Consider the following 50,517-nt stretch of genomic DNA (forward strand, 5'->3'; position numbering starts at 1 on the left):
AACGCCTAAACGAATTTCCCAAAGTGATGGATCAACTTCTACACTGGTACCTGACGGATTATGAAATTCCTCAAAGACATATTGTCCTTGGTCATTTATATCCGCGGTGACAGCACGTTGGAATGCACTACCACGTTTCAATACACCCCAGTCATCGTTTAGCATGTTGCCGATGTTTTTAACGATAAAGTAGGCTGAACCTGAGTGACCATCGTTAAACCCAGGAAATTGCTGCTCAACTTTGAAATCAATAGTTGTCCACCAATCACCATCGATTTCATTTCTATCTTGTATTTCGCCGCGTTTTAATCCTTCAGAGCTAACCCAAGCATTGAACGCTGCTAGGTCGAAGCCATCATCATAAACAACGTTTGCATCATTGCTTTGCGGCACATATAAAAGCTGACGGTCCTCGTCATTAAATCCTAAACCACCAGTATCATAAGAGAAAGTGTATGAATAAGGGTTAGTTTGGCTAACTTGCCCAAATAGGTTAAAGCGCGTTTCTAAGCCATCAATAAATTCATGTACATAACCTGCGGAAAAGGTGAAACGATGTGGCACCTCGTAATTGGATGTAGAAACACCTGGGTTTTCTGGATCACTCACGGCTATTCGATGATAGTTTGAAAACGCCACAGAGCTTGTCATTGGGTGCACTTCTTTCGCAATGGTATATGCATAAGAAGCTGCAATATCAAAGCCGTTATCAAACGATTTATTAAAAGCAAAAGAAAGTACATGGGAGTACCCGTCGCTGCCTTTGACATTGGTCAGTAACAGATCGGATTCACGAGGGTGGTTAACTCCTGAATACACCGGGCGTCCGTCCGGCGCAGTTCCCGTGATTTCATCAGCTAGGTTACGGACCACAGCGGAATCTTGTTTATCGGTATACAGATAGTCCAAGTTAAAGATGTAGTTTGACTCTGTGATATAGGTACCACCTAAGGCAAACTTCCATTCCGACGGAATTTCAAAGTTTGGATCGGTTACATTAGTGCTGTCATCGGCACCACCTTGCGAAACCGCGTCATAAAGTTCAACTGGAATATCGTAACCGGGGCGCCCTGAACCATTAAAGGCTATTGCATCAGGTCCCAAAATTTGAAGGTTTTTCTTATCGACTTGAATATTACGAATACCATCGTTTGAATAACTGTTTGAAATCCAAACATTCGGGTTACCGCCTGAATATAAACCAAAGCCACCACGTAGTTCTAATTGGTCGTTATAAATCCAGTTAAAACCAAAACGTGGTTGCAGTAAATCAACGCCATCTAAGTTTTGTTGATTTGAAAAACCATAGCGCTGTTCAAAATTCGCACTGTACTCTGGTACATCGTCACTGGTATACACGTCATAACGTAAGCCAAACGTCAGTGTTAAATCGTAATCAATTAAGTCGTAAGTGTCTTGCACATAAAATGTATTGAGCGCGTACTCAAATTCACCAGCAGCGTCTTTTGGGTTGTGACTTTGTGCGTTGCCGTAATATACGCGAGCAATACCGTTTTCAAAATCATCAATCGAACTAAAACGGTATTCGCCCTCATTGTGCTGGACAAACATGTTAAAAACATCGAGTGACTCGCGTTCATAACCAAACGATATTTCATGATTATCTAAAAAGTAAGTACCCGCCAGCTTTAGTGACAAGTTGTCGTATTTTAGTTTATTAGCTTGTCGCGAGTCATCAGGGCCAATGAAAACATCGGTGTCTGGTGTTGATATACGCATTTCACCAAAACCTGATGCCGTATCAATCGATATTTGACGATTATCTAACTTTGAATAGCCAATGCGTACTTCAGTTGAAAAGTCATCGGTCCAATCCGAATAAAGTGACGAAACGAAAGATTGTAATTTGGCCCCGCGTTCATAAAAGTGATTTGATAAAGATAGGGCACTTGAGCCCGAATCTGATTCGCTTAGCGTATAACCATCATTATAGTTATATACTAGGCTTGCACGGTGATCGTCGCTGATGTTCCAGTCTAATTTGACTAATAATTTTTCATCTTCAACCGGTAAACTTGGGATCATGCTACCAGGATCATAACCGTAATTCGTTTTAGCAATTTGCGTAATGCGGTCAATCGTAGCTTGGCTTACTTTTCCATTTGCAAAGGGCGTGTAATCAAAAATTTGTGCGCCATCGAGCTCTTCATAAGAGGTGAAGAAAAATAATTTATCTTTTATTAGTGGTAAACCAACATTAAAGCCATAACGTTTTTCGCTGTAGTCACCTGTGTCGACATGAGTTCCTTCAATTGAATCGCCTTTTAATGAATCACTGGTGTAATCAAAAAATACGCTGCCGCTAACTTCATTATTACCTGATTTTGTAACCGCATTGATGTTACATGACGTAAACCCGCCGTATTGCACATCAAACGGCGCGAGTTCAACTGCTACTTGGTCTATCGCATCAAAAGAAAAGGGCATGCGTTCAGTCGGATAACCGTTACTGTTCAAGCCAAAATTATCGTTCATACGCGCGCCATCAACAGTTAAACTGTTAAAACGAGGATTACCGCCAGCGCACTGAATCGCATCGCTTGCCGCTTCGTTTATATAGATCCTCGGATCGGTTCGAATAATGTCTTTAATATCGCGATTAATTGCAGGCTTACTTTGTAAATCATTTAAGGTGAAGTTACTTGCAGGCCCTGTACCGCCCGATTGCATGGAAAGAGGGCGACCAGTAACAAGTATTTGCTCCATTGCTGATGCTGATTGAAGCTGCACACTTAATGGGTATTCTTTACCTAATGTAAGATAAATATTTTCTACCATAGTGTCTTCAAACTCGTTGGAATCAACGATTACTTGATATGGGCCACCAACACGAAGGCCTTTTGCGCTAAATAAGCCTGCGTCGTTAACAGTTGCAGTTTTTACTGAACCAGAAGGTAAGTGGATAATCGTTATTTGTGTGCCAGTGGCAGGGTTACCGTAAGGCCCTACAATGTTACCTTTTAACGATGATGACGTATCATTTGCATACACCAATGTTGAACATAGACAGCTTGCGACTGCAAGTGGCAGTAGTTTTTTGTTGAAGAGCGTGTTCATAGATCTTTCCCTTGATAGTAGTTTTAGTAAGCCTAAAACAGCATCATTAAGCTTTTATTAAAATTATTACTTTTTAGTTACACTGCAATAGTTTAGCCTAATTTATTTCAGTGTAAAAAAAAGCCCAGCAATTGCTGGGCTTTTATTTTCAAGGGGTTTTTAGTTTAGAACTTGTAGCTTACACCAATCTTAGCTTGCCACGCTGACGAGCCCAGATCGATTGTGCTGTAGTTTAATGTGCTTGCGCCATCGTAACGCTTTTCAAGGATGTAACGGCCTTGGTCGTCTAAGCCGCCAAAGTCATAAAGCGTTTGGTTAGGGTATGATAGACGTTTTTCAACACCCCAGTCGCTGTTAAGCAAGTTAGCGAAGTTATCTACCATTAGGTAAACTTGCGCTTTGTGACCTTTCGCAAAACCAGGGATCTCTTGCTTAATGCTAATATCCATCTTAGTTACCCAAGGCTGGTTATCAGAGTTGCGGTCCATAATTGAACCTGAAGCACTTAAACCGGCTTTATTCATAAGTGCACTTAGCTCTTCCCAAGTAATGCCTGACTCTGCCCAGTTTACGTTTGGATCATCAGCACCTGTTGGAATGTAAGCAAGGTATGCACTGTTTGAGTAAAAGTCGCGTGTATCACCAAGATCTTCATCTTGATACATGCCCATTACCCAGCTAAATGGACGACCTGAACGACGTTCGAAGAACATATCGAAACGTGTTTCGTAACCGTCAAAGAACTCACGCTTGTAGTTTAGGTTTAACTTAAAGCTGTGTTCAATTTCGTAGTGGCCGCGCGCAGCCATATCCATGTTACGGCTTTTAACAATGTTATGCTTGTAGTTACTTTGTGCACGAGATGAAGAACCTACGTGGTTTTCTTCGATATCTTGGTGCGTGTAACTCATGGTCATGCTTACGCCGTTATCCCAGTTTTTCGCAAGTGACGTAACAAAGATAATTGAACGACCATCGTCATCAGCATTGGTCATCATGATGTCGAAGTTGTCAGCTTTGTCACCTTCGTAACGGCTTTCGTAAATTACACGTTCGCCATCAGCTGCTAAACCCACTTCTTTAAGTGCTGTGTTTTTCCAAACAGCTTCGTTTTGTTTCTTCTCATAAGCAAGTTCTGCTGACCAGATGTAGTCATCACCAAGGCCTTCAATTGAGAAGTTGTAATCAAAGCCTAACTGTGCACGCCAGCTTGACGGCAACTCAAAGTTAGGATCCGTGTAGTTAGTGCTACCCGCACCTGGCACTAGTGAATCTTGGATGGCCTGAGGTACTTCTGTAATATCAGCTGGGTTTTGTGAGTAGTAGTCAGCAATTGCACTGCTTGGTGCTGCTACATAAGTAATACCATCGTTTTGGAATGGGTTGTTGTACCAAACGTTAGGAATACCACCTTGGAAACGGCCTACACCACCTTTAACGGTTAAGTCGTCGCTCGCAAACCATTGGAAACCAATACGTGGAAGAATGATGTCTAAGCCATCAAGGTTTTCTTGGTTGCTGAAACCATAAGTCTCTAAAAACGCTTCGTTAAGGCGTGGTTTATCATCAGATGATAAACGCTCATAACGAACACCTGCGGTTAACTCAACGTCATCGTGAGGGTAGAAAGTGTCTTCGATGTAAAGAGCAATTTGGCTACGTGTTGCGTCATAGGCCGTGTCTTTTGAATCGTTTGTGTAGGCATTTGCGTAATCAAAATCGTAGTTACCACGGAAGTTGCCAACTTCACGGTTTGCAAAGCCGTCAAAGCTATCAAATTCCCATGAACCTAATGAGTTTGCAGCAAATAGGTTGTATAAACGTAAGCGCTCGTACTTAGCACCAAATTTAATTTCATGATCGCCAAGTAGGTAAGTACCGTCAAATGCAAGTGCAGTATTTTGGTTTTCTGCGTAGTTTGCATGACGGAATTGATCCATACCAAACTGGTAAGCAGGGCCACGGAACTTTTCTTCAACTAGCACGCTACCGATGTTTGAGTTAGTGTTGCTCTCAGTTGTTACATCTTTGTGGCTAATGCTGATTTCTGATGAAAAATCATCATTCCAATCTGAATAAATCTTAGTCGCGAAGTTATTGAATGTATTAACATAAGTGTAGCGGTTTGATGCTAACATCACAGTGTCACCACCATTACCGAAATTACGCTCATCTTGGTCGTCTTGCCACTGGTAAGTAAAGTCTAGACGGTGCGCGTCGTTAATATTCCAAGTAATTTTACTGATTAATGTATCATTGGTATCTTCAGGGTCGCCACCTAAAGAATCCGTCATACCGTACTCTGTTTCTAAGATAGATAAGAAACGGTTGAAGTTTTCCTCAGTTGTGTTGTAAAGGTGAGTTGCACCCGAACCTTCGAAACCATAATCCATCTCTAATTCACTACGCCATGATGTGTAGTTTGCGAAGAAGAATAGTTTGTCTTTGATAATTGGACCACCAACACTGAAACCGTAACGTGCTTCAGTTTGAATTGGGTCTACTTTTTCGGTTTCGTACGTACGCTCGTCTTGACCTTTAATTTCAACTAGACGATCTACGTCACCAGCCATATCAGGTGTTGATGTTTCGTAATAGCCAGAGAACTTAAACTCGTTTGTACCTGACTTAGTTACCGCGTTGATTGTACCGCCACCAAAGTTACCTTTAGATGCTGAGAAAGGTGCAAAGTCTACAGTAACTTGCTCGATAGCATCAAGTGATACTGGCGGCTGTTGTGATGGGTAACCACTGAAATTTAGGCCGAAATCATCATTTTGTGAGATGCCATCAACGGTTAACGCGTTAGTACGTGGATTGTTACCAGCAATTGTTAATTCACCAGAACCAGTTACTGTCGCAAGTGGGTTAATACGCGCAATATCTTTAATATCACGGTTGAAGCTTGGCGCATTTTCGATGATTTCTGCACCGAATGCACTGTTTGCTCCGCCAGCTTGTTGTGTATAGCTAACACCGGTTACTTGAATTGTTTCCATTGTTAATGGTTCAAGTTGCTCGCTAATACGGCTTGTTTGACCAAGGCTTAAGTAAATACGATCTTTAGTGATATCTTTATACTTATCTGAATCGATGATTACAGTGTAAGGACCACCAACACGAAGACCTTTAGCAAGGAATGCACCTGCGTCGTTCGTAGTATATTCAGTAACCGTACCCGATGGCTCGTGAATTAATTTAATTTTAACGTTAGCAGCAGCTTCTCCTGCAGGCGTAGTAATTTTACCGCGCACTGCTGATGAGGTTTCTGTCGCATAAACTGCACCAGATGCACCCAAACAAGCAGCAACAGCAAGTGTTAAAGCGCTTTTACGTAGTTGCGTTTTCATTAGTAGTTTCCCGTGTAACTAAATTTGAAAGTTAGTTTTAAAAATTTTATTGCTTTTGTTCATGCGTTAGCAGATTACTTAGTAACTGCTTTCGCGTGTGCCGATTCGTCAAAAATGTGGTTTAACAAACCAGCTAATCTAATTCCGCCTTGTAGTAAACGCTGTTTAATTACAGGCATTTGCTCGTAAACGTAATGGTATTTAAATTCACCGTTACCGATATCATACAAACCTTGTGCTAAATGAAATGATTCAAGCACCCAATCTTTGGGCTCTGAGGCTAGGTAAGTAGAAATGAGCTTTGCGTCGTTTGTATCAATAAACTCGGCAAATTCACTGTAAGAAAGGTTTTCGCTTTCAACTAAATCTTTATCCCACAATGAGTGTAAATTGGTTTCTTTACCGAAAAATTTCACTTTTATTTTATTTCCACCCCAGTCTTCACTGCGACCAGCGTGCATTGGTTGATGAATATCGCCAACTAAATGAGTGAGGAAACGAAAATAAAACTGCTTGTCTTTTAATGAGGTGTTCGCGCTTTTAAGCACCGCGGTGGCTTTCAAAATACCAGCGTAAATATCAGTAACTTCGCCGTCGGTGGCTGAAAGATGGTAATGATGAGGTTTAAATTCGTCTGCCGAAGCGATATTAATATAGTGCCACTTACCTGACTCTTTTTGCCAGAAGGGTTCTGGGTTAGAGCGCATTTCATCAGCCCAAGTGGTTACTTCAGCCAGTTTATCGCCTTGTAATAATGGGGCAATAGCATTACGAGTGTCAGCAGTTAAATGATTGTCGGCAATCTTGCCGATTATACGATGCCCATTTTGACTCCATGCAGCCGCTTGAAAGTGCGTTAGCGTAAGAGCAATTAATATCAAAGAACGTAAGCTCATAATCATCTTTTTAATTGTATGTAGTTGTTATCAACAAGGCTAATTGTCCTTAGTTTTACAAAAATAGAAAGGACTCATTAGGATTCATAATTACTTGTTAACAAAATAATAAAATCAATGGCTTATGTTTTTTAAATAAATTTACCTATTGCAATAAGTAAATATACGTGATGAAATTGAGGCTTGAATTGAGCATAGATAATAACAATTAAAATGAAATATAACTTTTTGTTTTCAAAAGCGGTAATAACAGCTGTTTTTTGTATATTAATTGTTCTTTTTGGTTTTCTAGGGAGCTCTCAATACCCAACCAAATTAAAGGCAATTGATACTTTTATGTCTGTCAAGCAACAATGTGATAAAGCGTTGTCAGAAAATGAAAATACGTTCAATATTTATGTACCAACAGAGCAGTTAGCAAAGCAGCTTATACCGTATTTTTGTAATAACCCGATTGTTGCAAAGCAGTTTGGCCAAGTGCAGTTAAACTGGGGCCATAATATGAGTGATGCATTAGATTTTATCGGGCGAGGTAACGCTGATTTAATCATGACTAAAGAGAATTTAATGGTTGCCTTTAAAAGTGAATACACTTTTAACTATAAAACCTTGCTTGCCTATCCTGATTACACTGCATTTTTTATATCGTTAAATGAAAAACCAAAGCTTGAAAAAGAGTATTTTATTGATAAACGTATTGGCTTGTTGGATTACCCAAGTAGCCGTTCTGGTTACATTTTACCGAGAACGCTGTTTAAACGTTTAAATATTAATGTTGATAGTTTGGACATTGTGCAGGCTAACTCACATTCTGCGCTGAGAGATCTGCTAGCTGAAGGAAAAGTCGATGTGATTGCGTCTTATTGGAAGCAAGACGATATGGACCGTTTTTTAGAAAATTACATTACACCGATCAGCAGTAAAGTGAGTGGAAGTCGTTGGTATTTTAAAATGGAGACCGAAAACACAGAGCTTGTATGTGCAATTAATCAAATTATTCACCGCCATGCAAATGCCCAAACCTCTCCTTATTTTAAAGATGTAGAAAGTTATGTTGAATGTTAAAAAAAATAAGCAAATTTTGCTGTGCATATTAGTCTTTTTGGTATTTCAGTTGGTCTATGGTGTAGCTAAACGCATAAATCTTGTTAATGCTGAGTACCAGTTAACACAACATATTGAAAATAGAATCGCAAAAGACTTAAATCGCTTACCTTTACCTGATCCAAATAAAAGTAGTGCTGGCAATGATCTGGCTGTGGCAAATTACATTACGGCATTAAATGAAAAATTAATGCACCATCCACTATTACCGAAGGTATTGGCTATTCAGTCAAATAACTACGATGTTGGCTCAAATCGTAAAGTTGTAACCCATCAATTTAGTACGCCTACACAAGTAGTGCGATTTGCTTTCTCGCTAAAAAAATTAGGCTTGTTTGATTATTTTTCGTGGTTGGCACTCATCGCAAGTATCGGATTTTATTTTTTAGTTAACTACCGTTATGGCTTAAAGTTAACAAAAAACAATTTGGTAGTAGAGAGTATTGACGAAGAGCGAGCGAGACTGGTTATCGATCTTGAACAGAAATTGCTGATTAACAGTCGTACTCACACAAGCGTACCACTTGCTAACAAGCCATTATGTTTTTATACAGCATTGATAGAATATTGCATGGCACAACCAGATGTTTTACTCAACCAAAATAAAGAGCTGCCAGATGAACTTGTTAGCCTTGCAAACAAGTATTTTTATCGTTTAACGGAATTAGGACACACTATTCGTAAAAGGCCGAACTTTTCAAATAGTTTAGAGAAAACGCTAAGTGAAATTCGCGCTGCGCTAGATGAAATTCTATTGGATGATATTGAACTAAAAGACATGCTCTATCCACCAAAAGCCCATGGAGAAGGGTCACGTTCAAAGCTTCATCATTATGGATTACGTAATGTTGATACTGACCAAATTGAAATAATCGGTAAATAATCGTAAGAACTTTGTCGATGATACGTATTATGCTTTTAAGTTTCTAAAGCATACGCGTTTATCAACCTCTAATTTGATAAATTTTTGAGTTATTCAAAATTTGGTAACGCGTTGAATCTTTATTGTCCCAATTCAGCAAAACCGAGTAGACGTGGTGCAATAATACGGGCTCTATCATTTTAACGATTGTTATTTAGGTTTTTTCGCTGTTAGCAACTTCAATTTCTACTCCGTCAAACCTGCTAAAATTCATTTGAGGATCATTCGAAGTTAGATCCGGTAGCTAAAATATCTAATTTGGTTTTTATGTTTCTAATTAACTGAAAGACTCAAACCAATTAAAAAACTTATTTTTGTAGTAGGGGCTAAGCTTGGGAAGACACGCTTTATACTATGAAAGGTAAAAGACGTAAGTGTTAGCTTACGTCTTTTAGCAGGGAGGGTTTAAATCTTAGTTGCATCAACCGGAGAGTTTTGTAAAAAGTAATTTTTCAATACTTCAGCGTCAATTGTGTCGGTTGCAACAAAATGTGGGTGTTTTGTCATATTCGGGTAGCCATCACCGCCTGCTGCATTATAGCTATTGAGTGTAAAACGATAGCGTTTATTGGCATCAAAAGGTTTGTTACCAATACTAGTGATAGTTAACTCATCATTTTCTTTTTTAAATTCGATGCCATAAAACTGGCAGTAGGCGCCTGAATCCGGTGGAAAACTGGCAGCTAAACTGATGTAATCAACCAGTTCTTGGCCTTTTAGTTCAAGATAGGTAATGCGGTTTTTAAATGGGTGAACCTGCAAAATATCTTTGTAGCTAACATCGCCAGCTTTAATTGAATCGCGAATACCACCGCCGCTAATAATACCGAAATCTGCACCAACACTTTCACTTTGTGCTTTTGCAATCAAACGGCCTAGATTGGTTTGCATAAAGCGAACTTTATTACGCGAACCTTCTAAATCACCAATTAATTCACCGATCGGCTGTGAAATTTTTGCTGAACCTTTCTCTTGGTAAGGTGTTAAAAAGGCGAGCATTTTAGGATCTTCCGGGATCCTTTCTGATGCAAGCTTTTTGACGGTTTGACCATCTTGCTTTGTTTCACGCAGCATATTAACCGGAATAAGCTCATAGTTTAGTAGTGTAAGCGCGTTGTTTTTCAACGAAAACTCGGCTTTACCAACATACTTACCCCATTCATGCGCTTGCATAATCCATGTGCCATTTTGACGATCAGGACGGCATTCATCGCCTGGTAAAAAGTCGCTATCAGCAGTATTGTCACCTTCCATACAAACAGGTTCTTGTGAATGTCCACCAATAATAAGATCCAACGCACCTGCATTAAGTGTACGAGCCAAAGTCACGTCGCCTGGCGCGTTTATGCCATGTTTAGCATCAACGTAATGCCCCATGTGCGTTACGGCGATTGTAATATCGGGTTGGTAGGTTTTTTCGAGTTTTTCTAGTAAAGGAGCTGCAGAATCTGCGGGTGTACGAAATTCAAAATGACCTACATAATCAGGGTTTGCGATTTTAGCCGTATCGACTGTGGTTAAACCAATTACCGCAATTGTTAAATCGTCACGTTTAATGATTTGGTAAGGCTGGTATGCATGCTCGCCCGTTTTTTTATTAAATATGTTTGCCGAGAGCAGCGGGAAGTTTGCCCACGCAATTTGTTTATCTAGAACGTCTAGTGAATTGTCAAATTCGTGATTACCGATAGCCATGGCATCGTAGCCAATTAAGCTCATGCCTTTAAAATCTGGTTCAGCGTATTGTAAATCGGATTCAGGCACGCCAGTGTTTATATCACCACCTGATAACAACAGCACTTGATGATTTTTCGCTTTTGCCTCAGCACGTAAACGGTCAATAAGCGTTTTTCTTGCCGCCATACCATACTCACCTTGCTCATTGCGCCAAAAGCGCCCGTGGTGGTCATTGGTGTGCAAAATGGTGAGCTTTTGCTCATTATTTGTCGCGTAGCTGTTGTTCATAAACAGCATAGAGAGTGCTAAAAAAGTGAAAGAGCGCACAGTAATCATTATAAATTTCGGCAGTTAATTAACAAACGCTATTATTCTAACCATCACAATAAAATTATGGGCGGACAATTGTCCGGTTGCGAGGGCCGAAATCGCAAAACCTCGTAATTATTGTTAAAGGAGTGTTATTAATTGTAATTCTCACGTGAGTTTTATAGCCATATTAGCAAATAGTCTGTAAGCTGCTGTCGATAAAAATTAACAAAATATTCACGGGAAATTATGGACAAGCTAAAACTATCTCTCTTAGCTGCTGGCTTATTTGCGGGCGCTGCGCAGGCAACGATTGTTGAGGTTCAAACAACTCAAGGCAACTTTCAAATAAACCTGTTTGATGAAACTACACCAAAAACAGTCGAGAACTTTCTAAAATATGTTAATGACGAGCGTTACAATGAAGTGGTGTTTCACCGCTTAATAACGAACTTCGTGCTGCAAGGTGGTGGCTACACTTATGAAGGTAGTAAGTTTATACCTATCAATACCTATGGTACTGTGGTAAATGAGCCAGTTTATTCTAACGTACGTGGCACCATTGCCATGGCAAAAGTTGAAAATGATTCAAATAGTGCGACGAGTCAGTGGTTTATCAATCTTAAAGATAATAGTGGCGATCTAGATCTACAAAACGGTGGTTTTACGGTATTTGGTCAAGTAATTGGTGAAGGCATGGATTTAATTGACCAATTATCAAATTTTGAGTGTAACACGGTACCTTTAACAAATACGACCAATGATGAGTGTGCAGACCTTAAAAATGGTAATGCATCGCTTGGCGCTGAACGTTTAATTACCATCGAAAATGTTACGATTATTGATAGCAACAGTGACACCGCAAGTGATTTAACACCAAAGGAAAATACCTTAATAAAAGAGCCACCAAAGCCGCCAGTAACGTCGGATGACTCAGGTGGTAGTTTTGGCGCATTATTGGGCTTAATGGCGAGTGCGTTAATTTGGCGACGCAAGCGCAAGCCTGTGTTAGCGCGCTAACGCAAAATCTCATTTGTTGACAAACCGTTACAAATAATAAAATTAAAGTATTGCATTTAATCACTGCTTTTTTATAGTGGAATAAATGTATATCAATTCACTTAATTGATTAATCATTCTAGCGGGTTAAATTTTATGCTTCAGCGTTTAATTTATCCAATGCGCTATGTGATTACCTATTTAGTAGAATTGGTATTAAAAAACGCTCTATGACAAGACACTAGAGCGTTTTTTGTATTTATAACTCTAGGGAACCATTATGAAAAAAGCACTTAGCCTAAGTGCATTAGCACTTGCTGTTTTAGTTGGCTGTAATGCCACTAACCAAGCTAATACCTCTTCGAATAATCCAAATCTATACGCAGAATCACTGGTTGTTAGCCCGAACGATAACCGCGAATACAAAACATTAAAATTAAGCAACGAGATTGAAGTTGTTTTAGTGTCAGACCCAAGTGTTGATAAATCTGCTGCAGCGCTCAGTGTGGGTGTTGGTTTATTGCATGACCCGATGACACAACAAGGTATGGCGCATTATTTAGAGCATATGCTGTTTTTAGGCACTGAACGTTTCCCTGATACCAACGAATATTCAGAGTTTATGACCAAAAATGGTGGTGCTCATAATGCATATACTTGGTTAGATATTACCAACTATATGTTCAAAGCGAACAACGATGCATTTGAAGAAGGGCTTGACCGTTTTTCTGATTTCTTTAAATCACCGAAGCTTTATTCAGAGTATACCGACAAAGAAAAGAACGCTGTAAACGCTGAATGGTCAATGCGTCGCGAGCTTGATTTCTTTGGTCAGTTCAAACTTGCTCGTAAAATGATGGGTGAACACCCAGCAAACCGCTTTTTAATCGGTAATTTAGAAACCCTTGGTGATAAAGAAGGCAGCAAGCTACACACCGAAACCGTTGCCTTTTTTGATAAATATTATTCATCAAATATCATGAAAGTAGCATTACTTAGCAATAAGCCACTTGCTGAGATGGAAGCGCTAGCGAATAAATACTTTTCAGATATTAAAAATAAAAATATTGAAAAGCCGAGTGTTACAGCAAAAGTTGATTTAACAAAAGTTGGCGGTAAAAAGGTATTTTATAAGCCAAATAAAGACGTTAAACAGTTAACACTCGACTTCACAATTGAAAATAATAGCGACCAATTTGCGCTCAAACCAAATCGTTTTCTGTCATACTTAATTTATTCAGAAATGCCGGGCACACCTGCTACGTTATTACGTGAAAAAGGCTGGATCTCAGATCTCGGTGCTAATGCATCACCTTCACATTATGGTAACTATGGTACGTTCTCAATTGATGTCACGTTAACAGACAGTGGTATGGAACACCGTGATGAGATTGTTGCCATTATCATGCAGTACATCGACCTTATTCGCGAAAAAGGCGTTGATAAGAAGTACTTTGATGAAATCAGAACATCACTTAATAATCAGTTCAAATTCTTAGAAAAAGGTGATGAATTTGGTTATGTATCTAACCTTGCAGGCGCAATGCAAGTTTATCCAACGAATCATGTGATTAATGCACCATATTACTATGGTCAGTTTGATGAAAAAGCAATTGAACAAGTGCTTGATCAACTTACACCAGAAACGTTAAAAATTTGGTACGTAAGCCAAAAAGAAGAAACAGACAGTACACTTCATTTCTATGATGGTAACTACCGCATTGCTGATATTTCACAAGATGAAATTAACAGCTGGAAAGCGCCAACAAACGTTGCGATGAACTTGCCTGCAGTAAATCGTTTATTGCCAGAAAGCTTTGATTTAAAAGCCGCTAGCGATGAAATTAAAGAGAAACCGCAGCTTGTTCACGACACTAAGCATATTAAAGTATGGCAGTTTGCGAGCAAAAACTTCTCGCACCAGCCAAAAGGCATGCTGAAAGTGTATATTAATAACCCAGCAACGCTTAGCGATATGGACACAGCGATTCTATTATCAGTTTGGCAAGACCTATACAGTAAGAATGTCGTTGCGTTGAATACAGAAGCAGGTGTGGGCGGTATGTCTATGAGCCTTTCTGATTCAAATGGTGTGGTATTCACTGTGAATGGTTTTACCGACAAACAAAGCGAATTAATTGTAGCCGGTATGAACGAGTTACGTGTTGCGCCAACTGAGCTTGAGTTTAACCAAGCGAAAGACCGTTTCTTACGTGCTGTTGCAAACAAGAGCAAAAACTTCCCTTACAGCCAAGCATTCAATGCGTTTTATAAAGTAACAAGCCAAGGCAGTTATGAAGACGCTGCATTGATTGAACGTGCTAAATCGCTTTCAATTAGCGACTTAAACAAAGTAATGCAGCAGGTTCTTACTAATAACCAAGTACGCGTATTTATGTTTGGTAACTACGACCAGAATGACGTGAAAACCGTTGTATCTAGTCTTGAAAAAGCGCTACCTAACGAGGTGACAACAACGCAATACGCACGTGCGAAAGCGTGGTTACCAAAAGCTGGTCAAGTGTTTAGCGTACAACGTGATATTGACGTAGCTGATGTTGCTTTAGTTGATATGCATATGCACCCAATAAAAGGTAAGAAACAAGAAGCGCAAGGGCTTATTTTACAAGGTCACTTTAGCAATAAAGTATTTGATAAATTACGTACCGAAGAGCAACTGGCGTACGCAGTAGGTGGCTTTAGCACCACGCTTGACGACTATGTTGGTTTTGGTATGTATATTCAAACACCAGTTAAAGGCCCAGGTGAAATGCAGGCGCGTTTCGATGAATACAAGCTTGAGTACAAAAAAGAGCTCGATGCAATTAGCGAAGAGACGTTTGCGCAACTTAAAAATGCGGTCCTGATCAAGCTAAACGAGCAGCCGAAAAACCTAGGTGATGAGTTAAGACCATACTTGTCAGATTGGTATGAAGAAAACTTTGATTTCAACTCAAAAGCTGAGCTGATTAAAGAAGTAGAACAAGTAACACTTGCTGATGTGAAAGACTTTTACGCAAAAACGGTACTTAATAAAGATGCAGCGCGCTTAAACGTGCAAATGCGCGGTACTAAATTTGCGGACAAGGGATTTGGAAAAATCGATAATCAGACGGTTATTTCAGATTTTACAAATGCAGGTCAGGTACTTGATTATCAAAATTAATTGATAGTTTTTTGTGAAAGGCGAGCAAATGCTCGCCTTTTTTATGCGTCACAATTGTTCAATATAAACTCAATATTCGCGTCACATTTGCTTCATATGCTGAACTTAAAACAGCTTTATGGCCAATGTTATGATCCATGTCGACCAAGTAATCGCAAAACAATTTCCGCAACTTATAAATAACCCTTTGCTTTATAAATCAAGCAGCAAATTATTAAAAAATTTAATGCATGAAGGGGATTTTCATCAATTTGAAAATGATTTTCCTCATTTATCAGGACTTGATTTTGTAGAGCAAGTGCTTGATTATTTTGATGTTAGTTATTCGGTGCGAGATAGCGAAAAGCTGCATATTCCCGCATCAGGACGTTTGGTGATAATTGCCAATCACCCAATTGGCTCGCTCGATGCATTGGCATTGATTAAGTTAATTAGTGAAGTGCGTAGCGATATTCGCGTGATGGCAAACCAACTGCTTTATAGCTTAGCGCCGCTACAAGAAATGTTAGTGCCAGTTGATAACATTAAAGGCACAACCAGCAAAATTACCGTCAATCGTATAAAAGAGCATTTGAGCGATGAAGGTGTGTTGCTGATCTTTCCTGCTGGCGAAGTGTCACGTTTAAGACCAACAGGGGTGCGCGATACCTTTTGGCAAAAAGGCTTTTTAAAAATCGCAAAAGCGTATCAAGCGCCCATACTGCCAATGCATGTTGATGCTAAAAATTCCCCCATGTTTTACAGCGTTTCAATGCTTTATAAACCGCTTGCGTCGTTCTTGTTAGTGAATGAAATGTTTAAGCAACGCAAACGTAATTTTCCTATACGCATCGGCGCGCTTATTCCCTATAGTGCGTTTGCTGATTCACCGCTTCACGATACGCAATTAACTAAACTGTTCAAAAAACACATTTATGCCATTGGTGATGGTAAACCAGGCTATTTTCAAACTGAAAAATGCATTGCCTTGCCAGAGAACAAAGCAAATTTGAGCCGCTTAATTCGTGAAAAATGTAAATTGCTTGGGGAAACCCATGATGGAAAAATGATCTACTTGTATCAGCATGGTGATAGCTGCGTAATTATGCGTGAAATTGGCCGCTTACGTGAAATCGCGTTTCGTGCGGTGGGTGAGGGCACAAACCAAAAGCGCGATATAGATAAATACGATAGCGATTATTTACATCTAATTTTGTGGGACAAAGACGAACTAGAAATTGTCGGCGCATACCGTTTTGGTCGTGCTGATGTTTTAACACACAATGCAAAAAGCGCCGGGTTATACTCGTCAACGCTTGTGAATTACAAAGACGAAATGGCACCTTATTTTGCAAAAGGACTCGAACTTGGCCGCAGTTTTGTGCAGCCAAAGTACTGGGGCAAACGCAGCTTAGATTATTTATGGTTTGGTATAGGCGCGTACTTGCAACATCATCCTGAAATTCGCTATTTATTTGGTCCTGTTAGTATAAGCGGTACGTTACCTGAACCTGCAAAAGATCAGCTAGTAAGCTTTTATTCCCATTATTTTGCTCATCAAAGCACATTAGCAACATCAAACAATCCGTATCGCTACACAAACACGCATGAATTGCCAAATTACACAAACGATTACAAAGAAGATTTCAAAGCACTCAAAAGCACATTGGCAGGGCAAGGTGTAGCGATCCCCACTTTATACAAACAATATACCGAGTTGTGTGAGCCTGGTGGCGTTAAGTTTTTGTGCTTTGGTGTTGACCCAGACTTTAACAATAGTGTTGATGGCCTTGTTTTAGTTGATTTAAATACATTGAAACAAAACAAACGAAAACGTTATTTAAATCAGTAGATTTAGCTGCAGGAATATGTCAGGTTAATAAGAAAACAAAAAGGGTTTTGTTGTGATATCTGTTATTCCTCTTTACGCGGCGCTGCTAGGCTTAATTTACATTTATTTGAGTGTGGCAACGCTAACGCGCCGCAAAAAAATTCTCGTCGCGTTAGGCGATGGCGGTGACAAACTGCTGCAAAAGAAAATGCGAGCGCACGGTAACTTTCAAGAATACGTACCAATTAGTTTAATATTAATCGGATTTGCAGAATACTTAGGTGCTGCATCACTGTTTGTTCATGGATTAGGTGTTGCACTACTTGTTGGGCGTATTTCTCATGCCTATGGTGTCAGCATGTTACATGAAAAATTAGTGTTTCGCGTAACTGGCATGGCATTAACCTTCTTATCTATCTTGCTTAGCAGTATCGCAATACTCTATCTTTTATATCGTTAACAAATCGCCTTAAAATTCAGTGAGGTTAGTTATGGCTAATAATCAATATACGCCGCCAAAAGTGTGGCAATGGCAAGCGGGAAACGGTGGCAAATTTTCTAATATTAATCGTCCTGAGTCAGGCGCGACACACGATAAAACCTTGCCTCAAGGAAAACATCCGCTGCAACTTTATTCACTTGCTACGCCAAATGGTGTAAAGGTGACGATTCTGCTCGAAGAACTAATTGAAATGGGTATTAAAGACGCTGAATACGATGCGTACTTAATTGATATTATGGAAGGCGAACAGTTTAGCTCAGGCTTTGTCGAGATTAACCCTAACTCTAAAATTCCTGCGTTGCTCGATACCTCAACATCACCCACCACACCTGTGTTTGAATCAGGCGCGATTTTGCTTTACCTCGCTGAAAAATTTAATTGTTTTATTCCGCAAAATGCAAATGACAGGGCGAAATGTTTATCTTGGCTATTTTGGCAAATGGGCAGCGGCCCCGCATTAGGTGGCGGGTTTGGTCATTTTTATGCGTACGCACCTGAGCCACTAGAATACCCAATTAACCGATTTACTATGGAAGTAAAACGCCAGTTGGATCTACTAAACAAACACTTAGCAAACAATAAATACATGTGTGGTGACACCTACACGATTGCCGATATGGCAATTTGGCCGTGGTACGGTGTATTAGTACGCGGTGATTTATATGACGCTGCTGAGTTCTTAGCAGTAGATGAATACCCACATTTAAAGGCATGGGCAGACCGTATATTTGAACGACCAGCTGTGCAACGAGGCCGTAGAGTAAACCGCAGTTGGGGCGATGAAAGTGAGCAACTGCACGAGCGCCATAGTGCGGACGATTTTAATTAAACCGTAAAGGTTAATACGCCCTAGTTATATTTAAAATAAAATTGTATATTTTATTTATTTTCAGTTGTAAGGATAAATGTGAAACATATCGCGCTACAAGAATTAACCACTGCCGATGCTGAATTCATTTTTAAGTTAGTAACGCAAGCGAGTTTTAAAGAGCACATTGGTGATAAAGGGGTGTATGACCTAACCAGTGCAGCAAAGCACCTTGAAGAAAAGTACATTCAGCCCTACCAGCAATATGGCTATGGTTTATGGGGTATAAAAGATCTCGACCGTAATTGTTTTGTTGGCGTATGTGGCTTAGTAACACGCCCTGATTTTGACATTCCTGATCTTGGCTATTCGTTACTTGATGAGTATACAAAGCAAGGTTATGTGGCAGAAGCCGCGCGCAAAACCATTGAATGTGCCCGCAGTAAGCACGGCTTTGACACATTAAATGCTATTACTTCACCCACTAATAACGCGTCAATTAATGTGCTTGAAAAACTTGGCTTTAAGTTTATTAAGCAATTTGAACTTGCCGGTTATGAAGGGGTTTCTAACCTTTATCAATTAGCGCTTTAAGCTCAGTTGCAACCGCGTTGTTGACATTGTTCCATGCACTATTTAACGCGCTAACAAGCGGGCCGTAGCCGTCATCGTTAAGCGATACGGCTTGATTAAAGCCTTGGCTATACACGATAGTAGCCGAGGTATGCTCAAGTTTATATACCGTCACTATGCCCGCTATTACACCTTCGCCGTTTTGATTCGCTTGAAACTTAGTCAGATAATAATCTACGCGAAAGGTTGGTAACGTGGCATTAATTGCAGATTCTAACTGTAGGGGAATAACACGGCTTTGCGACAACTGATTATCAAGATTAACCACGCTTGCTTGCAATAATAATTCACTGGGACTGCTGCTCCACAAATGGCCGTTGGCGCTTTGAATTTGCAATGGCGCAACCTCTACTGCAATACCGCGATTGGCAAGATGGCCGGTTAACTTAGGGTTACTGACAATGATATTAGCGCGCGCTTGTTTGCCTAATTTATTTGGCGCAAATTCGCCACCATCAAGCTGGTAATAACTAATAGTGTCAACTTGGCTGCTACACCCACCCAATAATAAAAAAAGAACTGAAACCAGTAAAATACGCATTGTGTTATTGTTTCCTTGGGGTTGGATCGGTTGCCAATTGTTTATCAAAAATAAACATATTAGGTTGCTCGTTTAAGCCTTTTGACAATGGCTGCAATTGCTCTGCTAATTGTTTTAACTGATCAAGCGTGCTGTTTAATTCGTGATAAATAGCAGAACCTTTCTCGTAATCTGACATGGTTTTTTCAAACTGCAACATGGTTTCATCAAATGTTGCCATCGATTTTTCAACTTGTGCTAAGGTTTCATTAAATTCATTAGGCAGAGCTTGCGTGTCTTTTCGATTTAACAGTTCGCGCAGTTCAACGGCGAATGTGTTGTATTCGTTCATTGTTTTATCAAAGCTATTGAGCGGTGTTTGCATATCTAAATTATTAAACTTCGCTAGTAATTCCGACACTTGGTTCGCCATTACGCTAAAGCCACTAGAGGTACTTGGAAACACTTTTAAGCCAGCAAATTCAGATTGCTGAAATGGCTCAACATCTTGGTATAAATCAAAATCGATATAAATTGAACCCGTGAGTAAATTGCCGGTTTTAAGCGATGCTCTTAAGCCTTTTTCAATCCAGCCATCTAGGCTATTTTGCCAGAACTCTTTGGCAATTTTGGTATCGTGGAAGATACGCTTATATTCAATTTTAATCTTAACCGGTACAGCCGTACTGTCAGTTGAAAAATGAGCAGGGCGATTATCAATCACTAACATCGCCGGTGCTTCTTCAACGGTACCAATTCGAATACCGCGATATTCAACTGGCGCACCCGGCGTTAAGCCGCGAATTGATTGCTCAAACTGAATAACATAGTAATCGTACTCATCGTAGCGATGTTCTAGCGCTTTTTGGTAATCGCTGTTTAGTCTGAATGTTTGGTTTTGCTTAGCCAAAGCATCGGGTTTTTCGCCCTCAGGAATGGCAAACGAAATACCGCCTTTCAGCATTTTTGCCAGTGAACTGGTTTTAAAATTAATCCCGTCAGCAGATAGGTCAACTTCAATCGCGGAATTTACCCAAAACACCACATTTTCTGTGACCAGATTTTCATAAGGTGAGCGAATAAAAATGCCATAGCGCATAATCTGCTGTTGCCAATCAAACTTAGCAGTTTCAACTTGTCCAACACTGTAGCCGTTATAATAAATTGTGGTACCAACATCGATTACATTGGTATTTTTACTGGTAAGCAAATAGCGCTGACCTTTTATGTTATCGGGAATTTGGGGCGGCGTATCAAGTAGTGTAAATTGACGGGTTCTGGCATCACTCTCACCCGGTAAAAATTCAAAATAAACACCCGATAACAAGGTGTTTAACCCTGAAATACCGGTTTCATCGATTCGCGTTTTAACAATCCATATTTTTGCGTCTTGATTAAGTAAATGCTCGTAATCTTTGTCAATTACCGCGCGTGCAACAACTGTGGTTTGATCTTCAGCAAGGCGCACTTGGGCAATGACACCCATTTTTACGCTGCGTACTTTAATTTCTGTTTTGCCGGGGATCACGCCTTCTGCGTTTGGCATGGTAATGTAAATAGTCGTGCCTTGGCTTTGTTGGTATTGATAAAACATCCAACTTGCAACAAACACGGCAATAAGTGGAATGATCCAGATAGGTGAGAGCGTTCGCTTTTTACTAATAGCGGCAGTAGGGCTCATTCAAAAAACCTCTTTTTATCCCAGATTAAACGTGGGTCGAATAGTTGCGCAGCAATCATAGAGGTGATCACCATAATTGCAAAAAAGATTGCACCAACACCAATTGTTATCGACATTAAAACGCCTAATTGTACTAATGAAACTAAAATAACCACAACAAACACATCGATCATCGACCACTTACCAACAAGCTCTATTAAAACATAAGCACGTGCTGCTTGTTTTCTACTAATGTGTTGTTTTTTTGTAACTAAATAACACAGCCAAAATAATACAAACAATTTGCCGATAGGAATACAAATACTGGCTATGAAAATAATGATAGCGATTGGGTACGAGCCAATCTGCCACAGTGTAAAAACACCATTAAGAATAGTGGACGGTTCGTCAATTGAGAAAATCCATGTGTGCATTATCGGGAAAAAATTCGCTGGTATATAACAAATGAGCGACGTGATGGTAAATGCTAAAACCCACTGAATATGTTGTGTATTGCGTACCGACGTTTTGCTATTACAGCGCGAACACGTATCGTCGTAAGTTAATAACTGACAAACATGACACGCTCGCAAATTTTGATTTTTAGCGCGCGAGCCTAAGCTTTCATCAATTGTTATTTTGTTTTGGTCGGCGAGTTGTAACCACAAACTATGGCTGTCGTAATAATATAGCGTGAGCGAATAACACAGTACAAAAGCGGAAAACGCCCAAAAACTTAAACCAAAGGTAATTTCAGCCATTGCCATAATTTTAATCATGCTGATCAGCACGCCAATTAGGAATATTTCCGACATAACCCAAGGTTTTAAGTAGTAAATCGTTTTTAAGCAAAATCGCGAAAGCGGTTTAGGTAACACATACAAAGCCCCCATATGAAGCGGAATAAACAGTGTTAATAACACAAAAGGCAATCCAATAATGGTGATATCAATCAGTGCAGCGACGAAAAAGTTATCTTGATAAAACAATATTTTTGCCGCGTCGAGCAAATTGATGGTTTGGCTTAACCCTTGATTGCTAAACGAGATAAACGGGTAGAGTAAGGCGCTAAATAGTAAGATAAGTGACGCGATACTAAGCGCAACCACTTTTTGAGCGCGCGCGTTAATTGTGCGGCTTAATAAGGTATGACAATTTGGGCAATAGGCATGCTCCCCATGGCTGAGCGTTGGGATACTGACTATTTGATCGCAGTGATGACACGCGAGTTGTATTTCCATTCAGGTGCTTACTTTGTCTTGTTACTCTTTGATTTTCTTATATCCTTGATTGTAAGGCAAGAAATTGTGCTAGGATATTTGCTCTAATAACAATAAAAGAGTACAACCATGGCGCAATCAATTGGACTGACTAAACGGCTGCTGTATCGTTGCTATCACATGGCGTTACGCCTTGCATTATTTGTTTATCCTATCCCACGACCTAAGTGCTTTAAAAGCACGCAACTCGATATCTGGCTTGCTGAGCTAAAGCAACAAAACATTGAGCGATTACTGGTGGTTACCGACAAAACCTTGCTTTCACTCGGCATCGCAGCGCCCGTGATTACTGCCCTTAAAAGTGCTGGCATTAGCACGTCTATTTATTCAGATATTTTACCTGATCCCGACATTAACGAAATTGAATCGGGTTTTATGCTTTATACACAAGATAAGTGCCAAGGCATTGTTGCAATTGGCGGTGGCTCGGTGATTGATGGCGCAAAACTAATTGGGGTGCGCGCTGCAAAACCACATAAAACACTTACGCAATTACGCGGCTTGTTTAAGGTGATGCGCCGTTTACCACCGCTAACGGCAGTACCAACTACCGCTGGTACAGGCTCAGAAACAACGGTTGCAGCGGTGGTTTCAAACCGCAAGCAGCAGGACAAATTCGCAATTGCAGATTACTGTTTAGCGCCAAAATACGCGTTATTAATGCCAGAATTAAGCCAAGGCTTACCGCCATTTATTACCGCCACAACCGCTATGGATGCGTTAACGCACGCATTGGAAGCATTTATTGGTATTAACGGCACGCAATTTACTAATCAAAAAGCGTTAAGCGCATGCAAACTCATTTTTGAGAATTTTCCATTAGTAATTCAAGAACCAAGTAACATTAAGGTACGAGAAAACCTGCTAAACGCATCTTTTTATGCGGGCGAAGCGTTTACTCGTACATCGGTAGGGTATGTGCATGCCATTGCCCATCAGCTTGGCGCGAAATATCATGTCGCCCATGGTCTTGCTAATGCCATCTTGCTGGATGTGGTGTTAACGGAGTATGGCGAGACAATACATGATAAATTGGCACTTATTGCTGATTATTGTGCGCTAGGTGATAACAAAATTGACGATCGTTCACACAAAGCAGCGCTGGTAATTGAAAAAATACGTGAATTAAAAGAATTGGCGAATCTTCCAACCAAAGTAGATGAGCTTGATGCTAAGGATATCCCAGATATAACAACCGCAGCGATGAAAGAAGCACACCCTGATTACCCTGTACCAGAGTTTTGGTCAAGCGATCGGTTTGACCACGTCTTACAGCAAGTTTTAACGTAAAACTCGGGGTGACTCTTTATATTGTTATTGGTCTTAGGGGGTATGTGTAAGCTAGAGGGCTGTAGTGAGTGAAGAGCGGATATCGAATAAATTATTCCATGCACATATAAAACTCTTCGTTGTTAGAAGTAAAAATTATGTCTATTTCATTTATTAATAATTAGTTCCCCTCAATATTTATAGCAGGCAATTTGCCTGTTTTTTTCAAACTCAGAAAATGTTAAGTTTCAAATAACTTGCTGACTAATGGCAATTAATCATTAATGTTATAAATTTCTTTAGAATGTAAACAGGCGATGTTGCGGTCGGAAATGAAGCAACTTGCCTCTAATAAGCTGTCGGATTAAATGGAGAATTAAAACAATGGAAGGTATTGAAAATGGTTTAGGTGGATTTGGAATTTTATTTTATTTAGCTTTAGCCATCCTGTGGATTATGGTTCCTGTATTTATCTTCTTAATTTCTAAGCGAGTGAAGCAAATGCTAAATATCATGACAACATCGCAATCAGAAATTAAAGAGTTAAACGCAAGTATTAAATATTTAAAGCGAAAATATAATGAATCTAATGAGTAATTAATCTACCAAACAATTCAACAGAGCTAAAAATAGCTGGTTCTACTCCTGCGTCGCTAATTTTAACCGACTATTTTAAGCCCATTAATATGGGCGTTATTAATGAAAGTTAGTAGCACATGCCTCCTGCTGTACTTGCTCAACTTCTTTTAGACAACTTTGGTAGTTCAGAATCAAATTTAATTAGCGAGTAGTTAATATCAAACGCGGCGCATAAATTTTCACACGATTGCGCCGCGATTGATTACCGTTTATAAGCTAAGGTTACTCGGCAAGGGTTTTTAGTTGAGTAATTTTATAGCCGCTTGTGGCGTTTGAATCTTCTTCCAAAATCAAAATGTAATTACCGGTTTGTGAAAAGTCGATATCTGCCATTTGTAAAACACTGATAGTTTGGTTGTTTACTTCATAAGTGACAGTTACATCGTAACTTTGCGAGTCTAACGTCAGCGATTTTGTCGCGAATGCGTCAATGTTTTTAATGTAGCTTGTGGTGTCGTCAATAGTTTCATTACCCTCAGTAAAATAAATATCGACTTTGGCGATATTGGTATCATATGGTGAGTGATCAATCAGGTTAACAACCTGCACATTATGCGATACCGCGTTAGGCGTTAAATCCTCAGTAATTGATATCATTGCAGGATAATCGTCAGTATGTTGATAGAAAATACTGATAAGAGACGTGTTTTTGTTAACTGCCTCAACAAAATTATTCACGATAGGGTTATTTGAGTTATCTAACATCGACAGGGTAAAGGTACCTGCGTTCGCTGGAAAATAATCGGTTACTGTGTCGGATGGGGTTGCTGGCGTTGTAATATCGTCTTTGGTGCTAAGTGCATTAAAGGTAACGGCTGCGTACTCATCAATCGCGTTGTAAAAACGCATTTGCGACATGGCATCAACATGGGTGAGTGAGGTAACGCTTGAACCATCAGAGACTAAATCAACTGTAATGCCACCTGGTTGTGATGAAAAGCTCGGGCGCAACATGGCAATATAGCTTTGTTCATCATCAAGCTCCACCATACTCGATTGAAAAATAACATCATCGCTGCCAGCGAGGGTGATGTAGAAGGTGTAATGATCTTCGCTTTTTTCTTGCAGCTCAGGTAGCGCTAAATATTGGGTTGAAGTTAATAGCTCGGCATCCACAAAAGCGTAATCGTCTTTAGCAAGGTAAATATCGTATTCTTGCTGATCTGAAATGGTATTAATGGCGCTGATTTGAATTTTGTCTTCGCCGTCAAATTCGCTAATTGCAAATTCGTCAATGCGTGGCTCGTTGTAGTCGCCCGATAAGACTTTTAACAGTTTTACATCGCTTTTAATGGCAAGTGTGTCGTCGTCACTCAGCAGCGGTATATAGTCATCGTTATCGTTTAAATAAACGTAGTTTAACGCGTAGTCGTCACGGTTATAGTTATGGCGCGTGGTTACTTCACCAAACGTTGCACCGGTGCGTACGGTATTGTCGATTTCGAGATAAACCGTTGGGCTGTTGGCACTGGCATTATACATTTGTACGAAACCTGTGCCTGAAGAGTCGTCACTGCTACTGCAGGCTGCAAGCATAGAAATGGCGAGGAACAGCGTTGTATTTTTAACATTTATCATTATTGTTTTTCCATGAGTTGGGTTGTTATCTACCCTGAGTATGTCATGGGAAAATCAATGCTATAACCATTTTTACCTACTATTACAATGGGTTACAATAAGTCACTTGAGTAACATATTCTCACAGTTTTAGTAAGTAAAACGTACCCCTACATAAAAGCGTCTGCCGTTACGATAAACCGCTTTTGGTGAGTAATGACTGCCTTCGTAGAGGTAGCTAATTTCGTCACCGAGGTTTAACCCTTCAAGATTAAGAGATAAATTCGGATTAATATGATAGCTAAAGGTGGCGTCAATTTGCGAAAAGTCGTCTTGCATTTCAAGGCCAACGCCGGTGGCGAATTCTGTGCGATAGTTGTGGGAAATTCGGGCACTCAACCATTCATTCTCAAAATAACCGGTTAAGTTAAAGGTATGCTCTGAGGTGCCAGGAATAAATGCTTGCTGCGTGGTGTTACCATCGCGTTTACCATCAACAAAGGTGTAGTTTGTAATAATGCCAAGGCCTTGTAAAAACTCATGTTGATAGCTCAATTCGATACCCCAAACATTACCGCCTGCGCCGTTAATCGGTCGGTCAATGGTCATTAGTATGTCTTCGTGTACTTCTAATTGACGTTTAAACTCAATAAATGATTTAACGTCTTTGGCAAACGCCGCAACCGAGAGCAAACCAATATCTGAAAAATACCACTCGAGTGACATATCATATTGAGTCGCGCGATATGGGTCGAGGTCGGGGTTGCCGCCTTGTCCTTGCGCTTGTGTAACGTTGTAATTGGTTGATGGCATTAAATGATTGTATTCGGCGCGCGCCATAACTTTTGCAGCGGCAAAGCGAAATGCCAGGTCGCGCTTTAAGTCAAAATTTAAATTTAAGCTTGGCAAAATATCCGTGTAATGTTTGCTTTGCGCTTGCCACACAAAGTTAGTTTGCGCACTACTGGGCGATGCGATTTGCTGATAGGCGCCCGCATCTTGAATGGTATTAACAATGCGCACACCCACATTAGCGCGGAATAAATCAGTAAGTAGATTTAGCTTGGTGTATAAAGCACTGGTTTGTTCTTGAATATCAAAGCGGCTGGCTTGCTCTACTTGCTGTTCAAACGGGTAATCGCGGTAGGCGTTTGCAAGAGATTGAGTATCGGCAAATGCATAGTGTTTAAGTGTTTCATCGGAACCAATGCCGTGTAAATAGTCTTTCGGAAAGGGCGCACTAAAATTTGCGAGCGTCCAATCGAGCGTATCTTTAATATCACTGTAACTGCCATTATTTGAACGTAAGCGTTCAAAATCACGTTGGTGATTGCGATATTTAATGCCAAAATCAACACTGTCTATAAGATTATGAATAAGCGCTTTTGAAAAGTCAGCTTGTAAATACCACTCTTGATCAACGGAGTGCTGAGAGTCGTTTCTAACTTCGCTTATCCACCAGTTTTCAGCTTGGTTTGGATTGAGTTCATAGTGGGTTTTAATGTCACGTTTGTCTCGGGTATCAACGCTAAACCCTGAATTTGCCGACCACTGCGATGTATTGTCGTCGTACGTACCGCCGCTACCGCGGGTAAAGCCGAGCTGGTATTCATTTTGCCATAAGTTAACAGATTGCATGGCTTTAACGTTAATACTGTTAGTCTTAATGGTTGATTGACGCCAAATTGCTTCCATTGAGGTACTAAAAGGCTCGCTATTTGCCGGGTCTACCTTCGAATAATCGGCGTACGCTAGGGTATTATTGATGATTTGATAGTCGTTAATTACGCCACCGCGCGAGAATACGTTTGATGGTTGCCACAAAAAATTTTGATTAGTGTTGTCTGCATCTAACTGTGAATACAAGGCATCAAACTCAAATTGCCACGTGGCACTTGGCTGATAATCAACCGCCATGGTTGCGCTGGTGCGCAAGCGTTCTTGTTGAAACACCGCAGAGCCGCCACCACTTGGGGTCCAAATGTTTTTTATGTCAGCGCTGTCATGGTCGCTGTATATCAATTTGCCATCATCGCGTTTTTTAAAGTGTGCTTGATGCCAACCCCAAGACTCCAAACCATCTCGGCGTAAGGTGCGCTGCTGACGGTTCAATGTAAACAACATACCAAAATCGCGATTACTGTTTACATAGTTATAAAAGGCAGCAAGTTGTGGGTCGAGCTCGTTTGATAAGTCGCTATATTGGCTTTGCAGCGTGACAATAAATTGGGTGTCGGTCGTCAATGGCCTATGGGTTTTTATATTAATCGCTCCGCCGAGAGAACCTTCATCTTGGTTCGCTTGTGGCGTTTTAAACACCTCTAATTTGCTAACAAGTTCAGCGGGTAACATGGTGTAGTTAAAGCCACGATTTGGCTGAGATGAAATCCACCAATCCGCTGAAGCGATATTTTGGCCGTTTAAAAACGTTCTATTTTGCCCTGGCGTCGTGCCGCGCACACCAATACGCTCGCCTTCGCCCATCACACGCGTAAGCGAAATACCGGTAACACGTTGAAGCGCTTCAGCAACGTTTTTGTCGGGAAATTTCCCGATTTCTTGGGCACTCAGTACATCGCTAATTGCCGAGTGTTGTTTTTTATCGGCAAGTGATTGCAATAAGCTCTTGTGAATGCCACGTATTTCAATGGTGTCGAGATCGATGTCGGGAGTATTTGCAAACGCGCCATTAGAGAGAAACGCAGTTATCGACGCTAAAGACATTGCGCGTAATTTAAAGCGAAGGTGTTGTGCCTGTTTATTATTGTGTGTTTGCATATGATCCCCTTTGCACTTTAAACGACTGAATTATATGAACTGCGTGTATTTACTGAGCGATTGTTAACGCTTAAAATGCAATCACCATAATACTGTTATACGTGCTATAAGGCTAGACTAATTTTGTCACTCACTTCGTTACCTAACTCATTAATTCAAATAGACAAAATTTTAGTTGATTTCAGCGCAATGCGAATTAAACGAGCGGGTACATGGCATAAGGTTGAAAGCAAGCAGCTGATATTGTTGGCGCTACTGATTAAACAACACGGGCAGGCAATATCGCGAGATGAGTTACTCGATAAAATTTGGCCAAATGTGATTGTTAGCGATAACTCGCTCAGTAAGTTGGTAACACAGTTGCGCAAAACGATCGGTGATGATCGTAACGATCAAGGTATTATTCGTACCGTACCGCGCGTAGGCTATCAGTTAATTGCTACTGCAACACAGGTTGAACATAAAGCGGCATCGTTTAAGCAGCAAAATGTCGCGATTGTGGGTGCATTATGTTTAATGTTAGGTGGGTTATTTAGCTTACTGCTTTCGCATCTGAGTAAGCCTTATGCGCTTGGCGATGATTATACCGAGCGACGCATTACTCAGCGAGGTGGCGTGGAGCAGGGCGCGTCTTTTTCAAATGACGGGCGATATATGGTGTTTAATTATCGCGCAATAGGTAAAAGCAATACCGATTTAGCGGTGATGGACCTACAGCAACACATTTCCCATGTAATTAAAAATGCCAATTACTCTGAGCAACGCGGTGTGTTTTCCCCTGATCAAAAATGGTTGGCGTATATTCGCAACGACGCGTTGCAATGCAATATTCGGGTGATATCAACGGCTAGTGCGATAGAAACATGGCGTTTATCACTCGATAGTAAATTAGCAGATTGCCCGTCTGGTTTGCATAAAATGGCATTGAGTTGGCCGCAAGATAACCTACTGATAGCTCACTTTAATCACAGTGTGGTGCGTTATTCATTAAACTTTGAACCGTTTCCTCGAGCGGTTGATAGTCCAAACGTGATTGTTGAGAATGTTGATGAATTAAGTGTGACTGATAATCATTTATTCACACTTAATGCGGCGACAAATACCGTGGAAAAACGCGATTTTCATGGCAAACTTTTGACAACGCTGTCTCATGAAGAGCGCGGTATTAAAAAGCTCGCGGCCGACAATAACACGCTGTGGCTTGTATCCAATAAGTTAGCTTTTTATAAACAAAATAAGCGTATTGGCGATATGAATATTGAGGGTGGCGATATTGATGAAATCAGCATTAATAGAAAAAATGGTGATATTCTATTAAGTAAAAGCCAGTCAAATACGGGGCTATTTTCGCTTTCATCCAATCGTGTTGAACAACTTGGTTCGTCAATGAATGCGGTACGTGCGCCGGTGGTATCACACACAGGTAATAAGTACGCATTTTTAACCTTAAATAAGCGCTCAAATAAGGCTGACGTTTGGCTTAGCCATGTAAATAGTGACAGTGTGCAGTTTATTACGTCGCTTTCAAACTCTAACGTGCCAGAATTTATGTCGTTTTCACCAAACGGTAATTTTTTACTTTTAGGCTATTTAGATTCCCATCTTTCGTTGATTGATTTAACAACTAAAAATAGTATTACCATGGCACAAGGGCAGTTTGACAATGTGTATTGGCAAAAAGAAGGCGATGGTGTGTTCTATGCGAAAAACGATGGCAATAGCAGCAATAATTGGTATTTTGACTTGTCTACCGGATTAGCGCAGCCGAACGCGCAAACGTTAGCATTAGATTTTATGCTTGCGAATAAAGAATACCGAACGCTTATGACAACGGGCTTTCGAAATTATGCTAATCATGTGGCTAAGTATTTAGCTGAACGAGTTTTTGACCCCTTGCTAATTGATAATATTTTACCTTCAAGCCAATTATTCACACCATCCGTCTATCGAGACGGTATTTATTTTATGGTTAAAAAAGGTGAAACCTTATTATTGTTTGATTATCAATTTGATAGTCAAGAATTTCGTGAAGTTGCAGACTTGAGTCAATTTAGTAATGCGCCAAATCATACGCTGACTATTACCAGTTCTCATGATGGTAAGGAAGTGCTTGTGAATCTCGTTGATAATCTCCAATCAGATTTGGTTTTAATCAGTAAAACCACGGCTAATTAAGCGATGTGATAGTAAGGTTAAATCTTAGCTTAAGGTTTAGCAGCAAGCTTTCGTTTCAGTGCTTTCATTTCACTGAGATCAATTTTTTGAGCATTGGCGTTATCAATTGCTCTGTCTAGCTGTTTTTTTGCACTTGAAATGTCATTTTGTTGATACGAAAGTTTAGCCTTTAAGTACCAGGCTTCGGCGTTATTCGCGTTTTGTTGTAGCACAGAATCGATTTGCTGATGCAGTGTTTTGTATGCGCTTTCTGAAATCTCAGCTTGGCTAAGAGTCAGACGGGTGAGCGCGGTTTTTGCAAGCAGATGGCCTTTATCACTTGCTTGGGTTAACCATAAGCGCGCTTTTTCCATATCGTAATGTACTGATTTTTTAACTAATAACTCGATGCCTAAACGGTACTGCGCCGATGCAAAACCATTTTGAGCGCTCAGTAAGAGCCAGTTAAGTCCTTTTTTACGGTCTTGGGCGGTTTTATCGCCGGCAAGTAACTGTGTTGCAATACGATATTGCGCGAAGGGATAACCATTTTTTGCAGCATTTAGCATAAGATTTTGCGCTTCGCTTTCTTTTGGCCAATGGTATTTAAGCAATTTAGAGGCGTTGTGTTTATCGGTAGTAAGCCATTGTGCAATACGGTATTGCCACAAAGCATTGCCATTTTCTGCCTGTTCAATGACTTCAGCAATGTGTTTTTGATATTCACGTTGCTGGCGCGAAAACCCTTGCCGATAACGTTTACCTTTAAATGTGGTGAAGTGATAAAGCAAACTGCGACGTTTGATGGGAAGCTGCTCGCTTTGCTTAAAGCGCCAGCGTTTTAACGCCATTAGCATGGCGTTATCAAATGTTTTTTGTGGGTAGCTATCAATGATTTGCGCGTTGATCACGGCTCCTGCACCATCAATATCGTATTCAACCCATACCCATCCTTCAATACCGCGGTCGACCGCGTGTTCTGGATACACAGGATCAACATTAAATGACTTTATTGGTTGAATTAAAGTGTTAAATGTTTCGTTAAATTGGGGTGCTAATGTGTTCACATAGCGTTGATAGCTAAGTTCAGCGTCGAGATGTTGTTTTGCTTGGTGTAAAGCGTCACTGTTTTGTGTTTGCGTGGCGATGTACTCTGCGGTGTTTTTAGCATCGGTTATTCCAAATTCGCCGGCAAGTGAAAACCATGCATATGCTTTGTTGATGTCTTTTTTTACGCCACGGCCGTGTAAATGCATAACGGCAATATTAAACATCGCATCTCTATTACCAAGTTTTGCAAGCTGTGAAAATTCGTTTAAGGCTTTTTGATATTCGCCATTGGTATAGTTAACTGACGCGCTCAATAAGTCGGCTTTCAAGCCGAAATGCATAAGCGAAAAACACAGTAACAACAATGTCGTAATTAGATAACGCAATGACAAAACCAAATATCGACTAAGGGGGTTTAAACGTTTTGCAACGAAAAAACGAAAAAGTGGGTTAAGAATACGCAAACTTACTGCGGAATTGAATTGATATTTCGACTTTTTTAAGAAATTTTAATGGCTTGTAGCGCAATAATTGAAAGCAAAAAAAACAGCGAACATTACATTCGCTGTTTTGGGGGGTTCTGAAGTGTAAGAGTTTTCTAATAGGGGGCAGTCCTGTGTTAGCTCTGCGCAATTAAGCGCAGTGAAACTCTTTTTCAGAATTAAAAATTAAATCGAACACCTGCAACATAGCGACGGCCATCGGCATAAACACCGGTTAGTGCTTGCTCTACACCTTTTTCTTGGTAGCTAAAGGTATGCTCATCGGTTAAGTTAATGGCTTCAAATACTAACGTAATGTTCTCGGTTACGCTGTAGTTAAGATTGGCATCAATTTGTCCGTAATCGTCTACATAACCTGGCCAACCAAGACCTGTATCATAGCCTGTGCGGTAGTTGTACGAAATACGGCCGTTTAGGTACTCATTTTCATAGTATGCACTTAGGTTAATCGTGTGCTCAGAGTTACCAGGAATAGTGATATCTTCACCATTTGGACCTTTCGCTTCACCATCAACATAGGTGTAGTTAGCCATTACACCTAGGCCTTGATAAATATCGTGCTGCACCGCAAGCTCTAAACCTTGAATTGTACCGCTACGACCATTTACCGGGCGATTTACCAATATACCAACACCTTCGTGAGTTTCAAGCGTTAGCTGTGAGTCTAAGAAAGATTGAATATCTTTATGAAATAGTGCCGCTGAGAATAAACTTGCTTCATCAAAGTACCATTCAATACTTACATCAAATTGGTTTGCACGATACGGGTCGATATCTGGGTTACCACCTGTACCGGTTTTAGTTTCTAGGTTGTATGAAGTTGATGGTGTCATTGAGTTATAGTCTGGGCGAGACATTACGCGTGCAGCTGCAAGTCGCATAATAAGGTCATCATCTAAATCAATCGCTAAGTTAAGGCTTGGTAGAACGTCAAAATAGTCTTTTGATTGCGTTTGCCAATTTTCACCAACGTAAGCGCCTGTATCTTGGTTTGTTTGTACTAAACGTACGCCTAAGTTACCGCGCAGGCTATCTGCGTCAATATCCGCCTTAATGTAACCAGCCAAGATTTGCTCTTCTACTTCAAAGGTACTTGCTTTTAATAAGTTGTATTGCCAACCTAGGGCATCACCTTCACGACGTACTTTGTTTGAATCAGTAATGGCGTAGTTTTTAAGTGTACCATTTGAGCCTAAACCCGATAGATAATCTGACGGCATTTGGAGCGAATAATCGGCTAATGACCAGCCTAAATCGGTACGTGTTGCAGTTTGACGTTTCTCATTATAGCGACTGTGGTCGCGATATTTAGCACCAAATTTAATATTACTAAATACTGCAACATCAACTGGGCGGTTAAAGTCTACTTGTACATAATGTTCATCGTCTTTGGCGTTATTTTGATCGTAACGTAAGAAATCAAGTGACCATTTAGTGCCATCAGCGGGATCAGCGCTATAGCTAGTTTTCATATCTTCAACGCTTGACGCATCATATGAATGCACGTAGTTACCACCCCAACCAACACTGCGGTCAGCGTGTGAACCACCTGAGCCTTTGGTATAACCTAAGTGAACTGAGGTTTGCCAAATATCACCTTGATAATCTGCTTTTAAATCGTATGACTCAGTGCTAAGTTCTGAGTTACGTACTTTGGTCTCATCAAGAATGTTATTGCCATCTGGCGATAAACCGAGTGTGCCTGCAATAAGCATTTTGCCAACTTTGTCATGATCAATAATCGTCACGTCTTGATATTTTGAACCGCCGTAGCCAGGTAACCACAAGAAGTTTTGGTTTTCATTGTTAGCTTCTAATGTTGAATCAAGGGCATTAAAGGTAATGTCTAAGGCATCACTTGGACGGTATTGTAGCGACGCATTGAAACCTGTGCGGACACGCTCTTGCGAAAACATGGCTGACCCACCGCCACCAGAACTATAAACATTCTTATGAACTGTACCATCTTCCATTTCAATATCGCGATGAGTCCAGCTCCATGATTCAATACCATCTCGGCGTAAATTGCGTTGCTGACGTACCACTGAGATTAGTGCACCAAAGGTTTCGTCTTCATTTTTCCATGAATATAAGCCACTTAGTTGTGGGTCAGTTTCACCTGATACTTCACTGTGTTGCGCCATTAAGCTACCAGCGATTTTATTGGCTTCTAATTCTAGTGGTTTACGGGTACGAACGATCACTGTACCACCAATAGAGCCCTCATCAATATCGGCTTCTGGTGACTTATACACTTCAAGTCCAGATACAATTTCTGAAGGAAGCATAGTGTAATTAAAACCACGACTAGCAGGGGAGTTTGTCCACCAATCTACTGAGCCTACAGCTTGGCCATTTAATAATGTTCTGTTTTGGCTTTCAGACGTACCACGAATACTTACTCGTTCACCTTCACCAAAATTACGTGAAATCGATACGCCGGTAATACGTTGAAGCGATTCTGCTACGTTTTGGTCTGGAAATTTGCCAATGTCTTCAGCGGTTACGGCATCAACAACCGAACCTGAAAAACGTTTAGTGTTAAGTGATTTAACTAAGCTGCCGCGGATGCCGCGGACCTGAATTACCTCAACGTCGCTTTGTTCAGCAGTGTTTTCTTCTGCAGCCTGTACATATGTTGTGCTTAAGCTCGCTGCCAATAATGCCTGACTAATAGCTAGGCTTAATTTATTCTTAGTAGATATAGCCATTGTTTCCCCTTGCGATGTAAAAACCATCAGTTGTTATTTTTTAACGGTAACTGTTTGCTTAAATCACACACCGTTAACAATTGCCCGATGCGGAATGTGTTTTAAGCTGGGGTAATAGCTACATGATTAGTTGTGAATCGTATTGATTGGTTATGAATAGTTCTGAATTAGACAAATAAATTTTAAATAAATATTAAAAACAACAGTTTGCAGGTTGGTTTGTTTTTAATAAATTAAGTTTATTTAACAAAATTTGTAGAAGATTATTTGGTTTATATACTTATCCGATATTGAAATCGGATGAAAAAAGGGTTCATGTGTTATTTAATCGTTAAATTTTTCTGTTGCGGCTATTAAAAAGCGATCGCTGAGCATACCGCTTGGTTGGCCGTTTCAAAAAAATAAACGTTGTAAGTAACAAGTTAGTTGTGTTGTTCACTTTTCGCTTTTACTAAGTGGCTGGTAATAAGCGCTTGATATTGTACTACCGTAAACATGTTTCACTTAGAGCAGTAAAAAAACTAATCATTAGAAAATACTTACACCATTTTTGTGTGTGTACAGAGTTAAAAGGCTATATAAATTGAACACGAAAGTTTTGAGTTTTGTTGTTAATTTTTGCCGCCGATGAAGGTATTTAAAAAAGGCTGAGACAGAGAGCGTATATAGAAAGGTGAGCCATTACACGTTAGTTTTTTTACATAACCAAAGTGATAACACGATTCAAACAACAAATAAACAGCTTGGTACAACACATTTTGATTTGAAAGAAGATTATATTTAACAGAAGTTATACGGCTAAGAACAAGGCTCTTCTATTAATTGGATTTTCTTATGGTGTTGGTATTTTTTGTCAAATGAAGTCGGAGTAAAAAGTGGTCTCAGCTCGTTCGAGCAATGAGTCGTTTGATCTCATGATATTAAAAAAGCTATTTAAGGCTTGAGTTAGCCGTAACATGGTTAATGAATAATGCTGGTGGAAAAAGTGAGTCGCCTAGGTTGGCGACTCATATATATTAAAGGCTTTTCTTTGGAGGCAGTGCCACGTTTGCAAATATGAGTCCGGCGACCAGAGACATAAAAATAAGAAACGTTTGCTGGCCAATACCTGTGCTTGCAATAAACTCTTGCCCCGAGATTAACGAGTTTAATCCAATATAGGTTTTACTTCCGGGAACCAATACGATCAAACCTTGCATTGCAACAATACATGCGGGTGCATTGGCGACACGTGTAAATAAGTTACTGTAAACACCAACCGCAAATGCACCAACAAACGTGCCGAGTGCATAATCTAAATAAAGGGCGCCCGCGATACTTGCACCGTACGCGACAAACCCCGCCACAATTGACCACACTGCATGTTTCGCTTTGGTACGAAAGATAACGATTAAGCTCATACATAAAATAGCGATGGCAAGCCAAGCAGTCCATTTTGGCATTTGTGGTGGTGCAACAAAGTCGGTTTGCCCAAATAGCGAAAAGCCAACTGCTATACCTAAAAATGCGCCAAAATAGAGCTTAAAGAGTAGCATTAAGGCATCCATTACGCGCGCAGTACCAGAAACTAAGTGACGTGCAGATAACTCAGCCAGGCCAAGTGTTAATGCTAAGCCCGGTATAAATACAATGATGGCGGATAATATAACCATGCGTATATTGATGCCAGGGTCGATGTAAACGCTTATCGCGCACGCTAAAATGGCGGCAACAATAGAAACCACAGCTTCAAGCATATGGGCAACACGTTTAGAACGTTCTGACCACAGCACAAACAAATAAATAACACCGCTAATTAACGTTGACCAAAGTACATCATTCCAACTTGTTCCCATTAGCATGGCAAATGCACCGCCTGACATAACAAATGCAATACCCGTAACAAAGCGGTTGTATGGGTTAGGTAAATTCGCTATTTCATCAAGTGCGTGGTCGGCTTGTTCTAAGGTAATTGTGTAGTCAGTTAGTTTATCAACAAGTTCATCACTGCGTGCAAGCGCGCCTAGGTCTAATTCACCTGGAGCAACACGCGCCGCATGGGTATATTCGTCTTCATGGCCTTCTGTCCAGATAACAAATGTTAATGCGGTTGGTGTAATTATAAACGACGCTTTTAAGCCTAAAAATGTTGCTAAATTTTCTAGATGAGCTTCTAGTCGGTAAGCAGGTGTACCGAATTTGTGCAGCATTTTACCAAGCTTTACAATAAAGCGGCGTTTTTGCGTAAAACTAGCAGTGTTCAAGGTTTTAAATCTACATATACAGTGATGACTCGCAAATTTTATGTTTTATTTACGGTTTGTCTAGTTTTGTTTATGTTAAATATCAACAATTGTAATAAATACGGGTCAAGATCAATAAAATATCCATCAATTTATACATATTGATAACAAAGGTAATTTATAAAATAAATTATTAATTTTATGTTAACGTTAAAGTAACATAGGTTGAAGCACAAGGCTGATTGTTATGGAATGACGTGCTTTAATGAGTGTAACTAATTGGTTAGGTATGGCCTATTAGTATTGTTTGCCAACGTATTAATGTGCAAATAGTATGGTGTGGTATGAAAAGGATATTGAGGTGTAAACGTGAACTGGATAGTCAAACTTGTCGTTATAACTGTATTTTTAAGTAATTTAGTGCAGGCGTATGAGAATGTAACAGTCACTATTTATACGGAACACTTTCCGCCTTATAACTTTCGAGAAGGCGACAAAATCAAAGGCATTAATCATGATATTGTTGCCCGTGCATGCGAAGTCGCAGGTATAAAGTGCAAATTTAAAATGTATCCTTGGCAGCGTGCTATGGCATTGTCATTATCAAAACGTTTTGCTGGGCTGGTTTCGACCTCCCGATTACCGGACCGTGAAGCTCATTTTCAATGGGTTGGGCCATTAGTCTCGAGTCCCGCATGTTTTTACAAGTTAGCTCATCGGAGCGACATTAGCATTGCGTCAAAACAACAGCTTAACCATTACACAGTGGGCTTAAACAAAGGCGATGTTTATGAATACGTGCTGCAAAATTGGGGCATGCAAGAAAACGTTAATTACGTTATTTACTCAGAAAAATTTGGCGAAGTTGACGCGTTTAAAAAAGGGAAGTTAGATTTATTTATTGCATCCGCCAATACACTTCAATACCACATAGACAGCGATAGACTCGCATTGCACGAAGTTGAACCTGTATTCGTAATAAGCGATGAGGCATTACTTGGCAATTATTTAGCGCTTAATTTGGCAATGCCAATTGAAATAGTCGAGAAACTACAAAATGCGCTGGTTGAATTAAATCAAAGTAACGAAATTCAGTTAATTAAAAAGCGTTATATTCCGACAGCCCAAAGTGTGATTTCAGAATCAGAACTATCGTTAGCCAAACGCTGTATTTATGGTTAGTTTTTTACGTAAAGTTATCAATTTAGTAATCGTGATTTTGCTAACGTCGTAAATCGTCTTCACCTTTGTAAAATCACATATCTAGTTTTCATACCAGAATCTGACGCAACACGTCATCGGCATTATTTTAAGGGAATAATATGTTTAGAGTGGTATACGAATGGAAAGTGCCAGTAGCGCAGCAACAAGCATTTCAAACAATTTGGCGTACAACAACCGAAACGATTCATAGCACTGTAGAGGGGGCACTTGGTAGTTTTATGCTACGTTCAAGTGATAGTCCTGAAAAAATACTCACAGTTGCTAAGTGGCATTCACGCGAACATTGGCAACGATTTTGGGGTAATTGTAACCCCTATCAAATGCAACAGATGCGAGCTATAGCCGAGCGCATTTCGGTTGAAACATTTGATGAATTAGAAGATAGAAGCAAGTGATGAGTATTACTTAGCACTGATTTTAAGCCAATAAAGCCAAGCGTAATGGTTATATGCTTAAAACTGTATTGGAATAAGTGCCCAGGTTTTCAAAAGCGGATCACTTTCAAAAACTTGGGCACTTAAATTATTAACTCAGTTTAGCTAAGTTTAAATTTAGACCCGATCACATTTAATTCATCGGTAAGCGTTTTTAGCTGTAAACTGGCGTCAGCAATGAGTTCTGCGCCTGCGGCGTTTTCAAGTGCTGCATTGTTTATTGCGGTAATGCTTTGGGTTATTTCTTCAGCGGCAATACTTTGTTGTGCAGCCGCCGTTGCAATTGCTTCGGTATTTTGCGTCATCATATCCATATCAGCTAAAACATCGTGCATGGTTGCTTCACTGTTTTTAGCCTTTTCAAATGTGGTATTAGCAAGCTCGGTACTTTGCTCTATCGCAGTAACGGCACATTGCGTATCTGATTGTAATTCGTAAATTATTTTCTCAATATTGGTAGTAGACTGTTGCGTTTTGAACGCCAGTTGTCTAACTTCATCTGCCACCACCGCAAAGCCGCGGCCTTGTTCGCCGGCGCGGGCTGCTTCAATTGCGGCGTTTAGCGCAAGTAAGTTGGTTTGCTCAGTAACGCTTTGAATCACTTCAAGCACCGAGTTTATGCCAATACTTTTTCGTTCTACTTGATTAATAACACTGTTAGCTTGGTTTAACGACGTTTCTAACTGTTCGATTGCACTGAGTGCCTCATGAATATCACGGTTCGCCTCTTTGCTTTTAAGGCTTGCCAGCTGTGTTTGTTCAGAGCAATCTTTAGCGTTATTTGCCACTTCTTCGATGGTAATGGTCATTTCGTGCATTGCAGCTGATACGCGTTCAATACTAACGTGTTGTTCCTCTAAGCTTGATTTGGCTTGAATACTGGTTGAGCTTGTTTGCGACGCCATGCCCGTTAGTTGTTGGCTTGAAGAGATAATTGAACTAATAATGCTATGTAAACTTTGGTTCATTTTTTTCATTGAGTTAAGTAAACCAAAGGTGTACTGATTGCCAAATTGGTGTGTTAAATCACCATCAGCGATTTTCATCGCCAGTTTATGAATGTCTTTTGGTTCGCCACCAATTGGTTTTAAAATTGAGCGGGTAATAAGTAGTGCAGTAACAACAATACACACTAAGCTAAACAGCGAAATTATTAAAATCGATGATTTTAATGTTGCGGTTGCAGCAAAGGCCTCGGCGGCATCAATTTCTGATATAAGTACCCAGTTTATATCGCCAAAGTTGATTGGCATATATGCCGATAAGACAGCGTTGTCATTATAGTCTTGAATAATTTCGGTATTACTGATGCCACTTAGTCCTTTGGTTACAGCAAGCGTGCTTACGCCATTATCGGTAATATTACCAGCGAAACTCGCTTTAACGCTGCGGCCAACGGGGTCTAAAAATGAGTCAGAGCGCATGCGATGATCTTGCCCAACAATATACGACTCACCAGTTTCACCCATACCTTCGCGTTGCTGCATTAACGTGTTTATTTTGGTGATTGATAGTTGTAACGCAATCACACCTTTAATTTCGCCGTTTTGTCTAATTGGCTGTGCGATAAAAGCAGCGGGCTCATTGTTACTCGGTGCGTAGGCCGAAAAATCGATAATATTAAAGCTCTGGTTTAGCATTGTTTTGTTAAACAGGATTGCTAAGCCAGATTGCGCATAAGGGCCATCAAGCAAATTTGTTTGATAGTCTGATTCTTTTGCAACGCTGTAAAAAATATCACCATTTAAATCAATTAAGAATAAATCGTAATACTGATTGGTTTCGATAAAGCGCTTAAAGTAGTCTTGCTTTTGCTCAGCTAATTCTGCGTTTGTTACATCATCCATGTTGGTCCATGACGATGCTATTAACGATAATTCGGCTTGGCTTTGGGCAAAGTAATTACGTATTTCCGTCGCTTTGATATTTTTGATTGACGTTAATTGATTAAATGCTTGTTGTTCAAGTGCATTATTAGAAATTGTAATTGCGATAAGAGTAATAATAAACACTGGCACTAAGGCCAGTGCTAAAAACGAAAATAAAAGTTTTTGCTTAAGATTCATACGGTTTGAAACGATTTAGAGTAAAGTAAGTACAATATGTTACATTGTAATATAACTGTCATATAATGAGAATTGTTACTCTTTGTAAATAAGCAATAATGTTAAATTATTAATAATGCTCTTTTTATGTATATCGTTTTTTATTCGTCGTTATGTCGTGATTTGTTTTTTTCAGTGATCCATTGCGACATATATTTTGTGCTCGCATGCATATGATGTTTAAGCATTTGTCCGGTAAAGTTATTCAAACGATGTTGTTCTAAATCATTACGTAGAGAATTGATTTTTTCAATTAAGTCGCAAGCTAGCGGTTCTTTAGCAAATTTTTCAATCAGCTTGTTATGGCACAAAGATGATTTTTGTTGCCACAGTGCACTATTTGAATATAAATTTACGGCATCAGTAACAATATTTTCAGCGTGCTCACTCACAAGACCGGGCCAGTTTTCACTGTCGAACATGCCTTCTATGCCAATTGGTGTTGTGATAGAGGGGGTTTGACACACCATGGCATCTAAAAACTTTCCTTTTATACCAGCACCAAAACGCAGTGGACTTAACATCACTTTGGCATTCTTTATTACTTCATAGGCGTCATCGCACCACCCTTTTACAATAAAACCGGTTTTTTCATTAGAAATAGCAGTGGCTTTTGGAGGTGGATACGAACCATAAATATGCAGTTCCGCGGTTGGGAGTTGTTTACGGATCTGTGGCCAAATCTGCTGCAAAAATAACACACTATTCCAGTTTGGTGCGTGGCGAAAATTACCTATGGTGACAAAGTGCTGGCGCTCTTGAAAGCTTGGGTTCTCTGACAACTTATCGGTATCAAACATAAAGGGCAGATGATGCAATAAACTTGGCTCAAGCTTATATTGTGCTTGCAACAAGTTCATTTCATAGTCTGAAATAATAAGTGATAAATCACAGCGTAGAATGGCTGCAATTTCACGCTTTGCCAGATCAGATGACCAGTCTTGTGCTGTTAATGGGCGTCCCGCTTTGTGTGCTAAATGGCGTGCGTTTCTAACGCTCTGTAAATCTTCTGTATCAAGAATTTTCAACGCGTTAGGGCAGTATGTATCGACACGCCAGCCAAATTGTTCTTCCATCATAAAGCGGTCAAACATCACAATATCTGGGTTAAGTGCCGCAATATAGTCATTGAAACTGTCGCAATTTAGGGTAATTTCAGCGCTTGAAACATGAATGCTGTTAAGGTCAAACATATGCGGCGTTTTTTGCGCAGGTGAGGCAAATTCTACCTGCCAGCCTTGCTCTAAAAATGTGTGCATAATCGACAAAATATGGCTGCCTGCAGCTGATGATTTAGGTTCCGGCCACACATAACCAATAACAAGAACTTTCACGGTGTTTCTCAACAAAAATATAATCGGCGCATTTTATCGTAAATTTAACGCAATTGCTTGAGTAAGCTAATTATAATCAATAGTCTTGAAGTCGTTTTACGATTCAAATGATTGAATGGTAATCAATTAAAATAAAAAGTAAGGAAGGGAAGGCTAACGTAGGCTGCAAAATTAAGCTTATATCACTTCTCGTTTGCTTGAATAATAAAATCACTACCAAGGAACAGTAATGAAACTACTTAAATTATTGGTTGTTGCTGGTGTGTTTTGTGGTTCGTTTGCTCATGCTAATGAGCAAGATAGCTATCAAACACCAAGTAAAGCATTAGCCGATTTAGTTGATGCGAAACTAGCGCCAACAACGCGATTATCGCCCGATAATCAATGGATGGCGTTTTTGGAGCGTCAACGTATTGCAACACTGCAAGAGCTTGCTAAACCAGAACTTAAACTTGCCGGCATTAAGTTAAACCCTAAAAACTTTTCGCGAGCGCGACCTCGTTCAAAGTATCTGTCTATTACGTTTAAACACTTAGAAAATGGCCAAAACTTTACGGTTAAAGGCCTGCCAGAAGGACGTATTTTATCACCGTCGTGGTCACCTGACAGTCAACATCTTGCATTTTTTATTGAGCAAGCGCATACGGCACAGTTATACCTTTTTAATATTTCAGAGCGCCGTTTGATCGCTGTTGATAACGCACCGCTTAATTCGGTAATTACGTCACGCCCCTATACCTGGTTACCCAATAGTGAAGGATTATTAATTAACCTTGCCGCGAATGCTAATAACCAAGCCCCGTCAGCAGAAAATGCGTCGATTGTACCCGTTATATCACAAACAAGTGGCGAAAAAGCACCAGTACGTACATACCAAAATTTACTGCAAACACCACACGATAAGGCACTTTTCTCGTTTTATGGCTTGGGCCAGTTAGCTAAAGTGTCGCTTAGCGGTAATGTTACAAAGCTGGCAAAGCCGGGCATTATTCGCTCTTTTGTACCTTCGCCTAACAGTGACTACATTTTGCTTGGGCAAATAGAAGCACCGTTTTCTTATTTAGTGCCGTATTCACGTTTTGCAACCAATTGGCAAGTAATTGATACAAAAGGAAAGCCTGTAGCAAGTGTTGAAAAACAAACGCTTGCCGAAAATATTCCGCAAGGTTTTGACAGTGTAAGAACAGATCGCCGCAGTTTTTCATGGCGTGCCGATAAACCAGCAACGCTAGTATGGGCACAGGCGCAAGATAACGGCTCAATGAAAACTGACGTGCCGTTTCATGACTTCGTTTATAGTTGGAAAGCACCGTTTAACAGTGAACCAAAGCTATTTGCAAAAGTTGAACGCCGTTTTGCTGGCATTGAATGGGCGAATGATAATGTTGCAATGTTGAGTGATTGGCGCTTTAGCGACAGAAAAATTCGCACTCAAATTATCAATCCAGAAAACCCAAACGGTCCGCGCGTACTGTTTAATGAACGCTCTTACAACGACGCGTATAACGACCCAGGCAACTTTGTTTACGAACAAACTGAGTTTGGTACGCGCGCGGTGAAAGTTGTTGGCGAGCGCTACATGATGCTAACTGGTACTGGCGCATCAGACAAAGGCAATATTCCGTTTTTAGATCGGTTTGATATTAAAACAGCGTCGTCAAAGCGTGTTTGGCAAAGCGAAGCGCCATACTATGAACGTGTGCGTGCAGTGCTTGATGACGCAGGTGAAAAACTGATTACACTTCGTGAATCTAAAACAGAACAACCGAATTTTTACATTCGTGATTTAAAACAAAATACGCTTACGCAATTTACCGAATTTGCTCACCCTTACCCAGACTTTAAAAACATTAAAAAAGAGCAAATTAGCTATACCCGTGATGATGGTGTGGCATTGAGTGGCACTTTGTATTTACCTGCAGATTACAAAGGTGGCAAGGTGCCTGTGTTGATGTGGGCTTACCCGCTTGAATACAAAGATAAAGCAGTTGCATCGCAAGTACGTGATTCACCATATGAATTCACCTATATTGGCTATTGGGGACCGATGCCATATTTAGCAAAAGGCATTGCGGTATTTGATGATCCGAAAATGCCGATTGTCGGTGTTGATGGCAGTGAGCCTAATGATACTTTTAGAACGCAATTAGTGAGCAGTGCACAGGCTGCGGTTGATGCGCTGGTTGAAAAAGGCGTAGCCGATGAATCACGCATAGCCATTGCGGGTCACTCGTATGGTGCATTTATGGTAGCGAATTTGTTAGCGCACAGTGATCTATTCAAAACCGGTATTGCGCGAAGTGGCGCATATAATCGTACATTAACGCCGTTTGGTTTCCAGGGTGAAGAACGTGATTTTTGGCAGGGGCAAGCCGTATATTCAGCAATGTCACCGTTTTTCCATGCCGAAAAAATTAATGAGCCAATGTTAATGATCCACGGTAAAGACGACCCAAATTCTGGTACTTATCCAATGCAGTCTGAGCGTATGTATAATGCGCTTAAAGGCTTAGGTAAAGAAGCAAGATTGGTAATGTTACCGTACGAAGGCCATGGCTACCGTGCGAGAGAGAGCATTTTGCATGTGCTTTGGGAGCAAGAGCAATGGCTTGAGCAACATTTATTGAGTAAATAGACTCAATAGCGCTTAGCAAATGTGCAAATCGCCAGCATTCGTGCTGGCGATTTTTATTGTTATTTTGGCAATATTTCGTTTTAAAACATATAACATTGATAATTTTGGTCTATGCTTTTTATACCCAAAACCAAAATAACAATTCATGAAGCTTTCAGATATCAGTATTCGCAATGCACTTATTGCCACCATCACACTTGCACTTGTTTTAAGTACACTTTTCTCAACGCTTTTTAGCAGTAATCAGTTTAATTCTGTGTTCGATGAGTTTAACGAGCAGGAATATTTTCCGGCCTTACTTGGCAAAGTAGAAGCCAGTATTCGTGCTGAACTTAATACGCCCATCGCATTATCGAAAGCACTGGCGCAAAATGACTTTTTAATTGATTGGGCGTTAAAAGGCGAAAAAAGTGATGAGTGGCCACGCATTCAACAGTATTTTGCCAATGTTAAAAACACCAACGACGCAGCCGTTGTGTTTTGGGTATCGCAGCAAAGCTTAAACTACTATCAAAACGATGGCATTTTAAAAACGCTATCTGCAAGTAGTGATCGCGACAGTTGGTTTTTTCAGTTTATGCGCTCGTCAAATACCCAACAAGTGGCTGTTGATGTAGACGAGCAGTCAAAACGCTTAACCGCCTTTATTAATGTAAAAGTGAACGCTAATGGGCAAGATTTAGGTCTCACTGGTCTAGGTTACGACATCAGTAAAATTATCGACATTGTAAACCAGAATAAAATTGGTAAAACAGGATATGTATTTTTATTGCGCCCAGATGGCAAAATTGCTGCACACCCAAACCAAGCGTTTGTGGGTAAAGATTATCAAGCTATCAACAAATACTCACCATTATCAGCGCTACTGTCTCAATCAGCTTCACAGCAAACGCAATTAGAAAAAATTAAACTTGATAACGAAACCTATTTTGCAGCTACGCAAAATTTAGAAGACATCGGTTGGCAGTTGGTTGCATTGATGCCAACCAGTGAAATGAGCAGCAAAATATCCAAAGCGATGATGTTAACAATTGCAGTGAATAGCGTAATCGCGGGTGTGTTTATTGTGCTTATGGTGTGGATTGCTAATCGCGTGTCGCGCAGTATTGCAAGTATTGGTAGCAAACTGCTTGAAATGGGTAATCAAGGCGGCGATTTAACCATGCGTTTGGATGATTCACGTCAAGATGAACTCGGTGACTTAGCGCGAGGGTTTAATGCGGTTATTGCTAACAATCAAAAAATGGTGATTAAACTTAAAGACATCGAATTGCAAATGGCGCAAGACATTCAAGCCCTTGTCGACTCGTTCGATCAAGTGACGAGCCTTTCATCAAATCAAGATGCATTAAGTGAACAAGTGGCATCGGCTATTACTGAAATGGGCACTACGGTTTCTGAGGTGTCAAACCTTGCACTTGATACTGCTAACACCAGCGAAGACGCCGTAAGTGATACTAAACAAAGTATCGAACAAATGCAGTCAAGTACATTGGCGATGAACCAGTTAACGCAGGTTATGGGCGAAGCGTATCAAAATATTCAAGAACTTGCAGGGCAGGCAGAGTCGATTAATTCAATTGTTGATGTGATTAACGCTATTTCAGAACAAACTAATTTACTCGCACTTAATGCCGCAATTGAAGCCGCGCGAGCAGGTGAGCAAGGACGTGGATTTGCGGTGGTTGCTGACGAAGTAAGAACGCTTGCGAGTAAAACGCAAAGCTCGACGCAAGAAATTCGCGGGCAAATTGATCAATTTCAACGTTCAACCGAAATTGTGCTCAATGCCATGGCACAAGGCAATGAAACCACCAGTAAAGTAAGTGAAACATCGGCTCAGTCGGCAGAAATTTTAACCACGATTGACCGCAGTATTACCGCGGTAAAAGATATGAACCAGCAAATCGCCACAGCGACTGAAGAGCAAAACGTGGTGGTGCAACATATTAACGAGTCGGCAGTACAAATTGCTGATTTATCGAAGCAGTTCAACGATATAGCGGTTGCAGATCAACAGCAGCTAAAACGCTTAAATCACTTAGCAAGTGAGCTGTCATCGCTCATTTCAGAATTTACTGTATAACGTAAAAATAAACGGGCTGCCCTCTGGTGTTGTTTGATAAGGGCAGCGATTTCTGGCTCTTTATCTATATCAATTCATTCAATTGTGAAGGGTGTGTAAAGGTTATTATTGTATTAACCGCCGTCAACTTTGTTGATGTCAGATAACCTTAAAATTAAACTATTGCTTTGTTTGTACGTTACTTATTCGGTGTGATACGCAATCAGATTGTTGCGTAAATTAACATTAACTGCTCGAAATCTTGTACCAATTATAATAAACTTCAAACCTATTTGCCTGGCAATTGATGCCAAGTGTTACTAATTATCAAACAGATAGCAGTAGTATGATAAAACGTCTCAATATCAGTATTCGCAATGCGCTAATTCTTACCATTACGTTTGCATTAGTGTTAAGCACCTTGTTGTCCACGCTATTTAGCAGTGCGCAATTTAACCGCGTTTTCGAACAATTTAACGATCAAGCATATTTTCCTGCTTTGCTGGGTAAAGTTGAAGCAAGTATTCGTGCAGAACTAAACACCCCACTTGCACTAGCGAAAGGCATGGAACAAAACAGCTTTTTGATGAAATGGGTTGAAGAAGGTGAAAACGCAGAGCAATGGCCTGAAATTCAAGATTACTTCGAGCATATAAAAATTGAAAACAATGCGGCGGTCGTCTTTTTAGTATCAAGTGTGACAGGCAAGTACTACCAAAATGATGGCATTTTAAAAACCATTTCAACAACCGATCCGCGAGATGCATGGTTTTATGCCTTTATGCAAAAGCCAATTGAGCAACAACTTGCGGTAGCGGTTCACCAAGAAACGAAAAAACTGATTGCTTATACGAACGTTAAAGTTCACTTGAACGGTAAAGACTATGGTTTAACGGGCCTTGGCTACGATATTAGCCGTATTACCGATATCATTAAAAGCAATAAAATTGGTGAAGCTGGCTATGTATTTTTGATTAAGGATGATAACACCTTTGCAGCACACCCCAATGAACAATTAGTTGGTTCTGATTTTAATAAAATTGAAAAATACCAACCACTTAAACAGCTTATCAATCAATCTAAACAGCTTGAAAGTGCGCAAATCGACACCCTTGACCTAATGGGTGAACAGCATTACGTGGCAAGCCAGTCACTTGAAGGTACGGGTTTAACGTTAGTGGCGCTATTACCTAGTGCCGAACTGAGTGACCAAATTACTAGCGCGCTATTTAAAACTGTGGCAGTAAGTTTGGTGATTGCGATTGGTTTTATCGTTGTGATGGTGTTGTTGGCCAATCGTATTTCGAAAAATATCTCAGGTATTTCCGATAAATTACTCGCCATGGCGCAGCAAGATGGTGATTTAACGGTACGACTTGATGATAGTCGACATGATGAATTGGGTACTTTAGCTAAAGGCTTTAATGCGGTGATTGAAAATAATCAACGTATGGTCACACGCCTTAAAGATATTGAAACTCAGCTTGCAAACGATATTCAGGTACTGGTTAAATCGTTCGAACGAGTGACCGGTTTGGCGTTCCAACAAGACGGTTTAAGTGAGCAAGTAGCCTCTGCCATTACCGAAATGGGCACAACAGTGGCAGAAGTATCGCACCTTGCCCTTGATACAGCGAAAAGTAGCGAACACGCAGTAGATAACACTAAGCAAAGCATTAGCCAAGTTGAATCAAATGCCAGTGCAATGAAAGCATTAACGGGCGTAATCGAAAAAGCGCATCAGGACATTCAACAATTGGCGAACCAAGCGGAATCAATTAACTCGATTGTTGATGTGATCAATGCAATTTCAGAGCAAACAAACTTGCTTGCGCTTAATGCCGCAATTGAAGCGGCGCGTGCTGGAGAGCAGGGGCGTGGCTTTGCGGTGGTCGCTGATGAAGTGCGAACATTAGCAAGCAAAACACAAGGTTCAACCCAGCAAATTCGCAGTCAAATTGAGCAGTTTCAACAATCAACCGAAACCGTACTGTCGGCAATGGCACAGGGTTTTGAAACGACAAAAGCAGTGAGTGAAAGCTCGGTTGAATCAAGCCAAACGCTTAACTTAATTGATGCGCGTATCACAGAAGTAAAAGACATGAACCAGCAAATTGCCACTGCGACAGAAGAACAAAATCATGTGGTTCAACACATTAATGAGTCGGCAGTAGAAATCGCCGATTTATCTCGCCAGTTCCATGGCATCGCAATGAAAGATACCGAGCAATTAAAGCAATTGAATGCACTGTCACATGAGCTATCTGAATTGATATCACGCTTTAAAGTGTGATATCAATTTATGTAACCTGTGAATCTTTCTAACAAGCTAAGTAATTTGCTAACAATGCGTAAAATTTACTGTGTAGAATTACTACATAAATAAAACGTTACCTTGTTAGCATTTTTTTAGCTTGTTAACACTAAGGTGTTTTCAAATCCCAACCGTTAGCATGCTTGAAATTCAATTAAACAGTTTTGTACGACGTATCGCCCGAGCGAATGAGTTAAAAGCGCTGATTAAGGCTTCTGGCGCAAAATTAACGCGAAAAGGGCGGTCTCGGAACTGGCAGCTGCAAGGCGATTGGCCTCAGTTTGCGCTAATTATTGAATTGGCAGAAACGCAAAACGAACCGAGCTGGTTGTGGGTGATTACCCAACTAAAAAGTGTAAAGCCAAAGGCAAGTGCAAGTGAGCTAATTGAGATTGTAAGGCAAAACCCAACGATTACCCTTACACAATTAATGGCAAAAACCGATTGCACCCTGATTGAAGGAAGACAAGCACTCGAAAGCTTAGCATTTGATTAAATGTAGTAGCTCATATTTGAGCTTGCAGTTTCGATAAATAGGTTTGAACTTCACCTGACAGACCGCCAGGAGCAAAAAGTGGTCGTTGCTAAAGAAGCAGCAAATATGCCTATTTCATTTCTTAATAATTATTTCCTCCTTAATAATATTAACAGGCAATTTGCCTGTTTTTTGCAACTTATAAAATGTTAATTTTCAATTAACTATCTGACTAGTAACAACTAATTATTAGTGTTATAAATTACTTTAGAATGTAAACAGGCGATGTTGCGGTAGAAAAAGAGGCAACTTGCCTCTTAATAAACTGTTATGC

At 40.2% G+C, this 50,517-nt stretch carries 31 protein-coding genes (1 of these 31 only partly in view); 17 read left to right on the plus strand and 14 right to left on the minus strand.

Annotation, left to right across the window (positions count from 1 at the left end; all coding sequences use genetic code 11):
• From AC2IOM_RS21355 to AC2IOM_RS21365, 3 genes are all read right to left on the minus strand, one after another.
• On the minus strand, window positions 1-3,078 hold the 5' portion of the coding sequence (locus AC2IOM_RS21355) for a TonB-dependent receptor (RefSeq protein WP_486360111.1). Its footprint begins 15 nt before the window's first position; 3,078 of the gene's 3,093 nt are visible here — the first part of the coding sequence; the start codon lies at window positions 3,076-3,078; the stop codon falls past the left edge of the window.
• 164 nt (window positions 3,079-3,242) lie between these two features.
• Complete coding sequence (locus tag AC2IOM_RS21360; protein ID WP_486360112.1) at window positions 3,243-6,428, minus strand: TonB-dependent receptor; 3,186 nt, start codon at window positions 6,426-6,428, stop codon at window positions 3,243-3,245.
• A 74-nt stretch (window positions 6,429-6,502) separates the two neighbouring features.
• Window positions 6,503-7,324: a S1/P1 nuclease gene (locus AC2IOM_RS21365; RefSeq protein ID WP_105172962.1), complete on the minus strand. Its 822-nt coding sequence runs from the start codon at window positions 7,322-7,324 to the stop codon at window positions 6,503-6,505.
• Between the two features lie 336 nt (window positions 7,325-7,660).
• Here AC2IOM_RS21365 and AC2IOM_RS21370 point away from each other — a divergent pair, with 336 nt between their 5' ends.
• The gene (locus tag AC2IOM_RS21370; RefSeq protein WP_234004726.1) at window positions 7,661-8,389 is read left to right on the plus strand and encodes a type 2 periplasmic-binding domain-containing protein; all 729 of its coding nucleotides are present in this window, start codon (window positions 7,661-7,663) and stop codon (window positions 8,387-8,389) included.
• Complete coding sequence (locus tag AC2IOM_RS21375; RefSeq protein ID WP_486360113.1) at window positions 8,376-9,311, plus strand: hypothetical protein; 936 nt, start codon at window positions 8,376-8,378, stop codon at window positions 9,309-9,311. The genes AC2IOM_RS21370 and AC2IOM_RS21375 overlap by 14 nt, the downstream gene beginning before the upstream one ends.
• Window positions 9,312-9,755: 444 nt before the next feature.
• On the opposite strand, the gene ushA is transcribed toward AC2IOM_RS21375, so the two are convergent.
• Complete coding sequence (gene ushA / locus AC2IOM_RS21380; RefSeq protein ID WP_486360114.1) at window positions 9,756-11,324, minus strand: bifunctional UDP-sugar hydrolase/5'-nucleotidase UshA; 1,569 nt, start codon at window positions 11,322-11,324, stop codon at window positions 9,756-9,758.
• Window positions 11,325-11,585: 261 nt separating this feature from the next.
• On the opposite strand from ushA, the gene AC2IOM_RS21385 reads away from it, so the two are divergent.
• From AC2IOM_RS21385 to AC2IOM_RS21410, 6 genes are all read left to right on the plus strand, one after another.
• Window positions 11,586-12,356, plus strand: a complete 771-nt coding sequence (locus tag AC2IOM_RS21385) for a peptidylprolyl isomerase (RefSeq protein WP_486360115.1) — start codon at window positions 11,586-11,588, stop codon at window positions 12,354-12,356.
• A gap of 259 nt (window positions 12,357-12,615) precedes the next feature.
• The gene (locus tag AC2IOM_RS21390) at window positions 12,616-15,501 is read left to right on the plus strand and encodes an insulinase family protein (protein ID WP_486360116.1); all 2,886 of its coding nucleotides are present in this window, start codon (window positions 12,616-12,618) and stop codon (window positions 15,499-15,501) included.
• 130 nt (window positions 15,502-15,631) lie between these two features.
• Window positions 15,632-17,332 (plus strand): bifunctional ornithine lipid synthase OlsF, encoded by a 1,701-nt coding sequence (olsF, locus tag AC2IOM_RS21395; RefSeq protein ID WP_486360117.1) that lies wholly within the window; start codon window positions 15,632-15,634, stop codon window positions 17,330-17,332.
• Between the two features lie 52 nt (window positions 17,333-17,384).
• Window positions 17,385-17,771 (plus strand): MAPEG family protein, encoded by a 387-nt coding sequence (locus AC2IOM_RS21400; RefSeq protein ID WP_010559347.1) that lies wholly within the window; start codon window positions 17,385-17,387, stop codon window positions 17,769-17,771.
• A gap of 31 nt (window positions 17,772-17,802) precedes the next feature.
• Window positions 17,803-18,642, plus strand: a complete 840-nt coding sequence (gene yghU / locus AC2IOM_RS21405) for a glutathione-dependent disulfide-bond oxidoreductase (RefSeq protein ID WP_486360118.1) — start codon at window positions 17,803-17,805, stop codon at window positions 18,640-18,642.
• Window positions 18,643-18,720: 78 nt separating this feature from the next.
• Window positions 18,721-19,215 (plus strand): GNAT family N-acetyltransferase, encoded by a 495-nt coding sequence (locus AC2IOM_RS21410; protein ID WP_486360119.1) that lies wholly within the window; start codon window positions 18,721-18,723, stop codon window positions 19,213-19,215.
• Here AC2IOM_RS21410 and AC2IOM_RS21415 read toward each other — a convergent pair.
• From AC2IOM_RS21415 to AC2IOM_RS21425, 3 genes are read right to left on the minus strand one after another with little or no spacing between them, the layout of a single operon-like run.
• Window positions 19,190-19,795, minus strand: a complete 606-nt coding sequence (locus AC2IOM_RS21415; protein WP_486360120.1) for a PqiC family protein — start codon at window positions 19,793-19,795, stop codon at window positions 19,190-19,192. The genes AC2IOM_RS21410 and AC2IOM_RS21415 overlap by 26 nt on opposite strands.
• Before the next feature lie 4 nt (window positions 19,796-19,799).
• On the minus strand, window positions 19,800-21,455 hold the full coding sequence (gene pqiB, locus AC2IOM_RS21420) for an intermembrane transport protein PqiB (RefSeq protein ID WP_100915045.1): 1,656 nt from the start codon (window positions 21,453-21,455) through the stop codon (window positions 19,800-19,802).
• Window positions 21,452-22,675 (minus strand): PqiA/YebS family transporter subunit, encoded by a 1,224-nt coding sequence (locus AC2IOM_RS21425; RefSeq protein ID WP_486360121.1) that lies wholly within the window; start codon window positions 22,673-22,675, stop codon window positions 21,452-21,454. Before AC2IOM_RS21425 ends, pqiB begins: the two co-directional genes overlap by 4 nt.
• Window positions 22,676-22,783: 108 nt before the next feature.
• Between AC2IOM_RS21425 and AC2IOM_RS21430 the strand changes: the two genes are divergently transcribed.
• Both AC2IOM_RS21430 and AC2IOM_RS21435 read left to right on the plus strand, forming a co-directional pair.
• Window positions 22,784-24,004, plus strand: coding sequence for an iron-containing alcohol dehydrogenase (locus AC2IOM_RS21430; RefSeq protein WP_486360122.1), 1,221 nt, complete (start codon window positions 22,784-22,786; stop codon window positions 24,002-24,004).
• A gap of 363 nt (window positions 24,005-24,367) precedes the next feature.
• Complete coding sequence (locus tag AC2IOM_RS21435; protein WP_394228573.1) at window positions 24,368-24,580, plus strand: hypothetical protein; 213 nt, start codon at window positions 24,368-24,370, stop codon at window positions 24,578-24,580.
• Between the two features lie 264 nt (window positions 24,581-24,844).
• Here the strand turns inward: AC2IOM_RS21435 and AC2IOM_RS21440 are convergent, their stop codons facing one another.
• Together AC2IOM_RS21440 and AC2IOM_RS21445 are read right to left on the minus strand one after the other, a co-directional pair.
• Window positions 24,845-26,200, minus strand: a complete 1,356-nt coding sequence (locus tag AC2IOM_RS21440) for a hypothetical protein (RefSeq protein ID WP_486360123.1) — start codon at window positions 26,198-26,200, stop codon at window positions 24,845-24,847.
• A gap of 129 nt (window positions 26,201-26,329) precedes the next feature.
• Window positions 26,330-28,957: a TonB-dependent receptor gene (locus AC2IOM_RS21445; protein ID WP_486360124.1), complete on the minus strand. Its 2,628-nt coding sequence runs from the start codon at window positions 28,955-28,957 to the stop codon at window positions 26,330-26,332.
• 123 nt (window positions 28,958-29,080) lie between these two features.
• Here AC2IOM_RS21445 and AC2IOM_RS21450 point away from each other — a divergent pair, with 123 nt between their 5' ends.
• On the plus strand, window positions 29,081-31,132 hold the full coding sequence (locus tag AC2IOM_RS21450; RefSeq protein WP_486360125.1) for a winged helix-turn-helix domain-containing protein: 2,052 nt from the start codon (window positions 29,081-29,083) through the stop codon (window positions 31,130-31,132).
• A gap of 29 nt (window positions 31,133-31,161) precedes the next feature.
• Here AC2IOM_RS21450 and AC2IOM_RS21455 read toward each other — a convergent pair whose 3' ends face one another.
• The 3 genes from AC2IOM_RS21455 to AC2IOM_RS21465 form a co-directional block, all read right to left on the minus strand.
• Entirely contained in the window at window positions 31,162-32,547 is a 1,386-nt protein-coding gene (locus AC2IOM_RS21455) for a TonB family protein (RefSeq protein WP_486360126.1), read from the minus strand.
• A gap of 275 nt (window positions 32,548-32,822) precedes the next feature.
• Window positions 32,823-35,375 (minus strand): TonB-dependent receptor, encoded by a 2,553-nt coding sequence (locus AC2IOM_RS21460; RefSeq protein ID WP_486360127.1) that lies wholly within the window; start codon window positions 35,373-35,375, stop codon window positions 32,823-32,825.
• A 1,016-nt stretch (window positions 35,376-36,391) separates the two neighbouring features.
• On the minus strand, window positions 36,392-37,618 hold the full coding sequence (locus tag AC2IOM_RS21465; RefSeq protein WP_138633259.1) for a threonine/serine exporter family protein: 1,227 nt from the start codon (window positions 37,616-37,618) through the stop codon (window positions 36,392-36,394).
• A gap of 348 nt (window positions 37,619-37,966) precedes the next feature.
• Here AC2IOM_RS21465 and AC2IOM_RS21470 point away from each other — a divergent pair, with 348 nt between their 5' ends.
• Window positions 37,967-38,779 (plus strand): substrate-binding periplasmic protein, encoded by an 813-nt coding sequence (locus tag AC2IOM_RS21470; RefSeq protein ID WP_486360128.1) that lies wholly within the window; start codon window positions 37,967-37,969, stop codon window positions 38,777-38,779.
• A 140-nt stretch (window positions 38,780-38,919) separates the two neighbouring features.
• On the plus strand, window positions 38,920-39,216 hold the full coding sequence (locus tag AC2IOM_RS21475) for an antibiotic biosynthesis monooxygenase family protein (protein ID WP_486360129.1): 297 nt from the start codon (window positions 38,920-38,922) through the stop codon (window positions 39,214-39,216).
• 140 nt (window positions 39,217-39,356) lie between these two features.
• On the opposite strand, the gene AC2IOM_RS21480 is transcribed toward AC2IOM_RS21475, so the two are convergent.
• The gene (locus AC2IOM_RS21480) at window positions 39,357-41,321 is read right to left on the minus strand and encodes a methyl-accepting chemotaxis protein (protein WP_486360130.1); all 1,965 of its coding nucleotides are present in this window, start codon (window positions 41,319-41,321) and stop codon (window positions 39,357-39,359) included.
• Between the two features lie 140 nt (window positions 41,322-41,461).
• Window positions 41,462-42,694 carry a glycosyltransferase gene (locus AC2IOM_RS21485; protein ID WP_486360131.1) on the minus strand — a complete coding sequence of 411 codons (1,233 nt, stop codon included), beginning with the start codon at window positions 42,692-42,694 and terminating at the stop codon, window positions 41,462-41,464.
• A 229-nt stretch (window positions 42,695-42,923) separates the two neighbouring features.
• Between AC2IOM_RS21485 and AC2IOM_RS21490 the strand changes: the two genes are divergently transcribed.
• From AC2IOM_RS21490 to AC2IOM_RS21505, 4 genes are all read left to right on the plus strand, one after another.
• A complete protein-coding gene (locus AC2IOM_RS21490; RefSeq protein ID WP_486360132.1) occupies window positions 42,924-45,329 on the plus strand; it encodes an alpha/beta hydrolase family protein in 2,406 nt (801 codons plus the stop codon).
• Window positions 45,330-45,474: 145 nt separating this feature from the next.
• Window positions 45,475-47,415 (plus strand): methyl-accepting chemotaxis protein, encoded by a 1,941-nt coding sequence (locus tag AC2IOM_RS21495; RefSeq protein WP_486360133.1) that lies wholly within the window; start codon window positions 45,475-45,477, stop codon window positions 47,413-47,415.
• Between the two features lie 325 nt (window positions 47,416-47,740).
• Complete coding sequence (locus AC2IOM_RS21500) at window positions 47,741-49,687, plus strand: methyl-accepting chemotaxis protein (RefSeq protein ID WP_486360134.1); 1,947 nt, start codon at window positions 47,741-47,743, stop codon at window positions 49,685-49,687.
• Between the two features lie 160 nt (window positions 49,688-49,847).
• Window positions 49,848-50,204, plus strand: a complete 357-nt coding sequence (locus AC2IOM_RS21505; protein WP_486360135.1) for a ribosome recycling factor family protein — start codon at window positions 49,848-49,850, stop codon at window positions 50,202-50,204.
• The last annotated feature ends 313 nt before the right edge of the window (window positions 50,205-50,517 follow it).

This window comes from Pseudoalteromonas sp. NS-SX12 (genome assembly GCF_057367955.1).

Coding starts and splice junctions, on each gene's coding strand:
- AC2IOM_RS21375 (WP_486360113.1), top strand. CDS start 8,376: ATGTTGAATGTTAAAAAAAATAAGCAAATTTTGCTGTGCATATTAGTC.
- AC2IOM_RS21415 (WP_486360120.1), bottom strand. CDS start 19,795: ATGCGTATTTTACTGGTTTCAGTTCTTTTTTTATTATTGGGTGGGTGT.
- olsF (WP_486360117.1), top strand. CDS start 15,632: ATGATCCATGTCGACCAAGTAATCGCAAAACAATTTCCGCAACTTATA.
- AC2IOM_RS21490 (WP_486360132.1), top strand. CDS start 42,924: ATGAAACTACTTAAATTATTGGTTGTTGCTGGTGTGTTTTGTGGTTCG.
- yghU (WP_486360118.1), top strand. CDS start 17,803: ATGGCTAATAATCAATATACGCCGCCAAAAGTGTGGCAATGGCAAGCG.
- AC2IOM_RS21435 (WP_394228573.1), top strand. CDS start 24,368: ATGGAAGGTATTGAAAATGGTTTAGGTGGATTTGGAATTTTATTTTAT.
- AC2IOM_RS21425 (WP_486360121.1), bottom strand. CDS start 22,675: ATGGAAATACAACTCGCGTGTCATCACTGCGATCAAATAGTCAGTATC.
- AC2IOM_RS21360 (WP_486360112.1), bottom strand. CDS start 6,428: ATGAAAACGCAACTACGTAAAAGCGCTTTAACACTTGCTGTTGCTGCT.
- AC2IOM_RS21385 (WP_486360115.1), top strand. CDS start 11,586: ATGGACAAGCTAAAACTATCTCTCTTAGCTGCTGGCTTATTTGCGGGC.
- AC2IOM_RS21480 (WP_486360130.1), bottom strand. CDS start 41,321: ATGAATCTTAAGCAAAAACTTTTATTTTCGTTTTTAGCACTGGCCTTA.
- AC2IOM_RS21460 (WP_486360127.1), bottom strand. CDS start 35,375: ATGGCTATATCTACTAAGAATAAATTAAGCCTAGCTATTAGTCAGGCA.
- AC2IOM_RS21370 (WP_234004726.1), top strand. CDS start 7,661: ATGTCTGTCAAGCAACAATGTGATAAAGCGTTGTCAGAAAATGAAAAT.
- AC2IOM_RS21390 (WP_486360116.1), top strand. CDS start 12,616: ATGAAAAAAGCACTTAGCCTAAGTGCATTAGCACTTGCTGTTTTAGTT.
- AC2IOM_RS21505 (WP_486360135.1), top strand. CDS start 49,848: ATGCTTGAAATTCAATTAAACAGTTTTGTACGACGTATCGCCCGAGCG.
- ushA (WP_486360114.1), bottom strand. CDS start 11,324: ATGCTGTTTATGAACAACAGCTACGCGACAAATAATGAGCAAAAGCTC.
- AC2IOM_RS21430 (WP_486360122.1), top strand. CDS start 22,784: ATGGCGCAATCAATTGGACTGACTAAACGGCTGCTGTATCGTTGCTAT.
- AC2IOM_RS21445 (WP_486360124.1), bottom strand. CDS start 28,957: ATGCAAACACACAATAATAAACAGGCACAACACCTTCGCTTTAAATTA.
- AC2IOM_RS21365 (WP_105172962.1), bottom strand. CDS start 7,324: ATGAGCTTACGTTCTTTGATATTAATTGCTCTTACGCTAACGCACTTT.
- AC2IOM_RS21495 (WP_486360133.1), top strand. CDS start 45,475: ATGAAGCTTTCAGATATCAGTATTCGCAATGCACTTATTGCCACCATC.
- pqiB (WP_100915045.1), bottom strand. CDS start 21,455: ATGAGCCCTACTGCCGCTATTAGTAAAAAGCGAACGCTCTCACCTATC.
- AC2IOM_RS21500 (WP_486360134.1), top strand. CDS start 47,741: ATGATAAAACGTCTCAATATCAGTATTCGCAATGCGCTAATTCTTACC.
- AC2IOM_RS21475 (WP_486360129.1), top strand. CDS start 38,920: ATGTTTAGAGTGGTATACGAATGGAAAGTGCCAGTAGCGCAGCAACAA.
- AC2IOM_RS21440 (WP_486360123.1), bottom strand. CDS start 26,200: ATGATAAATGTTAAAAATACAACGCTGTTCCTCGCCATTTCTATGCTT.